This window comes from Phyllobacterium sp. 01N428, assembly GCF_056399405.1.
Genome location: NZ_JBFTRH010000002.1, coordinates 1 through 57,671, shown reverse-complemented (window position 1 = coordinate 57,671; position 57,671 = coordinate 1). Strand labels below are relative to the sequence as shown.

Annotated in this window: 53 protein-coding genes (1 of these 53 running past the window's edge); 31 read left to right on the top strand and 22 right to left on the bottom strand. The window is 59.2% G+C overall.

Translation table 11 applies throughout. The features are described from left to right. Together AC1DNI_RS08305 and AC1DNI_RS08300 are read right to left on the bottom strand one after the other, a co-directional pair. Positions 1-433: the 5' portion of a DoxX family protein gene (locus tag AC1DNI_RS08305; protein ID WP_027231719.1), read on the bottom strand. It extends 14 nt beyond the left edge of the window; 433 of the gene's 447 nt are visible here — the first part of the coding sequence; it begins with the start codon at positions 431-433; its stop codon lies off the left edge, out of view. Between the two features lie 88 nt (positions 434-521). Continuing rightward, entirely contained in the window at positions 522-2,042 is a 1,521-nt protein-coding gene (locus AC1DNI_RS08300; RefSeq protein WP_477691539.1) for a sensor histidine kinase, read from the bottom strand. Between the two features lie 247 nt (positions 2,043-2,289). Here AC1DNI_RS08300 and AC1DNI_RS08295 point away from each other — a divergent pair, with 247 nt between their 5' ends. The 4 genes from AC1DNI_RS08295 to AC1DNI_RS08280 all read left to right on the top strand — a co-directional run bounded on the left by AC1DNI_RS08295 (position 2,290) and on the right by AC1DNI_RS08280 (position 4,745). Further along, the gene (locus tag AC1DNI_RS08295) at positions 2,290-2,841 is read left to right on the top strand and encodes a thermonuclease family protein (protein WP_477691538.1); all 552 of its coding nucleotides are present in this window, start codon (positions 2,290-2,292) and stop codon (positions 2,839-2,841) included. Then, the gene (locus tag AC1DNI_RS08290; RefSeq protein WP_477691537.1) at positions 2,838-3,449 is read left to right on the top strand and encodes a glutathione S-transferase; all 612 of its coding nucleotides are present in this window, start codon (positions 2,838-2,840) and stop codon (positions 3,447-3,449) included. The genes AC1DNI_RS08295 and AC1DNI_RS08290 overlap by 4 nt, the downstream gene beginning before the upstream one ends. A 2-nt stretch (positions 3,450-3,451) precedes the next feature. Continuing rightward, positions 3,452-4,072, top strand: a complete 621-nt coding sequence (locus tag AC1DNI_RS08285; RefSeq protein ID WP_477691536.1) for a uracil-DNA glycosylase family protein — start codon at positions 3,452-3,454, stop codon at positions 4,070-4,072. Positions 4,073-4,265: 193 nt separating this feature from the next. Beyond that, entirely contained in the window at positions 4,266-4,745 is a 480-nt protein-coding gene (locus AC1DNI_RS08280; protein ID WP_027231714.1) for an Lrp/AsnC family transcriptional regulator, read from the top strand. 19 nt (positions 4,746-4,764) lie between these two features. Here AC1DNI_RS08280 and AC1DNI_RS08275 read toward each other — a convergent pair whose 3' ends face one another. Next, entirely contained in the window at positions 4,765-5,634 is an 870-nt protein-coding gene (locus AC1DNI_RS08275) for an NAD(P)-dependent oxidoreductase (RefSeq protein ID WP_477691535.1), read from the bottom strand. 62 nt (positions 5,635-5,696) lie between these two features. Here AC1DNI_RS08275 and AC1DNI_RS08270 point away from each other — a divergent pair, with 62 nt between their 5' ends. After that, positions 5,697-8,156, top strand: coding sequence for a penicillin acylase family protein (locus AC1DNI_RS08270; protein WP_477691534.1), 2,460 nt, complete (start codon positions 5,697-5,699; stop codon positions 8,154-8,156). Between the two features lie 7 nt (positions 8,157-8,163). On the opposite strand, the gene AC1DNI_RS08265 is transcribed toward AC1DNI_RS08270, so the two are convergent. The 8 genes from AC1DNI_RS08265 to moaA form a co-directional block, all read right to left on the bottom strand. Then, positions 8,164-8,784, bottom strand: coding sequence for a glutathione S-transferase family protein (locus AC1DNI_RS08265; protein ID WP_477691533.1), 621 nt, complete (start codon positions 8,782-8,784; stop codon positions 8,164-8,166). Positions 8,785-8,811: 27 nt separating this feature from the next. Beyond that, positions 8,812-9,648, bottom strand: a complete 837-nt coding sequence (locus AC1DNI_RS08260) for an ABC transporter permease (RefSeq protein ID WP_477691532.1) — start codon at positions 9,646-9,648, stop codon at positions 8,812-8,814. Continuing rightward, complete coding sequence (locus AC1DNI_RS08255; RefSeq protein WP_027231710.1) at positions 9,645-10,358, bottom strand: ABC transporter permease; 714 nt, start codon at positions 10,356-10,358, stop codon at positions 9,645-9,647. Before AC1DNI_RS08255 ends, AC1DNI_RS08260 begins: the two co-directional genes overlap by 4 nt. 122 nt (positions 10,359-10,480) lie before the next feature. Beyond that, positions 10,481-11,272 carry a transporter substrate-binding domain-containing protein gene (locus AC1DNI_RS08250; RefSeq protein WP_027231709.1) on the bottom strand — a complete coding sequence of 264 codons (792 nt, stop codon included), beginning with the start codon at positions 11,270-11,272 and terminating at the stop codon, positions 10,481-10,483. 223 nt (positions 11,273-11,495) lie between these two features. Then, positions 11,496-12,023: a molybdopterin-guanine dinucleotide biosynthesis protein B gene (gene mobB, locus AC1DNI_RS08245; protein WP_477691531.1), complete on the bottom strand. Its 528-nt coding sequence runs from the start codon at positions 12,021-12,023 to the stop codon at positions 11,496-11,498. Then, the gene (gene mobA, locus AC1DNI_RS08240; RefSeq protein WP_477691530.1) at positions 12,020-12,649 is read right to left on the bottom strand and encodes a molybdenum cofactor guanylyltransferase MobA; all 630 of its coding nucleotides are present in this window, start codon (positions 12,647-12,649) and stop codon (positions 12,020-12,022) included. Before mobA ends, mobB begins: the two co-directional genes overlap by 4 nt. Before the next feature lie 2 nt (positions 12,650-12,651). Beyond that, the gene (locus tag AC1DNI_RS08235) at positions 12,652-13,575 is read right to left on the bottom strand and encodes a DMT family transporter (RefSeq protein WP_477691529.1); all 924 of its coding nucleotides are present in this window, start codon (positions 13,573-13,575) and stop codon (positions 12,652-12,654) included. An 86-nt stretch (positions 13,576-13,661) separates the two neighbouring features. Then, the gene (gene moaA, locus AC1DNI_RS08230; protein WP_477691783.1) at positions 13,662-14,651 is read right to left on the bottom strand and encodes a GTP 3',8-cyclase MoaA; all 990 of its coding nucleotides are present in this window, start codon (positions 14,649-14,651) and stop codon (positions 13,662-13,664) included. Positions 14,652-14,845: 194 nt separating this feature from the next. Here moaA and AC1DNI_RS08225 point away from each other — a divergent pair, with 194 nt between their 5' ends. Beyond that, positions 14,846-15,220 carry a gamma-butyrobetaine hydroxylase family protein gene (locus AC1DNI_RS08225; RefSeq protein WP_477691528.1) on the top strand — a complete coding sequence of 125 codons (375 nt, stop codon included), beginning with the start codon at positions 14,846-14,848 and terminating at the stop codon, positions 15,218-15,220. Between the two features lie 225 nt (positions 15,221-15,445). Continuing rightward, complete coding sequence (locus tag AC1DNI_RS08220; RefSeq protein ID WP_477691527.1) at positions 15,446-17,359, top strand: L,D-transpeptidase family protein; 1,914 nt, start codon at positions 15,446-15,448, stop codon at positions 17,357-17,359. A gap of 1 nt (position 17,360) precedes the next feature. Here AC1DNI_RS08220 and AC1DNI_RS08215 read toward each other — a convergent pair whose 3' ends face one another. From AC1DNI_RS08215 to AC1DNI_RS08190, 6 genes are all read right to left on the bottom strand, one after another. After that, complete coding sequence (locus AC1DNI_RS08215) at positions 17,361-18,104, bottom strand: proteasome-type protease (RefSeq protein ID WP_027231702.1); 744 nt, start codon at positions 18,102-18,104, stop codon at positions 17,361-17,363. Positions 18,105-18,136: 32 nt separating this feature from the next. Then, on the bottom strand, positions 18,137-18,934 hold the full coding sequence (locus AC1DNI_RS08210) for a transglutaminase family protein (protein WP_477691526.1): 798 nt from the start codon (positions 18,932-18,934) through the stop codon (positions 18,137-18,139). 5 nt (positions 18,935-18,939) lie between these two features. Continuing rightward, entirely contained in the window at positions 18,940-19,881 is a 942-nt protein-coding gene (locus tag AC1DNI_RS08205) for an alpha-E domain-containing protein (RefSeq protein WP_091922014.1), read from the bottom strand. Between the two features lie 58 nt (positions 19,882-19,939). Then, positions 19,940-21,352: a circularly permuted type 2 ATP-grasp protein gene (locus AC1DNI_RS08200; protein WP_477691525.1), complete on the bottom strand. Its 1,413-nt coding sequence runs from the start codon at positions 21,350-21,352 to the stop codon at positions 19,940-19,942. Positions 21,353-21,584: 232 nt separating this feature from the next. Further along, positions 21,585-22,133, bottom strand: a complete 549-nt coding sequence (locus AC1DNI_RS08195) for a BA14K family protein (RefSeq protein WP_477691524.1) — start codon at positions 22,131-22,133, stop codon at positions 21,585-21,587. 95 nt (positions 22,134-22,228) lie between these two features. Next, the gene (locus tag AC1DNI_RS08190) at positions 22,229-22,912 is read right to left on the bottom strand and encodes an HAD family hydrolase (RefSeq protein WP_477691523.1); all 684 of its coding nucleotides are present in this window, start codon (positions 22,910-22,912) and stop codon (positions 22,229-22,231) included. Positions 22,913-23,109: 197 nt separating this feature from the next. On the opposite strand from AC1DNI_RS08190, the gene rpiA reads away from it, so the two are divergent. From rpiA to gor, 3 genes are all read left to right on the top strand, one after another. Further along, the gene (rpiA, locus tag AC1DNI_RS08185) at positions 23,110-23,814 is read left to right on the top strand and encodes a ribose-5-phosphate isomerase RpiA (protein ID WP_477691522.1); all 705 of its coding nucleotides are present in this window, start codon (positions 23,110-23,112) and stop codon (positions 23,812-23,814) included. Between the two features lie 4 nt (positions 23,815-23,818). Further along, a complete protein-coding gene (locus tag AC1DNI_RS08180) occupies positions 23,819-24,385 on the top strand; it encodes a DUF2059 domain-containing protein (protein ID WP_091922006.1) in 567 nt (188 codons plus the stop codon). A gap of 120 nt (positions 24,386-24,505) precedes the next feature. Then, positions 24,506-25,897 (top strand): glutathione-disulfide reductase, encoded by a 1,392-nt coding sequence (gor, locus tag AC1DNI_RS08175; RefSeq protein WP_477691521.1) that lies wholly within the window; start codon positions 24,506-24,508, stop codon positions 25,895-25,897. A gap of 39 nt (positions 25,898-25,936) precedes the next feature. On the opposite strand, the gene AC1DNI_RS08170 is transcribed toward gor, so the two are convergent. Further along, a complete protein-coding gene (locus AC1DNI_RS08170; RefSeq protein WP_477691520.1) occupies positions 25,937-26,824 on the bottom strand; it encodes an alpha/beta hydrolase family protein in 888 nt (295 codons plus the stop codon). Positions 26,825-27,077: 253 nt separating this feature from the next. On the opposite strand from AC1DNI_RS08170, the gene AC1DNI_RS08165 reads away from it, so the two are divergent. The 11 genes from AC1DNI_RS08165 to gltX all read left to right on the top strand — a co-directional run bounded on the left by AC1DNI_RS08165 (position 27,078) and on the right by gltX (position 38,118). Further along, positions 27,078-27,371, top strand: coding sequence for a putative quinol monooxygenase (locus tag AC1DNI_RS08165; protein ID WP_477691519.1), 294 nt, complete (start codon positions 27,078-27,080; stop codon positions 27,369-27,371). 284 nt (positions 27,372-27,655) lie between these two features. Then, entirely contained in the window at positions 27,656-29,035 is a 1,380-nt protein-coding gene (locus AC1DNI_RS08160; protein WP_027231691.1) for a class II 3-deoxy-7-phosphoheptulonate synthase, read from the top strand. 146 nt (positions 29,036-29,181) lie between these two features. Continuing rightward, entirely contained in the window at positions 29,182-29,757 is a 576-nt protein-coding gene (locus tag AC1DNI_RS08155) for an ester cyclase (protein WP_477691518.1), read from the top strand. 75 nt (positions 29,758-29,832) lie between these two features. Then, on the top strand, positions 29,833-31,020 hold the full coding sequence (gene nhaA, locus AC1DNI_RS08150) for a Na+/H+ antiporter NhaA (protein WP_477691517.1): 1,188 nt from the start codon (positions 29,833-29,835) through the stop codon (positions 31,018-31,020). Between the two features lie 32 nt (positions 31,021-31,052). Continuing rightward, positions 31,053-31,487: a GFA family protein gene (locus AC1DNI_RS08145; protein ID WP_477691516.1), complete on the top strand. Its 435-nt coding sequence runs from the start codon at positions 31,053-31,055 to the stop codon at positions 31,485-31,487. Between the two features lie 49 nt (positions 31,488-31,536). Next, entirely contained in the window at positions 31,537-31,887 is a 351-nt protein-coding gene (locus AC1DNI_RS08140) for a diacylglycerol kinase (protein WP_153668969.1), read from the top strand. Between the two features lie 51 nt (positions 31,888-31,938). Then, complete coding sequence (locus AC1DNI_RS08135; RefSeq protein ID WP_477691515.1) at positions 31,939-33,609, top strand: NAD+ synthase; 1,671 nt, start codon at positions 31,939-31,941, stop codon at positions 33,607-33,609. 66 nt (positions 33,610-33,675) lie between these two features. Then, on the top strand, positions 33,676-34,218 hold the full coding sequence (locus AC1DNI_RS08130; protein ID WP_477691514.1) for a hypothetical protein: 543 nt from the start codon (positions 33,676-33,678) through the stop codon (positions 34,216-34,218). Between the two features lie 119 nt (positions 34,219-34,337). Continuing rightward, positions 34,338-34,493, top strand: coding sequence for a hypothetical protein (locus AC1DNI_RS08125; protein ID WP_477691513.1), 156 nt, complete (start codon positions 34,338-34,340; stop codon positions 34,491-34,493). Positions 34,494-34,861: 368 nt separating this feature from the next. Further along, complete coding sequence (locus tag AC1DNI_RS08120) at positions 34,862-36,676, top strand: ABC transporter ATP-binding protein (RefSeq protein ID WP_477691512.1); 1,815 nt, start codon at positions 34,862-34,864, stop codon at positions 36,674-36,676. Between the two features lie 68 nt (positions 36,677-36,744). After that, positions 36,745-38,118: a glutamate--tRNA ligase gene (gene gltX / locus AC1DNI_RS08115; RefSeq protein WP_477691511.1), complete on the top strand. Its 1,374-nt coding sequence runs from the start codon at positions 36,745-36,747 to the stop codon at positions 38,116-38,118. On the opposite strand, the gene AC1DNI_RS08110 is transcribed toward gltX, so the two are convergent. Beyond that, positions 38,036-39,094 (bottom strand): DUF2865 domain-containing protein, encoded by a 1,059-nt coding sequence (locus AC1DNI_RS08110; RefSeq protein ID WP_477691510.1) that lies wholly within the window; start codon positions 39,092-39,094, stop codon positions 38,036-38,038. The genes gltX and AC1DNI_RS08110 overlap by 83 nt on opposite strands. A 91-nt stretch (positions 39,095-39,185) precedes the next feature. Continuing rightward, positions 39,186-41,483 (bottom strand): NADP-dependent malic enzyme, encoded by a 2,298-nt coding sequence (locus AC1DNI_RS08105; protein ID WP_091921986.1) that lies wholly within the window; start codon positions 41,481-41,483, stop codon positions 39,186-39,188. A 228-nt stretch (positions 41,484-41,711) separates the two neighbouring features. On the opposite strand from AC1DNI_RS08105, the gene AC1DNI_RS08100 reads away from it, so the two are divergent. The 3 genes from AC1DNI_RS08100 to AC1DNI_RS08090 all read left to right on the top strand — a co-directional run bounded on the left by AC1DNI_RS08100 (position 41,712) and on the right by AC1DNI_RS08090 (position 44,944). Further along, positions 41,712-42,533: a UDP-2,3-diacylglucosamine diphosphatase gene (locus AC1DNI_RS08100; protein WP_027231681.1), complete on the top strand. Its 822-nt coding sequence runs from the start codon at positions 41,712-41,714 to the stop codon at positions 42,531-42,533. Then, positions 42,523-43,620, top strand: coding sequence for a glycosyltransferase family 4 protein (locus tag AC1DNI_RS08095; protein WP_477691509.1), 1,098 nt, complete (start codon positions 42,523-42,525; stop codon positions 43,618-43,620). Before AC1DNI_RS08100 ends, AC1DNI_RS08095 begins: the two co-directional genes overlap by 11 nt. Before the next feature lie 121 nt (positions 43,621-43,741). Further along, positions 43,742-44,944, top strand: coding sequence for an MFS transporter (locus AC1DNI_RS08090; protein WP_477691508.1), 1,203 nt, complete (start codon positions 43,742-43,744; stop codon positions 44,942-44,944). Here AC1DNI_RS08090 and dgcA read toward each other — a convergent pair. Then, a complete protein-coding gene (gene dgcA / locus AC1DNI_RS08085; RefSeq protein ID WP_477691507.1) occupies positions 44,941-45,924 on the bottom strand; it encodes an N-acetyl-D-Glu racemase DgcA in 984 nt (327 codons plus the stop codon). The genes AC1DNI_RS08090 and dgcA overlap by 4 nt on opposite strands. Before the next feature lie 66 nt (positions 45,925-45,990). On the opposite strand from dgcA, the gene AC1DNI_RS08080 reads away from it, so the two are divergent. The 5 genes from AC1DNI_RS08080 to AC1DNI_RS08060 all read left to right on the top strand — a co-directional run bounded on the left by AC1DNI_RS08080 (position 45,991) and on the right by AC1DNI_RS08060 (position 50,104). Next, positions 45,991-47,166, top strand: coding sequence for an ABC transporter permease (locus AC1DNI_RS08080; protein WP_027231678.1), 1,176 nt, complete (start codon positions 45,991-45,993; stop codon positions 47,164-47,166). Positions 47,167-47,189: 23 nt separating this feature from the next. Then, positions 47,190-48,065, top strand: a complete 876-nt coding sequence (locus tag AC1DNI_RS08075; protein ID WP_091921977.1) for an ABC transporter ATP-binding protein — start codon at positions 47,190-47,192, stop codon at positions 48,063-48,065. Positions 48,066-48,068: 3 nt separating this feature from the next. After that, positions 48,069-49,061, top strand: coding sequence for an MlaD family protein (locus AC1DNI_RS08070; protein ID WP_027231677.1), 993 nt, complete (start codon positions 48,069-48,071; stop codon positions 49,059-49,061). Positions 49,062-49,129: 68 nt separating this feature from the next. Next, entirely contained in the window at positions 49,130-49,714 is a 585-nt protein-coding gene (locus AC1DNI_RS08065; protein ID WP_477691506.1) for an ABC-type transport auxiliary lipoprotein family protein, read from the top strand. A gap of 102 nt (positions 49,715-49,816) precedes the next feature. Further along, positions 49,817-50,104, top strand: a complete 288-nt coding sequence (locus AC1DNI_RS08060; protein ID WP_477691505.1) for a hypothetical protein — start codon at positions 49,817-49,819, stop codon at positions 50,102-50,104. Between the two features lie 48 nt (positions 50,105-50,152). On the opposite strand, the gene AC1DNI_RS08055 is transcribed toward AC1DNI_RS08060, so the two are convergent. After that, positions 50,153-55,288, bottom strand: a complete 5,136-nt coding sequence (locus AC1DNI_RS08055; protein ID WP_477691504.1) for an apolipoprotein A-IV repeat region-like domain-containing protein — start codon at positions 55,286-55,288, stop codon at positions 50,153-50,155. A 424-nt stretch (positions 55,289-55,712) separates the two neighbouring features. Between AC1DNI_RS08055 and AC1DNI_RS08050 the strand changes: the two genes are divergently transcribed. Both AC1DNI_RS08050 and AC1DNI_RS08045 read left to right on the top strand, forming a co-directional pair. After that, positions 55,713-56,990, top strand: a complete 1,278-nt coding sequence (locus AC1DNI_RS08050) for an alpha/beta hydrolase (RefSeq protein WP_477691503.1) — start codon at positions 55,713-55,715, stop codon at positions 56,988-56,990. Beyond that, a partial coding sequence (locus tag AC1DNI_RS08045; RefSeq protein ID WP_477691502.1) for a hypothetical protein occupies positions 56,959-57,671 on the top strand: 713 nt, incomplete at its 3' end. The genes AC1DNI_RS08050 and AC1DNI_RS08045, both read left to right, overlap by 32 nt.

Below are 57,671 nucleotides of genomic sequence, written 5' to 3'. Positions count from 1 at the left end.
CGATCCTCGCGTCCAGCGAGTGACGACTTGCGCCTCGAATGACGAAGAAAAACAGGATAGCCGTCCAGAGGATCGACTTTTCCGACCCGCCCCAACCCTGTCCCTGCACGATCCAGTGGTAGTAGATGGTGACGAGAAGAACGATCGTCGTTGCGAAGGCGGCGGGGCGCGTCAGGAGCCCGAGTACGAGCAGAATGCCGCCGAAGAATTCTGTGGCAGCCAGGAGAGGCGACCAGAAGACGCCGGGATAGAAGCCGAGCCCCTCGACCATGCCGACTGCGCCGAGAGGATTGGCGATCTTGCCCGATCCGTGGACGATAAGCGCCGCACCGGCGACGACACGCAGGATCGTCTCGGAAAGGTCGCCGAGCGACTGGTAGATGCGGCCGAGCGCCGGGATGATGAGAGGACGATCATTGCCGTTGGCGTTCATTGGTTACCCGTTGATTTCGTTGCGTTAACGCCAGCAATGCAGACGCGCTCACGCCTGGGCAAATGACAATAAATTGAAGTGGAGTATTTCAAGCAGCTTTTCGGTGCGGGGCGCCCCTGCGCCTTGCCTCGTCAGCAATGACACGGCTGCGCGGGAATGTTGCAAGCGCCTCGGTGCCCTCACGCAGTTTCGAGAACAGGTGGAACTGGCCATCGTGCAGGTTGACGAGGGCCTGGACGATCGGAAGGCCGAGGCCGGTTCCCTGTTCGGCATTCTTGATGGCGATCGAGCCCTGGCCGAACGTCGAGAGGACGACGGGAATTTCCTCCGGCGGAATGCCCGGACCATTGTCGCGGATCGTCAGATATTGCCCGCCGCCCGCCGTCCAGCCAACCTTGATGTGGACGCGCCCACCGGTCGGGGTGAACTTGATCGCATTGGCCATGAGATTGAGCACGATCTGGCGGATCGAACGTTCGTCGGCCTTGATGCGCAGCATGCCCTTCTCGAACTGCGGAACGATAGTGATATCCTTGTTGCGCGCCTTGAGCTTCATCATGTGGATGCATTCATTGGCGATATCGGCGAGAAGCAAAGGCTCCTCGTTGATCGTGTACCGGCCAGCCTCGATGCGGCTCAGGTCGAGAATCTCGTTGATCAGGTTGAGGAGATGCTCACCGGAAGCATGAATGTCGCTCGCATATTCGCGGTAGGTGCCGTTCTCGATCGGCCCAAGCACTTCCTTGGCCATGACTTCGGAAAAACCGAGAATGGCATTGAGCGGCGTGCGCAGTTCGTGGCTCATTGAGGCGAGGAAGCGTGATTTCGCAAGGTTGGCTTCTTCGGCGCGCCTGCGCCCCTCGTCGGACATGGCATTGGCTGTTTCAAGTTCGGCGATCAGCGCGTCCTTTTCCGCCTGGAGCGCCAGCGTGATGGCGACGGACTGGTTGAGCCGGAGCGCCACAAGGTAGAAGAAGATGAGGCCGGCAAACAGCATGACCACCATGATGGCCGAAAGCGGACTGCCGAGTTGCTTGGCCGCAAGCAGCGTATAAGCGACGACAGGCAGCGTGAAGGCGGCAAGGATCGCGGCGCGCAAGGCGGAGGTAACGATGGCCGTAATCGCCATTGCGAGGATGATCACCACGGCCTTGACGACCGGGTAGTAGCTGATACCGCATGGCGCGCAATCGAGAACGGCAAAATAAGCCCAGCCAATGCTGGTCATGAAGTGACCGCCGAGAAAAATCATCTGCCATTTGTGGACGTGGCGATTGGCGATGCCGCGCTTTGCCAGCCTGCGTGCCAGCAGACCGAGAAGCATGTAAAGGCCCATGGTGACCAGGGCCCAGACGATGATGCTGCCGCCAAAACCCGAGAAGACGCCGACACCGGCGATCATGACGATCAGGAGCGGGAAGGTTGCCGTGTTCACGATCAGGGCGCGCGTGTGCATGAACAGCAATTCGCGCTCGAGATGGTTGCCGCCGGCGCGTTCCATCAACTGGTCACGGGCGCCGCGCATGACGGCCGACAGGTCCTTGTTGCGCGGCAGCTTGCGCCGGTCAACAATGTTTTTGTCTGCTGAGATTGCGTCGAGCGATGCCATATGCCTCGTTCCAGATGGCTCAAATCTGCACTTGTCGGCAGCATTGCATCGCAACCCTATTCAGAAATGATTAATAGAGAATCAAACCTATTGCTGCGATTCGAATGATTGAAGCCAGGCACGAGCGCCAGATGCCCAAAACTCTTACGGTTCGCCAATGAGCAGCTATCGCAGGTATCGCCGCCGATGGCCGCGGCCTGCTCAGGCGCAGCGCCCGCCTTGGAGACGTGGGTTCGATTTCGCGCTGATGATTGTCTTCTTCGCGCTTGTGGCACTGCTTGCGGCGCGGCTAAACGTGCGTCCGCCGGCAGAATTGTTAGCCGGACGGGCCTATGTCATCGATGGCGACACGGTCTCGATTGCCGGCAATCGAATCCGTCTCAAGGGGATCGATGCGCCGGAGCTTGCGCAGGCTTGCGGGAATGGGCAGGCTGCGACGGGCTGCGGGCGTGCTTCGCGCCAGGCGCTGATAGGCTTTATTGGTGGACGGGACGTCCGCTGCGAGGCATCCGGGAAAGATAAATACGACCGGGCGCTCGCCACCTGTTATTCGAGTGACATCAATCTCAATCGCGCTATGGTCGAGGCTGGACAGGCAGTCGCCTATGGCGATTATCATGACGTTGAAGCGAGCGCGATACGGGCGAGGCGGGGTCTTTGGGCCATCGAGTTCGAAACTCCGCAGGATTGGCGCAGGGAACATGAGGCGGCTGCCAACGAACAAGCGCCGAAATCCCCGCCAGGTCCCGTGGATCAGCTTTTTGCCTGGCTCGGCCGGCTATTGGGAGGATTGTGGTGAAACTCTATGATGGAGGGCGAGCGCCCAACCCGCGCCGATTGCGGATTTTCCTTGCCGAGAAGGGCATCGAGGTGCCGCTGGTCCCAATCGATATGGGAGCGATGGAGCACAAGTCCGCCAGGATCACAGCCCTCAATCCGCTGCAGCGCTTGCCGATCCTCGGACTCGATGACGGCACGATCCTGACCGAGTCAGTGGCGATTTCCCGCTATTTCGAGGAGATGCACCCGGAGCCTCCGCTCTTCGGCGTCGGCGCACTCGGCAAGGCCATGGTGGAAATGTGGAATCGGCGTGTTGAGCTCTATCTCATGGCGGCGATCACCGCCGCCTTCCGCCATACCCACCCCGCCATGATCGAATGGGAGGTGCCACAGGTTCCCGCCTGGGGCGAAGCAAACCGGCCCAAGGCCTTGCAATATATGAAGATCATGGATGACCAACTTGGACAGAACGAGTTCATTGCCGGGAGCCGATTCTCCATTGCCGACATCACCTTGCTCGTTGCAACGGACTTCCTGAAGCCGGCCAAGTTGCAGATACCGGAGGAGTTGGAGCATTTGCGCCGTTGGCATGTTGCGGTATCCGGCCGGCCAAGCGCCAAGGCGTGACAATGTCCACCGCCGACCTTGGCACGCTTTCGGCCGAGATAAAGGCGTGCCGGATTTGCCGGGATGCTCCGCGCTACGACCCGGCACTGCCGCATGAGCCCAACCCGGTCTGCATTCTTTCATCCACGGCGCGTATTGCCATTTGCGGGCAGGCGCCCGGCATTCGCGTGCACAATTCTGGAATCCCGTTCAACGACCCTTCGGGTGACCGGCTGCGCGAGTGGCTGGGTGTCGACCGGACGACCTTCTATGATCCCGACAAATTCGCCATCGTGCCGATGGGTTTTTGCTTTCCCGGCTATGATGCACATGGCAGCGACCTTCCGCCAAGGCGCGAGTGCAGGGAAACCTGGCACGAGCGCGTTTTCGGCTCGATGCCGCAAATCGAACTGATCCTGACGATCGGCCAATATGCTCATGCCTATCACCTTCGTGACCGGCGCCGGCGCGGCATGACGGCGACGGTTCTGAACTGGCAGGATTACGTCGTCGCAAGCACCAGTCCGGCAATTTTGCCGCTGCCGCATCCATCCTGGCGCAATAGCGGGTGGCTGAAGAAAAACCCATGGTTCGCAGATAACGTTCTTCCGGCGCTGCGGGAGAAGGTCAGGATTCTAACTTAGTGAATATATGCACGAAATTTTTTTGAGAATTACAAAGATTGGAATAATTTTCTTGTACGCTCGATGATTATCAGACCATAAAGTATCTCATTCCAGAGCATGAGCCAAAACCGAACGGTTTGTGCGCAAATTCAAACAATTACTGCGTTGTTTGTGCGGCCAGCGGGCAGCGCGCAGTAAGGGGAACACGCAAATGGACAGACTCGACCGGAAGATCCTTCGCCTTTTGCAGGAAGACGCAACGCTCGCGGTGGCGGATGTCGCCAAGAAGGTAGGGCTTTCGACGACGCCGTGCTGGCGGCGCATCCAGAAGCTCGAGGAAGACGGCGTGATCCAGCGCCGCGTCGCCATCCTCGATCCCGTGCGCGTCAATACGCGGGTGACTGTTTTCGTCTCGATCCGGACCGGTTCGCACTCGAACGAGTGGCTGAAGCGCTTTTCGGAGGTTGTGCAGGACTTCCCGGAAGTCGTTGAATTTTATCGCATGAGCGGCGACGTCGATTATCTCCTGCGCGTGGTCGTGCCGGATATTGCGGCCTATGACGCTGTTTATAAGCGCCTGATCACCAAGATCGACATTCGCGACGTTTCCTCGGCTTTCGCCATGGAGCAGATCAAATACACGACGGAACTGCCGCTCGACTATATGAGCATCGAGAAGGAGCCGGCCTGAGTCCAGGCCGGGTTCTCGCCTACTTCTCGAGCCGCGCCAGGAGCGATGACGTATCCCAGCGGCTGCCACCGATTTCCTGCACGTCCTTGTAGAACTGGTCGACCAGTGCAGTAACCGGCAGCTTGGCCTTGTTGCGTTCAGCTTCCGCAAGGCAGATGCCAAGGTCCTTGCGCATCCAGTCCACGGCGAAGCCAAAATCATACTTGCCGGCATTCATCGTCTTGTGGCGGTTTTCCATCTGCCAGGAACCGGCCGCGCCCTTGGAAATGACCTCGATCACCTTTTCGATGTCGAGACCGGCCCTCTTGCCGAAGTGAATTCCCTCGGCGAGACCCTGGACGAGGCCGGCGATGCAGATCTGGTTGATCATCTTGGTGAGTTGCCCAGCACCGGCAGGACCCATAAGCCCGACCATCTTCGCAAAGGACTCAATGACCGGCTTTGCCCGCTCGAAGGCGTCCGCTTCGCCGCCGACCATCACCGTCAGAGCGCCGTTCTCCGCACCTGCCTGTCCGCCCGAAACCGGCGCATCGAGAAAGTGGAAGCCTCGCTTGCGCGCTTCCGCATCGAGTTCACGGGCGACCTCAGCCGAGGCCGTCGTATTGTCGATGAAGATTGCGCCTTGCTTCATGCCATGAAAGGCGCCGTTTTCCCCGATTGTCACGGATCGCAGATCGTCATCATTACCGACGCAGGAGAAGACGAAATCCTTGCCTTCTGCGGCTGCCGCAGGCGTCGGCGCGTGGCTGCCGCCGAAAGCGTCGGCCCATTTCTGCGCCTTCGCATTGTTGCGATTGAAGACAGTAACATCATGGCCGCCGCGCGATTTCAGGTGACCGGCCATCGGGTAGCCCATGACGCCGAGGCCAATAAAAGCGACTGTTGCCATTGCGTAAATTCCTCTGTCAGATAGGTCGTTGTGTAAGTGTGGCTTCGGGGGACGTTAGGACAATGCGGCGTATCATCAAAGGCCTATTGTGGATTGTCTTCTCGCTCATCCCCATAGCATTGCTTGCTTCAGTCCTCGCCTATGTCTGGTTTGCCCGCTCGGTTACGCCGGCTGCAGGCGAAGCGACACTTGCGGGCCTGTCAGCGCCCGTCAGCGTTACCCGCGACAGGAATGCCGTTCCGCACATAAGCGGCAGCTCGGTCGAGGATGTGCTGATGGCGCTCGGTTTCGTCCATGCGCAGGAGCGTCTGTGGCAGATGGAAATGAACCGCATGGCGGGGCAGGGCCGGCTTTCCGAGATATTCGGTGACAAGACCATTTTCACCGATCGCTTCATCCGGTCGATTGGTCTTTACGAATCGGCTGAAAGCTCGGTCTCATCTCTGGACGCGGCGGATCGTGGCAAGATCGACGCCTATGTGCGCGGAATCAATGCGTTTATCGATAGTGCGCCGCCGACGTTCGGCTCCAAATACTCACCGGAATTCGTCATCCTTGGTCAGAAGCCGGAGAAATGGACGGTTGCGGACGTCATCGTAACCTTGAAGCTGATGTCGGTGTCGCTCGGAGCCAATATCGATGACGAAGTCTTGCGCCTGAAATTCGCCCGGCTCGGCATGAGCGATGCGGAGATCACCGATCTCGAGCCGCCAGTCGAGGGCGATACGCCGCCGCCGCTCCCGGATCTGCGGCAGATACTCGGCCTTCAATCCGGAACGTTGAAAGCCGGAGCATCGGAAGCGGAACGCCGCTACGCCGCGCTCAACGACGTCGTCTCCACTGGAGCATCGAACAACTGGGTCGTCGGCGGTGCACGCACCGAAACCGGCAAGCCGATTCTCGCCAATGATCCGCATCTTGGCTTGAGCGCGCCCGCCATCTGGTATCTCGCTCATCTGCAGGTAAAGGGGGACGACGGCACGGTGAAGAATCTCGTCGGCGTTACATTGCCCGGCGCGCCGCTTGTCCTGCTTGGGCGCAATGACAAGCTGGCATGGGGTTTCACCAATGCCGGCGCCGACGTACAGGACCTTTTCGTTGAAAAGATCAATCCCGCCAATCCGGACGAGTACCAGACACCGCAGGGTTCTCAGGCCTTCGACAGGAGACGGGTCGACATCAAGGTGAAGGGCGGAGAGAACGTCAGCTTCGACCGCCTCGCGACGCGCCACGGCCCCGTCCTCCCCGCCGACTATCGCGGCCTCGACCATTACATGCCGGAAGGCACTGTCGCGGCCCTGTCATGGACCGCGCTATCCGGCGACGACAAGACGATCGCGGCGGGCTTCAAACTGTGGGATTTTGCGACGGTCAGCGATTTCCAGAATGGCATGCATGATTTCATCACACCGATGCAATCAATCGTTATCGCCGATGTCGACGGCAATATCGGGATGATCGCGCCCGGAAGGGTGCCGGTGCGCGATCCCGCCAACCAGATCATGGGACGAGCTCCATCGCCGGGCTGGGATGCTACCTACGATTGGAAGGGCTTCATTCCCTACGGCGAACTGCCACGCGTCGACAGTCCAGCCGATAATGTGCTCGCCACCGCCAATACCAAGATCGTCGATTCGAGCTATCCGCATTTCCTCACCTTCGACTGGGATGAGCCCTGGCGGCTCAATCGCATCAAGACGCTGGTGTATGGCGCAAACGGACAAACGTTGGAAAGCAATCGCAAGGTGCAGGGCGACGCCCGCAGCGATGGCTTTGCAGTGCTCCTGCCGGTGATGCTAAAGGCACTGGAAGGCCGCAACGACGTTGATCAGGATGCTTTGGCAAGGCTCAAGGGTTGGGACTTCGTCGAGGATCGCGCCAAAATCGAACCGTTGCTCTTCAATGCCTGGCTGCGCATTGCGATCAAGCGCATTCTCGAGGACGATCTCGGCGATGCGCTGCCCTCCTATTGGCAGGCCCATGTCGCCGCCATGCTGCGCTGGCTTGGACCGAGCCCGGCACGCGACTGGTGCGATGACCGGCGGACCCCGGAGAAGGAAAGCTGCGGCGACATCCTGGCGCTGTCGCTCAAGGATGCGCTCAAGGATCTCGAAACGCGGCTCGGATCGGATCGCAAGGCGTGGACCTATGGCGCGCTGCATTATGCCTATGGGGCGCATCGGCCGTTTTCGCAGGTCAGCCCGCTCGACCGGATATTCAATGTGACCGTCCCAGCTTCCGGCGGGGCCTTCACGCTCGACCGCGGCAAGTCTGCCTATACCGACGAGAGCAATCCCTACCGGGTGACCCACGGCACGAGTTACCGTGGATTGTTCGATCTAGCCGATCTTGACCGCTCGACGTACATCCAGACGACAGGTCAGTCGGGTAACGTGTTCTCGTCAAACTATCGCGACTTCGCCGAGACATGGGCGAACACCGGAGCAATCACCATCCCGACCGACGAGACCGCCTATCAGGATGGTTTGCTGGGCGTGTGGAAGCTGAAGCCGGGGAAGTGAGACCGGTTCAAGTCAGAGGCGTCATCACGGCCTTCTGATAGGCCGGGCGCTGTTTCAGCCGTTCGTACCAGGCCGCAAGATTGGGATGGTTCGGCCTTTCGATCGGCATTTCGAACCAGGCATAGGCAACGCAACCGAGCGGAACATCGCCGACGCCGAGTGTCTCGCCTGACAGATAGGGGCTGTGCGCCAGCGCTGCGTCGACAATGGCGAAGAGACGTGCGCACTCTTCAATTCCCTTGGCTTTTGCCGCGTGATCCTGTTCCTCGGGCCGCAGGCGAACCGTGTTCCAGAAAACGGGCCGGAATGGTCCGGCCAGCGTCGATATCTGCCAGTCCATCCAGCGCTCGGCGAGCGCCCTTGCCGCTGGATCGGCCGTTAAGAGCGACGATTGACCGTACTTGGCGGCAAGATAGCGCACGATGCTATTGCTTTCCCAAAGCACCAGGTCGTCATCCTCAAGCGTCGGCACGAGGCTGTTAGGGTTCTTGGCCCGATATTCGGGATCGGCGACGATTCCGTAGGCGCCGCCGGCGGGGATGTTTTCATAGGCGACGCCGACTTCTTCGGCGGCCCATAGCGCTTTCTTGACATTGGTCGAGTTTATGCGACCCCAAATCTTCAACATGGCCGGAAATCACTTCTGCATGGGAGTTTATCGGATGAGATGGCGCGTGATGCGTCGCTCCATCCAATCCCATACGTGGCGCAGGATTTCCACCAAAATAAGATAGATGATGGCTGCCCAGAGATAGGCCTGAAAGTCGAAGGTGCGGGAATAGGCAAGGCGGGTATAGCCCATCAGGTCGTAGACCGTGATCAGCGCGACGATAGCCGAGCCCTTGATCATCAGGATCACTTCGTTGCCATAGGGACGCAAGGCGACGATCAGTGCTTGCGGCAGGATCACCTTGCGGAAGGTGACGAACTTCGAGACGCCGAGTGATGCGGCACCTTCCCATTGACCAAGCGGAACGCTTCTGATGGCGCCGCGCAGGATTTCCGCCTGGTAGGCCGCAGTGTTCAGCGAGAAGGCGAGCAAGGCGCAGTACCAGGCCTCACGCAGGAAGACCCAGAGGCCGATCGCCTCCAGAAACGGCTTGAATGAACCGAGGCCGTAATAGATCAAAAACACCTGCGCGATCAGCGGTGTGCCGCGGAAGAAATAGACATATGCATAGGCTATCGACGCGATGATGCGGTTTTTGCTCAACCGGCCAAGGACAACCGGTACCGACAGAATCGCGCCAAGGATGATCGACGCCGTCACAAGGCCGATCGTTGTTTTCAGACCGGCCCAGTAGCTCGGCGCATATTTCCCGATGACCTCCGGATCCCAGGCGGTATAAAGGTAAAATACAAGGCCGAGGATCAGAGCGGCCCACAGCGCCACCAGCGCGTTACCGATGATGCGTGGTTTCGTCCAGCGCCGGGGTGGGGCAGGCGGGCGCATCGTTGTCGGCGCCGGCGCGTTAATAAAGGTTTGGGTCATCGCTTCACCCCGCTCTTGGCAGCCCAGCGCTCAATGCCGTCAATGAAGAAGGACGAGACGACAGCGAGGACAAGATAGATCATGCAGGCTGTGCCGAAGAACAGGAAAGCATGCTTGGTTACCCGGGCCGCAACGCCGGTCTGGCGCAATATGTCTGCAAGGCCGATGGCGGAAACGAGTGCTGTGTCCTTGAGAAGGATCATCCAGAGGTTGGCAAGGCCAGGCAGCGCGATACGGATCAACTGCGGCAGGATGACCTTGCGCATCGTCTGACCGTTTGAAAGGCCGATGGCATAGCCGCCCTCATATTGGCCTTTCGGGATTGCCCGAAACGACGAGAGGAACACCTCGCTGGCGTAGGACGAAAACACCACGCCAAGCGCGAACATGCCGGCGATAAACGAATTGATTTCAACTGTACCGGTATAGCCGACAAGCACCGCGAGTTTCTGGATACCGATCTGCGCACCGAAATAGACGACGAACAGCGTGAGCAATTCGGGCAGGCCGCGGAAGATTGTGGTGTACATGTTGGAGGCGAGCCTGACCGACGGTTCAGGCGATTGCTTGCCAAGCGCAACGAAGAAACCGATCACCAGCCCCACAGGTAGTGTCGCCAGCGCCAAACTTACCGTCACGAGGACACCGCTGGCAATGCTCGGGCCCCATCCGCCCTCGCCAAAACCGAGTAATGCTATTGAGCCTTCCATAGGCGACTTTCTTTTTCGCGGGCAATTCCCCAAGGCCCTTTAGTCCGGCCTGCCCGTCATTCTTGGAAGATCGGCGAATGGCGGCTGACCGCCATTCACCTTTTTACGTCAGATCAAACGGCTCAGTTCTCGCCGCCGTAAACGTCGATCTTGAAGTACTTGTCGTTGATTTCCTTGTACTTGCCATTCGCGCGGATGGCTGCGATCGCGGCAGTGAACTTGTCGGCGAGGGCGGTATTGCCCTTCTTGACGGTTACGCCGGCACCAGGGCCGTGGATCGCCGGGTCAGGCGTGACCGTGCCAAGGAGCTTGCAGCATGCGCCTGCATCGCTATCGAGCCACTGGCCGAGAACGACCACGTCATCCATGACCGCATCGACGCGGCCGTTGGAAATGTCGAGCTTGTACTCATCGGCAGTCGGATACATCTTCACTTCCGAACCGGCATATTTGGACTGCGCATAGTTCGAATGGCTGGTCGAAGCCTGAACGCCGAGGGTCTTGCCCTTCAGTGCTTCCGGAGTGATGTCCTTGACGTCGGAATCCTTCGGCACTGCGATGCCGGGGGGCGTATTGTAGTACTTCTTGGAGAAATCTACCTTCTGAAGGCGTTCGGGCGTGATCGACATGGACGCGATGATCGCGTCGAACTTGCCGGCCTGCAGAGCCGGGATCATGCCATCCCAATCCTGTGATACCCAGGTGCACTGCGCCTTCATCTCTTCGCACAGCGCATTGCCGATATCGATGTCGAAGCCTACCAGCTTGCCGTCGGGGGTGAGGTTGTTGAAGGGCGGATAAGCGCCTTCGGAAGCAATCGTCAGTTTCAGGGCGTCCTCTGCGTGGGCCGCACCCATTGTGAAAGCAATGGCTGCAGCGGAAAACGCAAGTGCCAGACGCTTGGTGATACGCATATATTTGAACCTCTCTATTGTGGCCCGGCCGTTCCCCTGTTTCTTTTTGAACAGCCTTCCGGGCAAGTCGCAGCTGTTACTGCTCCTGGCGCGATATTCCCACTAGTTTTTGAAGAATTGCAACCGGGAATCGTTCGCCGGCGCGCAAATCCGGCGGGCACAATCACATTAAATTCGGCATATAATACTTTTGTTGCGCGCGTTTCGGTTGAAACGGCATTTTCTAACTCGGATCGCGCGAAAGTTGCATTTCGCGTTCGATCATATCTGCAAGTCCGGGAATGTCATCGAGATCAAAAACGGGGATCGTCTCGCCGCTGACTGCATGATCGCTGGCAATTGCGACGATGGTCGGGTCGCCGGTGGACAAGGGATCCGTCGATCGGGCATCCAGCCTTCTCGCTTCGATTTTCTTGTGGTGCTCACGTTTGTACCCTTCAACAAGGACGAGATCGCAGGGGGCGAAGCGAGCGATGATCTCGGCGAGGGTGGGTTCCGCTTCTTCCGACAATTCATGCATCAGCGCCCAGCGCCGGTCGGAAACGATAGCGACCTCTCCGGCGCCCGCTTTCCGGTGGCGCCAGGAGTCGGTGCCCTCCTTGTCGATATCGAAATCGTGGTGCGCATGTTTTACCGTCGACACTTTCCAGCCGCGTCTGGCAAGTTCGCTGACTAGCTTGACCGCCAGCGTCGTCTTGCCGGAATTCTTCCAACCGGTAATGCCGAAAATGCGGTGATCGCTGGGGTTCATTTCGCTGTCTTCCAGTGCTGTCGCGCAACCGCGATATCTTCTGGCGTATTGATATTGAAGAACGGGTCGAATGGATCGTCTGTCTGCGCCTTGACGAGCGGAAATTCCGCAACCCGGTGCGGGTGCCGTTGCAGCCAAGCGGTCACCCTGCGATTCGCGGGATCGTCGAGCCAGTGCTTCAGATCGCATCGCAGTGACACCGGCCAAAGGCCAAAGGTGGGGTGCATCCGGCCGCCCGAGGCCGCAACGCCTATGTGGTCGTCTGCATCAAGGATCGTCTGACTGATCCCGGCCAAAAGCTCATCGGGGAAGAAGGGCGTATCGGTGGCGACCGAAAGTATGTGCGAGAACGGGAGCGGCTGTGCTGCCGCCCATGCCATGCCCGCATGGATGCCGGCGAGAGGGCCGGCGAACCCGTGAATATCGTCGGCAATCACCGGAACATTGAGGTTGGCGAAGCCCCCGGCATCTGCGTTGCTGTTGAGGGCGATCGTTTCGACCTGGCGCGACAAGCGCTCGTGAATGTGGTCGATGAGCCGGCGATCGCCGAATGGCAACATGGCCTTATCCCGGCCATCCATGCGGCGCGACTGGCCCCCGGCGAGAATGATGCCTGCAATGCGCACCGCTAAACTCCATCTGGCGATGTTCTTGCCGCGGCCGCCGCAATTTCGACTGGCTTCATACGGCCGACGATCTGCTCACGGTAGAGCGTATAAAGTCCGCTGCCAATGACAATGAGCGAGCCGACAATCATCGGGACATCGGGCAGGTCGTCAAAAAACAGGAAGCCGAGGAGGATCGCCCAGAGCAGGCTGGTATATCGAAACGGGGCGATGAACGAGATCTCGCCTTCACGCATGGCGAGGATGAGAAAATGATAGGCGACGATGACACAGCAGGCCGCAAGCGTCAGCAGCATCGTATTCATCAATGACATCGGCTTCCACCCGCCGAGCGGCCCGATCATAGCGACGCCAGCAAGCGATACGCCGATGGATGTCAGCGCCGAAATCATGAGCACCGGAATGGTCTTCGGCACCTTGCGGGTGGCAAGGTCGCGCAGCGCTGCGAAAATGACGGTGACGACGATCAGCAGGATATAGGGGCTGACACCTTCGCCGCCTGGACGCACAATGATCAGCACGCCGCAGAAACCGACAGCGATGGCGACCCAGCGGCGCCAGCCCACCGGCTCGCCGAAGAACATCGCCGCGCCCATGGTAACGGCAAGCGGCAGCGCCTGCAGGATTGCGGAGGTCAGCGCCAGCGGAACATGAACGAGCGCGACGAGGAAGCTCACGGTTCCGACGACTTCGCCGATCACCCTGACGATGGTCATTCTGTGCAGCGCCTCGCGCAGCGGAATGAGCATGCCCTTGTGCCATGCGAGCGCCAGGATGAGCACGGTCGCGATCGAGCCGCGCACCAGCATGACCTGGCCCATATTCATGTGTTCGCCGACATATTTCACCGTCGCGTCGTTGAAGGTGAAGCTTGCCATGCCGATGGCCATGTAAATCGCGCCACGCAGATTGGGAGATAATGCCAAGACTTTTATCCGAAATTGCAGCGATCCTCCTCCGGAATCGCAAGGATTGATATATCAGCCTATATCAATCCGCGCATTCGGAATTATCAGCCGCCGGTAACGCTCATATGGCGGGAGACCGCAGGGCGGTTGTGGCGGCGATCGATGATGAAGTCGTGACCCTTGGGCTTGCGGCCGATGGCCTCGTCGATGACATCGTTGAGAAGGCCGTTGCCTTCGGATGCCCGCAGCGGCGCACGCAAATCTGCCGCATCTTCCTGCCCGAGGCACATATAGAGCGTGCCGGTACAGGTGAGGCGGACACGATTGCAGCTCTCGCAGAAATTGTGGGTCATCGGCGTGATGAAGCCTATGCGGCCGCCGGTTTCCTCGATCTGCGCATACCGCGCGGGACCGCCGGTCTTGTAGGCGATGTCATGCAGCGTGAATTCTTCGGCAAGTTTCGAACGCACCAGCGATAGCGGCAGATATTGGTCCGTTCGGTCGAGATCGATCTCGCCCATAGGCATCGTTTCGATCAATGTCAGATCCATGCCGCGGCCATGGGCCCAGCGGATCATCTCAGGTATTTCGTGATCGTTGAAACCTTTGAGTGCAACCGCGTTCAGCTTGATCTTGATGCCGGCAGCCTGTGCCGCATCGATACCCTCCATGACGCGGCCCAAATCGCCCCAGCGGGTGATTTGACGAAACTTGTCCGGATGGAGTGTATCGAGCGATACGTTAATGCGCTTGACGCCGTGATCGGCGAGCTCGGCGGCAAAGCGCGCCAGCTGCGAGCCGTTCGTCGTCAGGGTTAACTCCTCCAGCGCGCCGGAGCGAAGGTGGCGCGACAGTTCGCCGATCAAATGCATGATGTTCTTGCGGACAAGCGGCTCGCCGCCGGTCAGCCGCAGCTTCCTGACGCCGCGCTCGATGAAGGCCGTGCACAAGCGATCGAGCTCCTCGAGCGTCAGCAGATCCCGCTTCGGCAGGAATGTCATGTGCTCGGACATGCAATAGGTGCAGCGAAAATCGCAGCGATCCGTCACCGAAACCCGCAAATAGCTGATCGTTCGACCGAATGGGTCGACCATTGGTGCCTGAATGCCGGGTCTTTCGAGCAGTGAAACGTGATCCAAGAGCTTCCTCCTGAAGGAGAGATAAGGTGCGGCCGCTTGCTTGTCCAGTCATCGCCGCTAGCATGCTGTTTCAAGGAAAACTATACGCCGACTTGCAGGCCGCCTTGCGCATGCTACACAAGGGTCGCGAATGTTGAGGATTATACACCATGACGAGTGCCTGGCCGAAAGAATTGCGTGTTGCCAAGGACCGCCGGTCGCTGACGGTCAGCTTCGACAATGGCGAGACTTACATTCTTTCCGCCGAATTTCTGCGTGTTGCCTCGCCGTCGGCCGAGGTGCAGGGGCACTCGGCTGAGCAGCGCGTTACCGTGCCCGGCAAGATCAATGTCGCGATCATGAAAATGGAGCCCGTCGGCAATTATGCCATCCGAATCATTTTCGATGACATGCATGACACAGGTCTATTCAGCTGGGATTACCTGATTGAACTCGGGCGCAACAAGGACGACCGCTGGCAGTCCTATCTCGACGAACTTGCTGAAAAGGGCCTGAGCCGCGAGCCGGCAATCCGGCCGCACTGACACCACCATACGCCGTGTCGCGCGGGTTATTTCTGCTTTGCAATCCTCAAAAATCGCCTGTGTCGAAATCGGCACACGGCGCAAAATTGTGCCGTCCAAGAATAATCAAACGATCGATGGGCATTGTTAAAAGATTCTAAATAGGATGCGATGAAACTGGCCGAACACCAAATCAGAGGCCGGCCCATGATACACCCGTGGGCAAGTACCATCCGGGCGGACATCATGAATTCCTATTCCAAAAAACGTGCGATCTTTTTGGCTGCGATGCTTTCGGCAACAGCCACCCCGCTGTCGCCTGCATCTGCCGCAAACAATCTGATGGAGCTGTTGTTCGGCCAGCGCCGCGTCGAGTCGCAGCCAGTCGTCCAGCCGCGCGCGCTTCGGCCGGGCGAGGCGCCAGGGGAGGCAAGACGCCCATCCGCGCCGATAAAGCGCGTGACTGTTACGGCCCCGACAAATTACGACTACAAGCCGGAGCAGGTAACTCAGATCGACTTTTCCAAGGTTGATCCGCAGCTGACGGCTTCCGCCGACCACGGCATTGTGTCGCCACCGCAGATGGAGCGTTTCGGGCTGAAGCTCGACCACTTCAAGGAAGCGCATGTCCTGGCGGAAAAGAACATCGCCGATGCTGTCGTCTCCTATTACGCCGCCAAGCAGCAGCCGATCTGGACCGCTTCCTATGATGTCAGCCCCAAGGCAAAGGCCGTCATGGCGCTGTTTGCCAAGGCGGGCGAAGAGGGGCTCGATCCGGCCGACTATGCCGTCAAGATGCCCTCCGACGACTATGATCGCAGCGATATCCCGGCCCGGCTGAAAGAACTCGCGGATTTCGAGCTGACGCTGTCGGCGCGCGCACTTCGCTATGCGATGGATCAGGGCGACGGCCGCATCAATCCGAACCGCCTCAGCGGCTTTCATGATTTTGCTGTAGACCGCGTGCAACCCCGCGACGTGATGAATCAGCTTGCGACCGCCAGCGATCCGGGCGCGGTGCTCGCCGGCTTTGCACCGCAGAGCAAATGGTACGCCGAACTGAAACAGAGCCTCGCCGCGCTTGGCGATGCGTCGGAGCCGACCGTCCGCGTCGCACCCGGCACCAAGATCCGTCCGGGCGACGACAATCCGGAACTGCGCAATGTGGTGGCGCTTATCAAGGCGAAGGCGCCGAAATCCTATCTCCTCACGCATGAGGCCGTCCTCGATGCCCACGAGAATGCCAGCGTCTACGACGAGAGCCTCGTCGAGACCATCAAGGATTTCCAGCGTGATCAGGGGCGCAAGCCGGATGGCGTGATCGGCACCAGCACGATCGGAGCGCTTCAGGCTGAATCGAACACGTCGAAGCGCGACCGCATCGTCTATTCCATGGAGAGGTTGCGCTGGCTGCCGCATGATTTCGGCCAGCGTTATGTATTCGTCAATCAGCCGGCCTTTCGCGCCCAGTATTTCGATGGCGGCACCGAGAAGCTGGCGATGAATATCGTCGTCGGATCGCCGACCAACCAGACCTACTTCTTCAACGACACCATCGAAACCGTTGTTTTCAATCCTTCCTGGGGCGTGCCGCGCTCGATCATCCTCAACGAGATGATGCCGAAAATCCTCAACAATCCGTCCTATCTCGAAAGCAGCGGCTACGAGGTCTACGACAAGTCGGGACGCGTCATTCCGTCAAGTGCGGTGAATTGGTCGCAGGTTGCCGCCAACGGCGGCGGCGTCGGCATTCGCCAGAAGCCGAGCCTCGACAATGCTCTCGGCGAACTCAAGATCCTGTTCCCCAACAGCCACGACATCTACATGCACGACACGCCGGCGAAGTCCTATTTCAAGCGGGACATGCGCGCGCTTAGCCATGGCTGCATCCGCCTTGAGCACCCGCGCGACATGGCTGCAGCCGTGCTCGGCATGTCGGTCGCGGACCTGACCCCCTACTTCGGCAAGAACGAGCGCAGTGTAAAGGTCGCCAACCCGCTGCCGGTCTATGTCTCATACTTCACCGCCTGGCCGGATGCGGGCGAAATCAAGTTTTACGACGATGTCTATGAGCGCGACGCCTATCTGCAGAAGGCGATCGACAAGACGCGGGCGGTGCGTGAGGCAAGTCCGGTCACCGCGCAGACGGCGAAGCTCTGACCTAGTGTCCCCTGGGCTCGATTTCGAAGGGCGGCAGGCTTTGCAGCGCAAGCTTCAAGGCCTGCGACCAGCCATCTGAAATCATTTCATAATAGGGATCGTGACGTTCCACGCGTCGTTCGAAACCAAGCCTGAAACTGTCGGCCTGGTAGAATTGGAGATCGAGCGGCAGGCCCACGGAAAGATTGGATTTCAGCGTCGAATCGAATGAGACCAAAAGCAGCTTGGTCGCTTCCTCGAAGGTCATGGCCGGATCATAGGAGCGGACGATGATCGGCTTGCCGTATTTGTGCTCGCCGATCTGGAAAAATGGCGTATCTGGCGTGGATTCGATGAAGTTTCCTTCGGGGTAGATGAGAAACAGGCGCGGATCGCCGCCCTTGATCTGGCCGCCGAGGATAATCGAGGCGCCGAACGAATCGGCGCGCTGCCCACTGGCGCCCACCTCGTCGATGACGTGGCGGATCGTATCGCCGACAAGGCGGGCGGTCTGGAACATTGACGGCATGTCGTAGATGCTGGGCGCCCGTTCGGACGGCATCTTGGTACGTTCGTTGAGAATGCTGATGACGGCCTGCGTGGTGGCAAGATTGCCGGCCGATAGCAAGGTGATGACCCGATCGCCAGTCTTGGCCCAGGTGTACATTTTCTTGAATGTCGAAATATTGTCGACACCCGCATTGGTTCTCGTGTCGGACATGAACACGAGGCCGCGGTCTAGTTTGAGCCCCACGCAATAGGTCATAATCAATCCCAGATTCTAAAAGCCAGAGCCGATTACTGCTCCACATTAACCTCTACGGCAAGTGATTCAATGCCGGGTCCCATGCGTATACCTGAAATCGGCGCCGCCTCGCGATAATCCAGCCCGCAGGCGATGCGCACATAGGTCTCATTCGGGCACAGATCGTTGGCGGCGTCGAAACCGACCCAGCCAAGCCCGTCGATATGCACCTCCGCCCAAGCGTGGCTCGCCGTCTGTTCAATCGTGTGGTTGAGCATCAGGTAGCCAGAGACGTAGCGGGCGGGGATGCCAAGCAGGCGCGCCGTCGCAAGAAAGATGTGCGTATGATCCTGGCATACGCCCTTGCCGTTAAGCAGCGCCTCTTCTGCCGTCGTCGTGATCGTCGTCGAACCCGGCGTGTAGGCGACCCGTTGATTGAGCAGACCCATGAGTTGATGCATGAGAGGCAGCCGCTCGAAGCTGCTGTCGAGATCGGCGGCGAGCGCGCGGATCGCATCTCCAGGCTTGGTCAGCGCGGTCTCGCGTTCATAGAGCCAGATCGGCATGAAGTTATAGACCTTGCCGAGCACGCCAGCTTTATCCTCGGTCTCGACCTGGCCCGTGGCACGGATGACGAGGCGTTCTGTATCGCGCTGCAGGCGTATCAGCATGGTGCGGTTGCCGTAACCGTCGCGGTAATTTGCCTCTTGTGTCGCTCCCTCCACTTGCACAGACCAGTCGATGACTTTCTGGCCCGGTCCGCTTTGCGGGTGCATACGCAGCCGTAAAACCGAATAGTGTACGGGAGCGTCATAATGATAGCTGGAAATGTGCTGGATGTTGAGAAGCATGATCTTCAATCGAAGTTGTAGGCTTCAGCAATTTTTGTGCTCAAGCTGTTCGTTTGATAGATGAGGTCGCTCAGGAACTCGTGCAGGCCGCTGTCGAATATGGTCCGGATATCATTGTCCTGCAACAGCGTCATGATGCCTTCCGCCATGTCATGGCAGGCGTGGCGGCGGCCGTAGTCATTGGCCAGAAATCTTAGATTGTCGACGATGTTTGAATAGCAGAAGTTCAGCGAGCGCGGCATGCGCGAGTTGAGGATCAGGTAATCGGCAATGTTCACGGGGTTGTATTCGACGTCATAGACCCAGCGGTAGGAACGGTGCGCCGAGACCGAGCGCAGGATCGATTCCCACTGAAAATTGTCGAGAGTCGTGCCGACATAGGAGATTGAAGGCAGGAGCACATAATATTTGACGTCAAGAATGCGGGCGGTGTTGTCGCCGCGCTCTATGAACGTTCCAATACGGGCGAAATTGAAGATTTCGTTCCGCAGCATCGTGCCATGAAACGCGCCGCGGATGATCGCTGTCTCGCGCTTGATCTGGTCGAGGACGCGCGGCAGGTCGGTTTCTGGTATCGGGTTGGCGAGCGTGGATTTCAGGATCATCCACGTCTCGTTGACGCTCTCCCAAGCTTCGCGCGTCAGGGCGGTTCGCACCATGCGGGCGTTGAGCCGCGCCGTCTCCACGCAAGACATCACGCTCGAGGGATTGTTGAGGTCACGCAGCAGGAAGTCGGACACCTGGCCGGCATTGTATTCGGTATACTTGCTGTCATAGCCGATCTTGACGCCGGCGCTCATCAGTACGGACGACCATTCTTCAGGGGCATCGGAGGTCTTGGTCAGGGCCATGCGCAAACCGGCGTCGATCAGCCGAGCCATGTTTTCCGCCCGCTCGATATAGCGGAACATCCAGTAAAGACCATTTGCGGTTCGGCCGAGCAGCATTTTCCAGTATCATCCCTCGTTCTTGTGGAACCGTCTTCGGCGGCTCTTGATCAAAATGCTAGTCGTCGAGCACCCATGTGTCTTTCGTTCCGCCGCCCTGGCTGGAGTTGACGACGAGCGAACCTTCCTTGAGCGCGACGCGGGTCAAGCCTCCCGGCGTGATCCTTATGCGGTCGGAGACCAGGACGAAGGGGCGCAAATCCACGTGGCGCGGGGCGAGGCCCTTTTCGGTCATGATCGGCGTCGTCGAAAGCGCCAGCGTCGGCTGGGCGATGTAGTTCTTCGGATTGGCGCTGAGCTTGGCGGCGAAGACCTCACGTTCCTTCTTCGTGGAAGCCGGACCGACCAGCATGCCGTAACCGCCCGAACCATGCACTTCCTTGACGACGAGGTCGGCAAGATTCTCGAGCACATATTTAAGGGTGTCGGGCTCGGAGCAGCGATGCGTCGGCACGTTTTCGAGAATTGCCTTGCGGCCCGTATAGAACTCGACGATCTCCGGCATATAGGAATAGAGCGCCTTGTCGTCGGCGATCCCGGTTCCGGGCGCGTTGGCGATCGTGATGTTTCCCGAGCGGTAGACATCCATGATGCCGGGCACGCCAAGCGCGGAATCCCTGCGGAAGGTGAGAGGATCGAGGAAGGAATCATCCACGCGCCGGTAAAGCACGTCGATGGCGCGATTGCCTTCGGTCGTCCGCATGACCACCTTGCCGTCTTCCACCTTGAGGTCGCTGCCTTCGACGAGCTCAACGCCCATCTGATCGGCTAGGAATGCATGTTCGAAATAGGCTGAATTAAAAATACCAGGAGTAAGAACTGCGATCGTGGGCGGGCCCTTGCATCCGGGCGGCGCTACTGCGGCCAGCGATTGCCTGAGCAGCTTTGGGTAGGTCTCGACGGGGCGAACCTTGATCTGCTGGAAGAGCTCCGGGAAGAGCTGCATCATGGTTTCGCGGTTTTCCAGCATATAGGAAACGCCGGAAGGCGTGCGGGCATTGTCTTCAAGAACGTAGAACTGGTTCTCCTGTGTCCTGACGATGTCAACGCCGATAATGTGCGTATAGACGTTGCCGGGCGGACGAAATCCGACCATTTCCGGAAGGTAGGCATCATTGTGCGTGAAGAGTTCGCGCGGGATGCGTCCGGCACGGATAATCTCCTGGCGATGATAAATATCGTCGAGGAAGGCGTTGAGCGCCATGACACGCTGTTCGATGCCCTGCGACAGGCGGCGCCATTCATTGCCGGTGATGATGCGCGGGATGATATCGAAGGGTATGATGCGCTCGGCTGCCTCTTCGTCACCGTAGACGGCGAAAGTGATACCCGTTTTGCGGAAAACGTTTTCAGCATCAAGGGCTTTTTGTGCCAACCGCTCGGGGTTCTGGGTGTCGAGCCAGCATTTCATTTGTTCATAGGGCGGTCGAACGTCGCCGCCTGTTTTGATCATCTCGTCAAATGGCTTCACTCAAAATCCCCTTCATATAAGGGACATTCAAGCGGGTTCATCGAAAAAAGCAAGCACAATCCATCGTTTAAGGCTGTGGCCGGGCGGCCGGATTAAAAATTAGGCAACTGCATCACGGCAGAGGCAAGCGCAAGACGACTTTCGTCTAATCCATGGGCTAGAGATGGGGATAACCGAAAGAAAGCCCGGGATTTTGGTCCCGGGCCCTGATGAATCACCCCGATCGATTTGTTCAGTAAGGCGAAACACACTGGCGGCGCGGCCCGGAATAGGGCTGAAAACTATTGTCGTAGGCGCGATATGAGCGGTAGCGGTCATAGCACCACCGCACATGGGATCCGCCAGTCCTGTAGACCGGTCCACCGTAGCGGTAGACTGGCGGCGCGCTGAAAGCATTGCCTATAATGAGGCCGGTTCCAAAGGCTGCAAGCGGGAACCATGCCCCGTTATAGTATCTGTAGCCCGGCCGATAATAGTTGTAGCCGCGATAGCCGCCCCAATAACCGCTGCCACCGCGCCAATATGGGCGTCCGCCCCAGCCGCGGTCACGATACCAGCCACGGTTGCCGTTCCAGCCGCCACCGTGCCAATGGCGCCGGTACTGGACCTGATCGATGTTGGCGTTGCCGGTCTCAATCGTCACTGGCGCAAGTGGTGCAGAGTAGGCAGGAACGGTTGTGGCAGTCGCCATGCCCCCAACCATTGCCAAGGCAGAAAGTAACGAGGTCAGTTTCTTCAATTTCTCCTCCTTGCGAGACGCAGTGCCTCGCACACGTTTCATAGAAGTAAGAAATACGCAGATTTCGGCCAAAACGGCCTTTTATCTCGGAAACTTAAACGTGCCTGGTCTTCATTTGTTCCGGCAGGCTGCTTGCGTCATGCATCCACCGACCCGATCAACTCATTTGCGAGTTCCACCTTCAATTCGCGAAAATGCGAAATGATGCGGCTAGGATCATAAGCAGAAACCGGCAAGTCTGAATAACCGAAGTCGACGGCAACGACAGGAATGCCTGCCGCCTTGGCCGTATCGATGTCGGTGCGGCTATCGCCGATCATGACGGCGCGCTCCGGATCGCCGCCCGCCTTGCGGATGGTCTCGAGGAGATGGCGCGGATCGGGCTTGCGGAAGGCGAATGAATCCCCGCCGCAGATAGCGCCGAAGCGCGAGGTCTGGCCAAGCCCGTCCAAAAGCTTGACCGACAACCCCTCGAACTTGTTGGTGCAGACGGCAAGGAGGTAGCCGGCTTCAGCCAACTGTTCCATCGCCTGTTCGGCGCCTTCATAAAGCGCGGAACGACCCGGCATGTGCATGCCGTAGTGTTCGATGAAGATGTCGACCAGCCGGTCGAGTTCTTCCGTGCTTAAATGCTTCTGCTGCGCCTCGAAGGCGCGCTCGATCATGACGCGGCCGCCATGGCCGACATAGCGGCGCAGCGCGACGGGATCGATTTTCTCCATATCCTTGGCTTCAAGGCAATGATTGAGGCTGTCGAGAAGATCAGGGGCCGTATCCACCAGGGTTCCGTCTAGGTCGAAAACAACGATTGGCTGAGGCATATTTTTTCCTGTGGCATTCGCGGTTCGGAGCGAAGGTTGCGATAAATTGTGAGTTCGGTGCCCTGATGCATGCATGTACGATAATCAGGCCGGGATAAATCCGGCAATGAGCCTTGACCCGATCGTCTGACGTGTTAGGGAGCCCAGTGTCAAGGCAAAGCCATATCAAGTCAAAGCTACAAGAAGGCGCACCACCGATGGATGCCAAAACATTGAAGATCAAGGCTGCGGCCGAGGCGCTGACCTATGTCGAGGACGGCATGCGGCTCGGCATCGGCACAGGCTCGACCGCGGAGGAATTCGTGCGGCTGCTCGCGGTGCGGGTCAAGGACGGTCTTGACGTCATTGGCGTGCCGACATCGGAGCGCACGGCCGCGCTTTGCCGCGAACTTGGCGTCAAGCTCACGACGCTCGAAGAGACGCCGGAACTTGACCTGACGATCGATGGTGCGGACGAGGTGGATCCCGAGCTGACCCTCATCAAGGGCGGCGGCGGGGCCCTGCTGCGCGAGAAGATCGTTGCTGCCGCCTCCAAGCGGATGGTGGTGATTGCCGACGAAACAAAGCTTGTCGAAGCACTCGGCGCTTTTCCTCTGCCTGTCGAGGTCAATCGTTTCGGGCTTGCGGCGACGAAGATTGCCATCGAGCGCGCCGCATCCTCCCTCGATCTGTCGGGGCCACTTACATTGAGGATGACGGGAGCCGAACCATTTGTTACAGACGGCGGGCATTTGATCCTGGATGCATCTTTTGGCCGCATTCCGGATACAAGAGCCTTATCACTCGCTTTGCACGCCATTCCCGGCGTGGTGGAGCATGGACTTTTTCTGGATCTGGCGCGCGTGGCCATTCTGGCCGGCGCTGACGGCATCCGCACACTGACAACGAAAACGGAGCGATAAACTCATGAACCTTGCATCTGGCTTTCGCCGCTTGATTGCACCCTTGTCTGTTGCGATCGTGCTGGGCGGTCTCTGCTCGGCACAAGCGCAGGAAATCACCCCTTCGCATCTCGCAGCTGCCCGTGCAGCGGTGGCCGCCATCAAGGCGACTGACATGTTCGACTCGATCCTTCCCGATGCTGCCCGCGGTCTCAAGGCCGAGCTTATCCAGAAAGATCCCAATCTCGAATCGGTGATCAGCTCTGCCGTCGACGAGCAGGCGATCAAGCTCGCAGCGCGCCGTGCCGACCTTGAGAACGAAGCCGCCCGCGCCTATGCGGTTTCCTTCACTGAAGAGGAACTTAACGCCATCACCGGTTTCTACACGTCCCCGGCCGGCCTCAAGCTCCTTTCGGAAGGGCCGATCGTGACGCGTGAGGTGAACAAGGCCGCCTCGATCTGGCAGCGCGGCGTCGCCCGCGACCTCGCGCAGGCTGTCGCCGAGAAGATTGCGGCAACCGCTGCGACGATGGCGCCAGCCAATGCACCGGCGCCTGCCAAGGCCGAGACTCCGGCAAAGCCGAAGCAGTAACGGCGTCGCCCCGTTTGAAATTTTCCACAGAGCCCGGCCCTAGCGCCGGGCTTTGTTCTTTCAAGACACCGCGATAGAACCCATATGCAATGAACCTCAGCAGATTCGGAGTGCCTTGCCATGACAGGCTTTGATTATGACCTCTTCGTTATCGGAGGCGGATCGGGCGGCGTGCGCGCCGGCAGGCTTGCGGGCGCCATGGGCAAAAAAGTCGGCCTTGCCGAAGAATACCGGATGGGCGGCACCTGCGTCATTCGCGGCTGCGTGCCGAAAAAGCTTTTCGTCTATGCGTCACAGTTTCCGGAACATTTCGAGGCATCGGCCGGCTATGGCTGGAGCGTCGGGGAGGCGAGCTTCGACTGGCCGACGCTCATTGCCAACAAGGACCGCGAAATTGCCCGCCTCGAAGGCCTTTACCGGCTAGGGCTCGACAATTCCAACGTCGAGATCCATGACAGCCGGGCTGTACTGATCGATGACCACACAATCGAGATCCTCAAGACCGGCAAGCGGGTGACAGCGGATCAGATTCTCGTGGCGACGGGCGGTCATCCCAATCCGCATGCGGCGTTGCCGGGACATGATCTCTGCATAAGTTCCAACGATGCGTTCCATCTTGCCGAACTGCCGAAAGCCATCGTCATTGAAGGCGGCGGCTATATTGCCGTCGAGTTTGCCAATATTTTCCATGGCCTCGGGGTTGAAACGACCCTCATCTACCGCGGCAAGGAAATCCTTTCGCGCTTCGACCATGATTTGCGGCAATTGTTGCATGCGTCGATGACCGAGAAGGGTATCCGCATTCGCTGCGTCGAGATGATCAAGGAGGTCAGGCGTTCGGGTGACGGCAGGCTCGCCGTGCAACTCGGCTCGGGCGACAGCATCGAAGCCGACCAGGTGATGCTCGCCATCGGGCGCGTGCCGAACACAAAGTCGCTTGGCCTTGAAGCAGCCGGCGTCGAGGTCGACGAACTTGGCGCGATCAAGGTCGATGCCTATTCGCGCACGACCAAAGACAATATCTGGGCTGTGGGCGACGTGACAAACCGCGTGCAGCTTACGCCGGTCGCCATCCATGAGGCGATGTGCTTCCTCGAGACGGCGTTCAAGAACAATCCGACCAAACCGGACCATAAATACATTGCGACGGCCGTCTTCTCGCAGCCCGAGATCGGCACTGTCGGCCTTTGCGAGGCGGACGCTGCGAAGGAATACAAGGAGCTCGAAGTCTACCGCGCCCTGTTCCGCCCGATGCGCAACACGCTATCCGGCGCCAAGGACAAGATGCTGACCAAGCTGATCGTCGATGCGGCCACACGCCGGGTCATTGGCGCGCACATCCTCGGGCCTGATGCCGGTGAAATGGCGCAGCTCCTTGCCATTCCGATCAAGGCCGGCTGCACCAAGGATGATTTCGACAGGACGATGGCGGTGCATCCGACAGCTTCCGAAGAGCTGGTGACGATGTATAGGCCTAGCTACCGGGTCGTCGATGGGAAACGTGTCGATTGACCAGGCCCGCGCTGCGGCGGCTCGCGTCAAAAGGCAGGCCTAGGCGGCGCGCATTTCCGGCCGCAATGCCGCTCCATCCGGAACCTTGGCATTAAGCAGCCAATCCGTCACGGCCGGCCACAATTTATTGGCCTGGTGCTTACGGAAGAAACCGAGATGACCGATCGGCGCGCCGTCCGAACTTGCCGGGGAATACCACATCTCGTGCAGAACGGAGGCATTGTCGAAGCGGCGCAGCAGGCTTTCGACCGCGCGCGGCGTTCCCCAGACATCGTCGGTGATGCCAACCGAGAGGAGAGGGATCGTCACCTTCTGGAAGTTTTGCGCTTCAGGAACCGCAGGGTCGGAGAACAGGAAGTTCGGATTGCGGCACCAGCGGGCCCAGTCACGGAATATCGTGCCCGGCACGGCTTCGCCGAGCCCGCCCCATTTGGGCAATTTGCCGAAGGGAATTGTAAGCGGCACTCCGACAAGGTTCATCTTGGCGTACATGGCGCAGGGCTGCGCCGTATTGCGATAGTAGCCGGACAAGGACGCCAGCAGTGCATACCGCTCGAAGCTCGCAGAACGGTTGCTGAGACCGAGGGCGACGCCGCCATATGAATGGCCGATACCCACCATGGGGCGCGACCCCGAGAGGCGCCTGAGTTCATCAACAGCGGCGGGAAAGTCGAGAACGCCCCAATCCTTGAGGTTGAGGCGCGATTTCCAGCGGCTGGGAGCCTCGGAGCGGGCGACCCCGCGGTAGTCGTAGGTAAGAACCTTGGATGCGCCGAGATCGATGAGGTGGACGGCAAAATGCCGGTAAATCGCGTCAGGTACGGCGGCTGCAGACGAAATCAGGACGGCCGGCCCTTCGCCGCTGCCTTCATACAGATGACCGTGCAGCGGAAAGCCGTCCGCCGCCAGAAAACGTATATCCTTCATCGATCCTCCCAGATCTTACCTTGACGTTAACGTAAATCAAAATGGCGCTGCCGACAATGGTGATTTCGCAACTGACAACACGCGAACTTAAAACTAATGTCTCTCCGCTCTAGAGCCACGCTTCATTCATTGAGGTAAAAGCGAAAATCAAACGGTACGCTGACGTTCGGACGCTCAAGACCTGTTTGACTCTGAAACCGGCCTACTCAGGGTGCAACACGAATAAATCGCTGCCGTAAATGGATGGTATATTATGAGTAACAGAACAGGCGCAGTTAGACTCTCCGGTTTCCTGCGATGCGCATCGATGCATGATGTTGCGCTTGTCATCGATTATCTTCCCGATCACCTTCGACTTACCAGGGCCGAGCCAGGATGCATCTCTTTTGATGTGTCGCAGACCGATGATGCTCTGGTGTGGCGGGTGGAGGAGCTTTTTGCAGATCGCGCTGCCTTTGATTTTCATCAGCAAAGAACCCGCGCGTCGGAGTGGTTCACTGCTACCTCCGCCATCGCACGAGAATACACTGTCGAGGAACTTGAGTAGAGATTGCAGGAACCGCTTCATCGTGTAATCGATCGCGTCTTCACTTTGCCCTTAGGCCATAATCAACACGTTATGGCAGACGCTATAACAACCTCTGACCACTCAAATGTCGGTTCCTGAGAGGGGCGCCCTGCGTGTCCATGGGCATGTTCGCTTGATATTGTCCGCGATTGCGGACGGGACTGGTATATCTGCAGCAATTGGACTATATGAGCGCCTCCGGCAAAGCCCGGGAAAACACAATCAATTACAACCGATATTGAAGGTCATAACAGGGTGCAATAATGACGAAGAACTGGACACCGACTTCCTGGAGAGGCAAACCGGTAAAGCAGATGCCTTTCTATCCGGACGCTCAGGCTTTGAGCGATGTCGAGGCCCGTCTTCGTACCTATCCGCCGCTCGTTTTTGCAGGTGAAGCGCGCAAGCTGAAAAAGCAGCTGGCCGCAGTCTCGCGCGGCGAGGGCTTTTTGCTCCAGGGCGGCGATTGCGCCGAAAGCTTTGCCGAGCATGGCGCCGACAATATTCGCGACTTCTTCCGCGTCTTCCTGCAGATGGCCGTTGTCCTGACCTTCGGCGCGTCGCAGCCGGTGGTGAAGATCGGCCGTATCGCCGGCCAGTTCGCCAAGCCGCGCTCGGCCGACACGGAGACGAAGGATGGCATTGAGCTGCCCGTTTACCGCGGCGATATCATCAACGGCACCGAATTCACCGAGCAGGCCCGTATCCCGGACCCGGCGCGTCAGGAGATGGCTTACCGCCAGTCTGCCGCGACGCTGAACCTGCTGCGCGCTTTCGCGCAGGGCGGCTATGCCAATCTCGAAAACGTCAACCAGTGGATGCTCGGCTTCGTTTCCGACAGCCCGCAGGGCGAGCGTTATGGCAAGCTGGCCCGCCGCATTGCCGATACGATGGACTTCATGCGCGCCGTCGGGATCACCTCGGAAACCAACGCTCAACTGCGCGAGACGGATTTCTACACCAGCCACGAGGCTCTGCTGCTCGGCTATGAAGAAGCGCTGACCCGCGTCGATTCCACCTCCGGCGACTGGTACGGCACGTCCGGCCACATGATCTGGATCGGTGATCGCACACGTCAGGCAGACCACGCGCATGTCGAGTACTGCCGGGGCATCAAGAACCCGCTTGGCCTGAAATGCGGCCCGACGCTTGAGCCGGACGACCTGATCCGCCTGATCGACCTGCTCAATCCGGCCAACGAAGCAGGGCGCCTTACCCTCATCGCCCGGTTCGGCCATGACAAGGTCGGCGACCATCTGCCCAAGCTGATCCGCGCGGTACAAAAGGAAGGTCGCAATGTCGTCTGGTCCTGCGATCCGATGCATGGCAACACGATCACCGCCAATGGCTACAAGACGCGGCCCTTCGACCGTATCCTCAAGGAAGTCGAGAGCTTTTTTGCAGTTCATCATGCCGAAGGGACCTATCCCGGAGGCATCCATATCGAGATGACCGGCAAGAACGTCACGGAGTGCACTGGCGGCGCCCGCGCCATATCGGCGGACGACCTCTCGGATCGGTACCACACGCACTGCGATCCGCGTCTCAATGCCGACCAGGCATTGGAGCTGGCATTCCTCGTCGCCGAGCTTCTGAAGAAGGAGCGCGACAGCCACCCGCAGAAGCTGGCAGTCAACGCCTGAGCGACGCACTGTCTGCCACTATTCCCGAAGGGCGGTCTTTATGGCCGCCCTTTGTTTATATAACGTACGTCACGGCAGGCTGACGATTTTGGCTTGGCCAAACTGACGATTTCCATTTGAAATATTTCCCGGAAAGGAATTCAGCCATGAACAACTATATTGTTGTTGCCTTCGCTGCATTGACGATCGGACTGCCAGCTCAAGCACATGCAGAAGATCCCGCAAAGGCTGCGGAGAAGGCTCTTCCCGCCCTCATGGAAGAACTCGCCAAATATCAGAATGCCGAGAAGACGACGGACACCAATCTGAAAACATTCGATACGCTCGACTTCGATGTCTATACGAACCAGAAATGGGATCGTCTGGGCGAAAGCCACGCTGCCGATATTCTCGTCCACTATCCCGATGGTCATACGACCAAGGGACTTCACGATCACGTCGAGGAATTGAAGGCGATATTCGTCTATGCACCGGACACGCATATCAATGTGCACCCGGTGCGGTTCGGCCAAGGGCAGTGGACCGGCGTGATAGGGGCGATGGAAGGCACGTTCACCAAACCGATGCCGACACCCGATGGCAAGTCTATCGCGCCCACCGGCAAGCCGTTCAAGCTGATGATGGCGACGCTTGGCCATTGGACGCCCGCCGGCGTGATGGACGAGGAATATCTCTTCTGGGATAATTTGAGTTTCATGAAGCAGATCGGGCTGGCGCAGTAGCCCGCCACGCAACCAACGCGGGAAAGGCGGATTTCGGGACTGGAGTTTTCCGTTTCAGGATTCTATCAAGTCTGCATGGACATTAAACCCACGCGCCGAATCCGCCTGACTGCGTCGTTCCGTTCGTTCATGGAGAATGAGGCTGCTGGCGGCATCATTCTGATGGCGGTTGCCGCACTTGCCCTGATCATCGCCAATTCCCCGCTCAGCGAAGATTATTTCGGTTTTCTCAAGACTTACGTCGGCGGGCTCAGCATCCTCCATTGGATCAATGACGCCCTGATGGCGATTTTCTTCCTGCTCGTCGGGCTTGAAATAAAGCGCGAAATGATCAGCGGACAATTGTCCACCTGGTCGCGGCGGGCTTTGCCAGGCTTTGCGGCCGTCGGTGGAATGATCGTGCCCGCAGTGATCTTTCTGTTTTTCAATGAGGGCGCCACCATTCGCGGCTGGGCAATCCCTTCGGCGACGGATATCGCCTTTTCGCTGGGCGTCCTCTCGCTGCTCGGCGCGCGCGTGCCGCTCTCGCTCAAGGTTTTCCTGACCGCCCTTGCCATCATCGATGATCTCGGTGCGGTCATCATCATCGCGCTGTTCTATTCCGAAGGACTGAATGTTCCGGCGCTCGCCGGCATGGCGGCGGTATTTGCCATTCTCGTCGCCATGAATTATTTCGGCATGGTGCGGCTCTGGGCCTATCTCGTTCTCGGCGTCATCCTCTGGATTCTGGTGTTCAAGTCCGGCATCCACGCTACAATCGCCGGTGTTCTCCTCGCGCTGACAATTCCGATGAAAGGCAAGCGCGGCGAGGCTGATTCGCCGCTCGTCGAACTCGAACATGCCATCCAGCCCTGGGTAGGCTTCATCATCGTGCCGATCTTCGGTTTCGCCAATGCCGGTGTGTCCTTCAGCGGCGTATCGCTGTCAAACCTTGCCGATCCGGTGCCGATCGGCGTTGCGGCTGGGCTCTTCATCGGCAAGCAACTCGGCGTCTTCGCCTTTGCCTGGCTGGCGATCAAGCTTCGTCTTGCCGAACGCCCGCCCGGCGCGACGTGGGTCCAAATTTACGGCGTCGCGATCCTGTGCGGTATCGGCTTCACCATGAGCCTGTTCATCGGGCTTCTCGCCTATGACAAGTCGCCGCTGCTGCAGGACGAGACGAAGCTCGGCGTGCTCCTTGGCTCGCTCTTGTCGGCGGTGTTCGGCGCCTTCGTTCTGGCTGTGGCGGCTGCCCGCTCGAAGAAGCCTGAGCCGAAAAAATAGCTGGAATCCGCCAATCATCGGGAGGTATGGGCGTGGGGAAAACGCATAAAGGATCGTGCCTTTGCGGCAGGGTCCGTTTTGAGGCGAGGGGGGAACTGCGCGGGGTCGTCTATTGCCATTGCTCGCAGTGCCGCAAGCAGTCCGGACATTTTTATGCTGCGACCAATGTTGAGAACGATGCGATCAGCATTTCGGGTGAAGAGAACGTCAGCTGGTACGAGGCGAGCGCTTTCGCCCGGCGGGGCTTTTGCAGGAATTGCGGTTCGGCGCTGTTCTGGAAGCATCGCGATCTCGATCATATTTCCGTCATGGCCGGCGCATTCGAGGAGCCAACCAGTCTGCGAGGCGAATGCCATATCTTTGTCGCCGATAAGGGCGATTACTATGCCATCGAGGATCATCTGCCCCAATACGAGAAGAGCGGCGGCGGCGTTGTCGTAGCCGTCAATGAAACGCCCGGGGATTGACCTTAGCCGAACTCGCTCTAAAGCTTGTGCGGACAAATGAGGGTGAGGCATGCATCGGCTGGTACTGGCATTCATCAATTCCATGCGGGCTTTGAAACATTTGGCCATGCATGAAAAGGCGGTTCAACAGGAACTCGGTCTCTTCTTCATCTCGATACCGGTTGCTGCCTTCATCGCGCCTTCGGGACTTGCCTTTCTGCTATTGACCGGATCGGTGCTGTTCCTGATCCTGATCGAGGTGCTCAATACCGGCATCGAGGCTGCCTGCGATGCCGTTTCGCTCGATTTTCACAGGGAGATCCAGATCGCCAAGGATTGTGGATCGCTCGCCGTGCTCATCTCGGTTATCCTTGTCGCCGCCGTCTGGCTCTATACGCTCTGGAGCGTGTTTTTTGCCTAGGAAGAGCGCGCTCGCCTTGTCTTGCCTGCAACGAAACGATATATGTTCACTATGAGCAAAAATACTGACATCCTCCGCATCGCTATCGCTCAGCTCAACCCCGTGCTCGGCGATATCAAAGGAAATCTTGCCAAAGCCCGTGAGGCGCGGGTCGATGCAGCGCGGCAGAGCGCCGATCTGATCCTCTTCACCGAGCTATTCATCTCGGGCTATCCGCCGGAAGATCTTGTTCTGAAGCGTTCGTTCATAGATGCCTGCGAGAAGGCGGTGAACGAGTTTGCGGCCGATACGGCGGATGGCGGTCCGGGTGTGATTATCGGGATTCCGTTGAAACGGCCATCGGGCCTGCACAATGCCGTCATGGTACTGGACGAGGGCAGGGTTATCGCCGAGCGTTTCAAGGTGGACCTGCCGAATTATGGCGAGTTCGACGAGAAGCGCGTGTTCCAGGCCGGTCCGATGCCGGGGCCGGTGAACTTCCGCGGCGTGCGGATCGGCGTTCCGATCTGCGAGGATATCTGGGGTGATCTGGGTGTCTGCGAAACGCTGGCCGAGAGCGGCGCGGAGATTCTCTGTGTTCCCAATGGCTCGCCCTATTATCGCGGCAAGGTCGACGTTCGCTATCAGGTGGCGCTGCGCCAGGTGATCGAGACGGGGTTGCCCCTTATCTTCGCCAATCAGCTCGGTGGCCAGGATGATCTCATTTTCGACGGCGCCTCCTTTGCTTTCAATTCCGACAAGAACCTGGCCTTCCAGATGTCGCAGTTCGAAGAGCAACTGATGGTAACATCCTGGAAGCGGGGCGCGGCCGGCTGGTCGTGCGGCGCAGGTCCAATGTCGCGCATCCCTGAGGGGGAGGAGGCCAATTACCGCGCCTGCATGCTTGGCCTGCGCGACTACGTCAACAAGAACGGCTTCAAGGATGTCGTGCTCGGGCTTTCCGGCGGCATCGATTCGGCGATCTGCGCCGCGCTTGCCGTCGATGCCCTGGGCGAAGAACGCCTGCGCGCGGTGATGATGCCTTATGCCTATACGTCGAAGGATTCGCTAAAGGATGCCGAGGATTGTGCCCGCATGCTCGGCTGCCGCTACGACATCGTGCCGATCTTCGAGCCGGTAGAGGGTTTTCTCAAGGCGCTGGGCCCGATTTTCGCAGGCACCAAGGAAGGGATCACCGAGGAAAACCTGCAAAGCCGCGCCCGCGGTACAATCCTGATGGCGATCTCCAACAAGTTCGGTTCGATGGTAGTGACGACGGGCAACAAGTCGGAGATGTCGGTCGGCTATGCCACGCTCTATGGCGACATGAACGGCGGCTATAATCCAATCAAGGACCTCTACAAGATGCAGGTCTACGCCATGTCCGAGTGGCGCAACAAGAACGTTCCCGCCGGTGGCCTCGGGCCTTCGGGCGAGGTCATTCCGGTCAACATCATCAGCAAGGCGCCGTCGGCCGAACTGCGTGAAAACCAGACCGACCAGGACTCGCTGCCGCCCTATCCCGTTCTCGACGATATTCTGGAATCCCTCGTCGAGAACGAGATGAGCGTCGATGAAATCGTGGAGCGCGGTCACGATCGGGCGACGGTCGAGCGGATCGAGCACCTTCTCTACATCGCCGAATACAAGCGCCGGCAATCGGCTCCGGGTGTGAAGGTCACCAGGAAGAATTTCGGTCGCGACCGCCGCTATCCGATCACCAATCGATTCCGGGACCGCTGAGGCGCGCGTCAAATCAGCGTGACAATTGCCCGGGGATTACCCATATTGGGATCGAAGGAGTGAACGATGGGGCTGATGGCATTTAGACAGGAATTTGCCGGCGTGATTGCGGAGCTGCCGACATCTCCTCAATTTGCTGTCCAATCGCCTACGTACACGCCTGACGTGATGATTGAGTTCAATGCGGCCGTGCAGCGATATGAGCGCCAGGTATCCGTATGGCAAAAGTCGTTTCTGGCAGCACTCGAGAAGATCCGAGCGGCCTTCGACCAAATCCCCGACGATCAGATCGAGCCTGCGATTTCCTATTTCGCTGAGGATGCACTGCCCGAAGTTTTCAGGAATTTGGATGATCGGCTGGTCGATTTAAGGTCGGCCCAAAAGAGGCTGCAAGAAATTTCTCCATCTGCTCACGAAAGTGAAGTCGTGAGCAGCGGCCTTGCCAGGGCTCTGGCGGCAATCGAAAAGCATACCGAGATCCTCCAGCATTTTAAAGAAAGCGTCGGGCTCATTCCCGAGGAGTATCACCCGGACAACTGCCCGGTTGGTGATGCACTGAGTTCAATCGAAGATTTTGATAATTGGTTTGATCGCATTTTGAAGCATTAATGATTCAGCTGGACTATACCAACCGATTCAAAAAATCCCTGTCTAGACTCTCGAACGACCAACGGCAGTTGGTCCGGGAGGCATTGCGGCTGTTTGTGATGGATCGGCAGCACACTGAATTGGATTTCAAACGCCGCACCGGGTTGAAATATTATACGATCAGGGCCGACATAAGGCTGCGCGTTGCGATGTCAAAGATCGACGAGGAATATTATCTGCTCGAATTGGTCGGCAACCACGATGATATGAACTCACTCGACCGACAGGGCCGTTAGTCGAGGCAACTGTTGCAAGCGCGCCTCACCTATGTCGCAAACACACGAAGTTGAAAAAATTGGTGCTTGGCGCGCGAAAGCGATTCACCTATAAGCCCAAGTCCGGCAATGAAGACCGGGAGGTTTTCGAATGACAGTTTTCCATATGTCCCCGCGGGGCGGCGTTCGTTCCTGACACGTGATGCGGAAAAGCCCACGAGGCTTTTCAATTACCTTCACACGTCAAGGTAACCCATCGCCGACATTGGCCTTTCCCGTATTCGGGCAAGTCGCCAAATCACTTCTGCCGTACTGATTCCTATCCACTACACGGCAAGCTCGTTCCTGATTATCTGTGAGGCCGGTGCAATTGGGCGCCGGACATTGTCATGAATTTTTTGCGTTTCAACCTGCGCGGGGGAGCATTCCGCGCCGTTCTCGGATTCACCTGGCGCCACTGGCAAAAACAGCCGGTGCGCGTGGGCATTATCGCCGGGGCGGTCATGCTTTCGACCCTTGCCGACGTATTGACGCCGCTCTATTCTGGCCGGCTCGTCGATGCCGTCGTCAATGGGCACGCCCGTGAGGAAATTGTCTGGAATGCGGCAATGGCGGCGTTCGGGGCGCTTCTTGCCCTGTCGCTCGGCGCGATTATTCTCAGGCATGTCACGTTCGTTGCGGTGACGCACCTGACCTTGAAGATGATGACCGACATCGCTTCCGGCGCATTCTATCGCATCCAGCGTTTCTCGACGGACTGGCACGCGAACAGCTTTGCCGGATCGACCGTGCGCAAGGTAACGCGCGGCATGTGGGCGCTCGATCTGCTTAACGATACGCTGCTGCTAGCCTTGTTCCCATCGATCATAATGCTCGCAGGATCGACGATCCTGATGGCCTGGTACTGGCCGCTGATGGGCGTCATTATCGGCATAGGTTCGCTGGTTTTCGTCACTGTTACGGTGATGATGTCGCTCGGCTTCGTCGCGCCGATGGCAAGCCTTGCCAATCGCTGGGATACGAAGCTCGGCGGTTCGCTTGCGGACGCCGTCAGCTGCAACATGGTGGTGAAGGGCTTTGGCGCGGAAAGCCGCGAGGATGCGCGTCTCGTCAAGGTTCTGGACAAGTGGAAGGACCGGACGGCGCGCACCTGGATCAGGGGAACCTGGAACGGGACGACACAAGGCACGATGCTGCTCTTCCTGCGGGCGGCGGTGATCGGTTTTGCGCTTATCCTCTGGGCAGACGGAAATGCCAGCGCCGGTGACATCACCTTTGTGCTGACATCGTTCTTTATCCTGCAGGGATACTTGCGCGAAGTCGGGATGCACATTCGCAACTTGCAGCGCTCGATCAACGACATGGAGGAGCTGGTTGATATTCAGAGTCAGCGCCTCGGCATCGAGGATCGTCCGGGTGCAAAGCCAATTGTCATCACCGATGGCAGGATCGAGTTCGACAACGTCACCTTCCTCTACGGTGCGCACCGCCTGCCGCTCTATGACCGGTTCTCGGTGACGATCCGTGCGGGCGAGCGGGTGGGGCTCGTCGGTCATTCCGGGTCGGGCAAGACGACATTCGTCAAGCTGATCCAGCGTCTGCACGACGTGAAGGCGGGCCGGATTCTGATCGACGGTCAGGATATCGCCGAGGTGAGGCAGGCGTCGCTGCGCCAGCAAATCGCCATCGTGCAGCAGGAGCCGATCCTGTTTCACCGGACGCTGGCGGAGAACATCGCCTATGCCCGTCCCGGCGCCTCACAGGAGGAGATCGAGGAAGCGGCGCGGCAAGCAAGCGCGCACGAGTTCATCTCGGCGCTGCCAAAGGGCTACAGCACGCTCGTCGGCGAGCGTGGTGTCAAGCTTTCGGGCGGCGAGCGGCAACGTGTGGCGATCGCCAGCGCGTTCCTTGCGGATGCACCGATCCTCATTCTGGACGAGGCGACATCGAGCCTCGATTCAGAATCGGAAGTGCTGATCCAGCAGGCGATGGAGCGGCTGATGCAGGGACGGACGACGCTCGTCATTGCGCATCGTCTTTCCACGGTGCGCTCGCTTGACCGGCTACTGGTCTTCGACCACGGCAAGATCGTCGAGGAGGGTAACCACGAGGCGCTGATCCGGCTCGGCGGCGGCATCTACCGCAGTCTGTTCGAACGGCAGGCGCTGGAGTTGACGAAGGGCCTCGTCCTCAACGACGACTAAAGAAATATGGGCCGCGCGCAATCGCGGCCCATATTGCCATTGCAGGCGCCATCCGATATGCCCCACCAATGACCACCATCGTCCGTTTTGCACCGTCTCCGACCGGCTTCATCCATATCGGCAACACACGCATCGCCTTGTTCAACTGGCTGTTCGCGCTGCAGAACAAGGGGCAGTTCATCCTCCGCTTCGACGATACGGATACCGTGCGTTCGAAGACGGAATATGCCGAGGCAACGATCGCCGATCTTGAATGGCTCGGCATCGAGCCAGTGCGCATCGAATATCAGTCGAAGCGCATCCCGCTCTATGACGCTGCTGCCGAAAAGCTCAAGGCAGCAGGCGTCCTTTATCCGTGCTACGAGACCGCCGAGGAACTCGAGCGCAAGCGCAAGCTGCGGCTGGCGCGCCGGTTGCCGCCGATCTATGGCCGCGAGGCTTTGAAGCTGACCGCGGCCGATCGGGAGAAGCTCGAGGCCGAGGGTCGCCGGCCGCACTGGCGGTTTCTGCTGCCGAATTTCAAGGACGATCCATTTGCGATAGCACGCACCGAGGTTCATTGGGACGATCTGGTGCGCGGCCGCGAAACCGTCGATCTCTCGTCGCTGTCCGATCCGGTCCTTGTGCGTGAGGATGGGACCTATCTTTATACCTTTACTTCGGTGGTCGACGATATCGACATGGACATTACCCATATCATCCGCGGCAATGACCACATCACCAATAGCGGCGTCCAGATCTCGATCATCGAGGCGCTGGGCGCGAAGGTTCCGGCGCTCGGCCATATCAATCTTCTGACGACGGCGTCGGGCGAAGGTATTTCCAAACGCACCGGCGCATTGTCGATCGGCAGCCTGCGCCGCGATGGCTACGAGCCGATGGCGGTGGCGAGCCTTGCCGTGCTGATCGGCACATCGGAAAATGTTACCGCCGTGCCGGACATGGCTTCGCTGGCCGCGATTTTCGATCCGGCTGCGACATCGAAATCCGCGTCGAAATTCGACCCTGCCGATCTCGATGCGCTCAACCGTGCCCTGATCCATGCGATGCCTTTCGAGGAAGTCAGTGAACGGCTCGCAGCGCTTGGTATCGTGGGCGACCGGGCGGGAGCCTTCTGGCTCGCCGTGCGCGGCAACCTTTCAAAGGTTTCAGATGCCGCCGCCTGGTGGACGATCGTGAACGAGGGGCCTGCAACGGATGTGGCTGTGGCGGCCGAGGATGCCGATTTCGTGCGCGCCGCCTTCGACCTGTTGCCGGCCGAGCCCTGGAGCCGCGAGACCTGGAAACAGTGGACCGATGCGGTCAAGGATCAGAGCGGGCGCAAGGGCAAGAGCCTGTTCATGCCGCTGCGCATCGCGCTTACCGGGCTGACTTCTGGTCCGGAACTTGCGGATCTGCTGCCCCTTCTTGGTCGGGAAGGAACGTTGGCCCGACGACCCTGACCTTACGGTTGGGATCGATCGGCTTGTCTTCGGTGAGCGGCTTCGGCTTCTCCACCTCGGCCTTTTTCGCCTCTGGCTGCCCGAGTTGAATGATCGAGGAGGCCTGCGTCGCGGGCTCGCCGGCGGGAACGGTAGGCTCGGCCTTGGCCTCTTGCGGTTGGACTGATGGCTTTGCAGCCTCGCCAGGCGTCGCGGTCTCGATCCTTGGTGCGGCCGGTTTGGTTGGCTCGGCCATAGCGGGTTTGGGCGTTGGCGCTGCCACTTTCCTCGGATCGCCAAGGGCCTTGAAGTCGCCGGCCGTCTTTTGACAGCTGCATTGCGGCGTTCCATTGGCGCCGACCTTGCGGAATTTGAAGGCGTTCGGCGTGCTCCGGTAGGCATCGCCGCGCAGCGAAACCATCGCGGCCGGGTCCTGGTTCTCAGTTGGCCGATAGAACAGTTTCGCGCCCGTACATTGGGATTGGCATTGCGCCTGATCGCGCGCGAAATTTTCCGCGCCCGTATCGTAGGAGATCGGGAAATAATAGCCGTCGCAGCTGCGCACGCATAGCGTCTGGTAACGTCCGCCGGAAACGGGAGCCGTGCTCATTTCCGGCTCGACAGGTTCCGGCTCGGATCCGTAAATCTCATAGGAAGGCGCGGCGGTCGCGCGCCGCGGCGTGTCACGCAGAGGGTAATCGCGCTGGGGTGCCTCGTGCACCGGATAATCCGGTATCGGTTGATCGCGCAGCGGCATGTCGTAACGCGGCTCATCGTGAATGGGCGAATCAATGATGGGGCAGTCATTGGCATCGAGGGCAGCCACCACGCGGTCGTGGCGCAGTTGCAACTCGTAGTCGTCGACATCGGCATTGCTGTTCAATTGGTCGAGACGTTCCTGCATCCGCACGCAATTGTCGGAATTGGCATACGCAAGCGGGGCCGTGGCGAGAATTGCGGAAGCGGCGATGATGGCAGATTGGAGTGTCCGATGCATGAGGCGGTCCGGAAAGTTCAGGGGCATTCGACGGGTGCGAATGCGCCTGAACCATCCACGGCCATGCGGCAGCAATAAGACGGTCCCTGTCTCAATCAACGCGCTGTGATGCCTCCACTACGGCAAGCGCAGTCATGTTGACGATGCCGCGCGATGTCACGGAAGGCGTCAGGATATGGGCCGGCTTGGCAGCGCCGAGCAGGATCGGCCCGACATGGAGCGCGTCGGTAACGCTCTTGACCACATTGAGCGTGATGTTTGCAGCATCGAGATTGGGGAAGACGAGGAGGTTGGCCTCGCCGTTCAGCCGCGAATGCGGCAGCACCCGTTCGCGAAGCACCTGCGACAGCGCCGAATCGCCGTGCATTTCGCCGTCCTGCTCGAGATGCGGTGCCTTGGCACGGAGCAGTTCGGATGCATGGCGCATCTTTGCGGCGCTTTCGGAATCGCGCGATCCGAAATTCGAATGCGACAGCAAGGCCGCCTTGGGCTCGATGCCGAAGCGGCTGATTTCGCTCGCCGCGAGCACGGTCTTTTCGGCAATCTCCTCCGCCGTCGGATCGATGCTTACATAGGTGTCGGTGAGGAAGAGAACGCCGCGCTGCGAAATAAGCAGGCTGAGCGCCGAGAAATTGCGGATGCCTTCGAGCTTGCCGATGATCTGGTCGACATTGCGCAAATGCCGCTCGAAACGTCCTTCAAGCCCGCAGATCATGGCGTCCGCCTCGCCGCGCACGATGGCGAGCGCGGCAATGACGGTGCTGCTGGCGCGAACCATGGTGCGCGCCACTTCCGGGGTGGTGCCGCGCCGCCCGGTGAGCTTGACCAGAAGATCGACGTAATCGCGGTAGCGCGGGTCGTCCTCGGGATTGATGATATCGAAGTCCTTGCCGACCTTGATCTTCAGGCCGTAGCGCTTGAGGCGCGTCTCGATGACCTGCGGGCGTCCGATCAGCGTCGGAAGCGCAATCCCTTCCTCGAGCACGACCTGCGCGGCGCGCAGGACGCGTTCGTCCTCGCCATCGGCATAGATCACGCGCTTCTTCTCAGCCGTTTTCGCCGTCGTGAAGATCGGCTTCATGATAAGCCCGGAACGGAAGACGAAGCGGTTCAAGCGGTCAAGATAGGCATCGAAGTCGTCGATCGGACGCTCGGCGACGCCGGTATCCATGGCTGCCTTGGCGACGGCCGGCGCGATGCGCAAGATGAGCCGGGGGTCGAAGGGCGAGGGAATGAGGTAGTTCGGTCCGAAGGTCGGGGTCTCGCCTGAATAGGCGCGGGCAGCAACGTCGGATGGTTCTTCGCGGGCGAGCGCCGCGATGGCCTGGACGGCGGCCATCTTCATCTCTTCGTTGATCGCTCTCGCGCCGCAATCGAGCGCGCCGCGGAAGATATAGGGGAAGCAAAGGACGTTGTTCACCTGGTTGGGGAAATCGGAGCGGCCGGTGCAGATCATCGCGTCGGCGCGCGCGGCGCGGGCTTCCTCCGGCATGATCTCCGGTGTCGGATTGGCGAGCGCCATGATCAGCGGGTTCGGCGCCATCTGCTTGAGGAGCTCTGGCTTGAGCACGCCGGCGGCAGAAAGGCCGAGGAAGACGTCGGCCCCGCCGATGACATCGGCTAGGACGCGCGCATCGGTCTTTTGCACATAGACCGATTTCCAGCGGTCCATCAGCGTATTGCGGCCCTCGTAAACAACGCCGTCAATGTCGCAGACCCAAATGTTGTTGCGGTCCGCACCAAGCTTGACGAGAAGATTGAGGCAGGCGAGGGCGGCAGCGCCGGCTCCCGAGGCAACGATCTTGATCTTGGAAAGGTCCTTGCCGGCAAGCTCCATGCCGTTGAGGATTGCAGCGGCGACGATGATGGCGGTGCCGTGCTGGTCGTCATGGAAGACAGGGATGTTCATCTTGGCGCGCAGCTGTTCCTCGACCTCGAAACATTCCGGCGCCTTGATGTCTTCGAGATTGATGCCGCCGAAGGTCGGTTCGAGCGCGGAGACGACGTCGACAATGCGCGTGATTTCCTTGGCGTCGATCTCGATGTCGAAGACGTCGATATTGGCGAACTTCTTGAATAGCACCGCCTTGCCTTCCATGACCGGCTTGGAGGCGAGGGGGCCGATATTGCCAAGGCCAAGCACCGCAGTTCCGTTGGAAACCACGGCGACGAGGTTGGCGCGGCTTGTATAGTCAGCGGCGGTCGCCGGGTCTTCGTGAATGGCAAGGCACGGGGCGGCAACACCGGGGGAATAGGCGAGCGCGAGATCGCGCTGGTTGCCGAGCGTCTTGGTGGCCTGGATTTCCAGCTTACCCGGCTGAGGAAAGCGGTGGTAGAACAGCGCGCTTTCATCGAGGTCAGAGCTGCTGGGCGTTTTGTCGTTGGCCATGGAGCGGGTCCTTCCGGAAATTGGTGCGGCGCGTTCACAAATCATCAGTTCAGGCATTTCTAGCATGCTTGAATAACATCCAGACGCATAAATGAAGTCCATTTTGTTACAAGTGTTTATCATCCGAAAACATGCAGTTTTCCGCACCGTCATATGATTGTGACATGAATCGGGTTTGTGTCAGCGCAACCGGACGCCCCGCGTCAGCGCTGAACGGAGATCAGCATCATGGTCGAGAACGAGGCCCGCAAATTCCGCACTCTTTTTCTTTCCGATGTCCATCTCGGTTCGAAAGGTGCGAAAGCCAGTTTTCTTCTGGATTTCCTGAAGTATCACGATGCCGATACGATCTATCTCGTCGGTGATATCGTCGACGGCTGGCGCCTCCGCCGCAGCTGGCACTGGCCGCAGGAGCACAATGATATCGTGCAGAAGCTGCTGCGCAAGAGCCGCAAGGGCGCGCGCATCCTCTATATCGCCGGCAACCATGACGAGTTCCTGCGCGATTTCCAGGGCACCCATTTCGGTGGCATCGAGGTTATGGACCGGACGATGCACGAGACCGCGGATGGACGAAAGTTCCTCGTCATTCATGGCGACCAGTTCGATGTAGTGGTGCGCAACGCCCGCCACATCGCCTATCTCGGCGACTGGGCCTATGACGCGGCCCTCGCGATCAACACCATCATGAACAAGGTGCGGCGCATGCTCGGCCTGCGCTACTGGTCGTTCTCGGCCTGGGCGAAATTCCGGGTCAAGAAGGCGGTCAATTTCATCGGCTCGTTCCAGACCGTCGTTTCCGATGAAGCGCGCCGCATCGGCGCTGACGGTGTCATCTGCGGGCACATTCACCACGCAACCATCGAGCAGATCGACGGTATCGAATATATCAATACCGGCGACTGGGTGGAGAGCTGCACGGCCATCGTCGAGCATTTTGACGGCCGCATGGAACTCCTGTCGTGGACGCACCTGATCGGTGAACAGGCCGGATTTGCTCCGGTCATCCGCCTCGATGACAAGCGCCCGAAGGCGGCGAATGCGGCCTGAGCCAAGCGCGCAGCCCAAACGGCTCGTTATCGTTTCGGACGCCTGGCATCCCCAGGTCAATGGGGTCGTACGTACCCTGACGAAGTTGCGCGAGCAAATGGAGGCGCGCGGCTTCGAGGTCACGATCATCTCGCCGGCCGACTACCGTTCGGCTCCGTGCCCGACCTACCCGGAAATTCGCCTGGCGCTGACGCTGCCGCATGCCGTGAAAGCGCGCATCGAGGCGCTGCAGCCGGCTTTCGTCCATATCGCGACGGAAGGTCCACTGGGCATCATGGCGCGACGTGCCTGCCTCAGGAATAATTGGCGGTTCACGACCAGCTTCCACACGCGCTTTCCCGAATATCTGCGCGAGCGCCTGCCGGTGCCGCTGGCCTGGACCTATGCCTTCCTGCGCCGCTTTCACAATGCCGCCGAAACGTGCCTCGTGCCGACGCAATCGATCAACGACGAACTTTCCGCGCGCGGTTTCAAGACGCTGAAGGTGTGGACCCGCGGCGTCGATCGCAAGCTCTTCCGCCCCCAACCGGAGGTCGATCTCAAACTTAACCGGCCGATCTTCCTGTGTGTCGGGCGGGTCGCGCCGGAGAAGAACCTCGAAGCCTTCCTGGCGCTCGATCTGCCAGGGACGAAGCTCGTCGTCGGTGACGGGCCGAGTTTGCCGGAGCTAAAACGCAAGTATCCGGATACGGTTTTTGCCGGCAAGAAGGAGGGTGAGGAACTGGCGCGCTATTACGCGGGTTCTGACGTGTTCGTCTTTCCGAGCCGCACTGACACGTTCGGGCTCGTGCTGCTCGAAGCGATCGCCTGTGGCGTGCCCGTGGCCGGCTATCCAGTCCCAGGTCCGAAGGATGTGATTGGCGTCTCGGGCGCCGGCGTCCTTTCCGACGATCTCAACGAAGCCGCGCTTGGCGCGCTGGCGATGGGTAAGATCGATCCCGATGATCGGCTCAGGAGCTTCAGCTGGGAAGCTTGCGCCGATATCTTCGAAAGCGCGCTGACGGAGATCGTTCCTTCGCGCGAAGCTGTCGCCAGGTGGATAGGCCGCAAGCGCGCGGTCCCGGCGCGGCAACCGTCGGACCTATAGAACTCCCACAATTATCGCGAGCATTTCTAGGCGGGTGCAGTATTTCGTGATAGGTGCGTGGCGCGGGCGGATCATGATTGCGATTCTCCCCAGCCGTCTTCGTTCTTCCGAAAGTCCTGCAATGATCACCGCCTCTGCGGATCCCGGTCTCGACAAGCCGCCTCGCTTCGAGCTGCGGGTGGCTCTCGCTTATTTCGCCATCTTCGCCTCGAGCGGCCTGCACCTGCCGTATTTTCCCTTGTGGCTCGAATACCGGGCGCTGACACCGACCGAGATTTCGATCGTCCTTTCCATGCCGCTTTTCGTGCGCGTCATCGCCGCGCCGCTTGTTTCAATGCTCGCCGACCGGTCCAACGACCGGGCGCATATCCTGACGACAGCAACTGTCCTTGCGGTCATCGTCGCTGCCTTCTATTTCGTTCCCTTCGGCTTTGCCGGCATATTGATCGTATCGCTGATGCTGGCACCGCCATGGACATCGCAAGTGCCGCTCGCCGATACGATTGCGCTCTCCGGCGTTCGCCGTTATGGAGCCGACTTTGCGAAGATGCGGGTTTGGGGATCGATCTCCTTCCTGCTTGCCTCCTTCGCCGGGGGAGTCTTCATCCAGTATTTCGGCGAGTGGATCATCCCTTCGGCCCTGCTGGCCACACTCATTGCCGCATGCGCCATGAGCTTCGTCGTACCGCGCATCGGCAAGCCGCGCCGGCTCTCGCCGCTTTCCGATGTCGATATTGCCGATGCGGGCAGGGCACTGCGTCGTCCCGCCTTCGTCACCTTCTTGATCGCAACCGGGATCACGCAGGCGAGCCATGCCTATGGCTACAGTTTCTCTGCGATCTACTGGAAGTCGATCGGAATCGGCGAAACGGTGATCGGCGCATTATGGTCGATCTCGGTTGTTGCCGAAGTGATCATGTTCACGATGTTTCGACGCCTTTTCGGAAAGCTTCACCCTGCGCGGGTGCTGATGGTCGGCTCGGCCTTTGCCATGTTTCGATGGGCCGCGTTTCCGCTCGTCGCCCCTTCGGGATTGGGTGTCGTGGGCTTCTTTCTCATCCAGAGCCTCCACGCTTTCTCATTCGCGCTCTCATTTCTTGGCATGCAGAAGATGATTGCGCTGACGATCCCCGAGGAACGCGGCGGCACCGCCCAGGGGCTTTCGACATTCTTCATCGGAACCTCGCTGGCCATCGCGACGATGGTTTCCGGGCCGCTCTATGCCAGGACGGAAATTTACGGCTTCTATGTGATGGTTGCGCTTGCCGCCTGCGGCCTTGTGCTTGCGGGCGTGTCGCTACGGCTGGAACAGAGGCAAAATTAGCCCCAGAGATCGCGGCTCGGTGGGAAAACCCGGCTGCCCTCGAACACCAGGCCCGGCGCTCGATCCTCCTTGAGAATCAACGGACCGTCCAGATCGACAAAATCCGCGTCCTGGGCGACCAGCATCGCCGGAGCCATCGCGAGCGAGGTTCCGACCATGCAGCCCACCATGACGCCAAATCCAAGCGCGCGGGCGGTCCTTTGCATGAGCAGCGCTTCCGTCAGGCCGCCGGTCTTGTCGAGCTTGATGTTGATGCTGTCATAGCGGCCGATCAGGGCCGGAAGATCGTCGGTGCCGTGTGCGCTTTCATCGGCGCAGATCGGAACCGGGTGCGGTATCCTGGAAAGGATCGCATCCTTTCCAGCGGGCAGCGGTTGCTCTATCAGCACGGCGCCGGCCTTGGCCGCCGCCAGCATGTTTTCAATGATATTTGCATCGGTCCAGCCCTCGTTGGCGTCGAGGATAATGCGGCTTGCCGGCGCTGCCGCCGCCACCGCCGCGATGCGCGCCGCATCGTTCTCGCCGCCGACTTTGACCTTGATCACGGGCCTGTCGGCGAAACTCCTGGCCGAAGCTGCCATCGCCTCGGCTTCGCCGAACGACACCGTAACCGCCGTCGTTAATTCCTGGAGAGGAGCGAGACCGGCAAGGGCCACAACGGAGGTTCCGCTACGCTTGGCTTCGAGGTCCCACAATGCGCAATCGACCGCGTTGCGGGCGGCGCCGGCCTTGAGCAGGGCCGGCAGGTCATCGCGTGTCGCGCCGTTTATCAGCGCGCCGCGCAGGGCCTCGATCTCGGCGCACACCGATTCGAGGCTCTCGCCATAGCGCGCATAGGGCACGCATTCGCCTCTTCCAATGAATGGGCCATCGGTCAATGTGCATATGACCACGGCTGCCTCGGTCTTCGATCCACGCGAGATCGTGAAGGTTCCGGCGATGGGCCAGCGTTCAACCGAAATCGAAATTTCCAGCGCCATTGTTTGGGCCCTATCCGAAACTATTGTTCAAGTGACATCGGTCGAGAGACTCGATATGTGTGTGTGATGTTGACCGATAGAGCAAACAATTCAAGTGCTTCTACCGCCGCGCCGCCCCACGTCGAATTCCAGAAGGAAGGCGACGGCGCGACTGTTGCGCTATCGGGTGCGTGGACAACCCGCAATGTCAGGCGTGTTGACGAGCGCATGCGCGAAATCGAGCGCGATACCAGCATTTCCAAGCTTGTGATCGACCTTTCCGGCATTGAACTCCTCGATACGGCAGGAACGTGGCTGATCGAGCGCCTGCGTACGACGCTGCAGGAGGCCGGCAAGGACGTCAAGATCGAGGGTCAATCGGAAAGCTGGGGCGCGCTCTTCGATGCTGTCGGCGAAGTTGCGACCACGCCTGATGATTCGCCGCCGCCGGAGCATGTGTCCCTCACGGTGCGTTTCTTTGCCGCAATCGGACGCAACGTCTACGCGTTTGGCGACGACTTCGTCAAATCCATGCACATACTCGGCGCTACCGTTCGCGGCGCGCAGATGAAGGGCAGCCGCCGGGGCAGCATTCGCCCTGCGGCGATCGTGCACCAGATCGACAGCATGGGCATTGGGGCCATTCCGGTGGTCGTGCTGATGTCGACGATCATCGGGGCGATCATCGCGCAGCAGGGTGCATTCCAGCTCCGCTATTTCGGCGCGGAGATTTTCGTCGTCGATCTCGTCGGCATCCTGGTTTTGCGCGAGATCGGCGTGCTTCTGACCGCGATCATGATCGCCGGCCGGTCCGGCAGCGCGATCACCGCCGAAATCGGCTCGATGAAAATGCGCGAGGAGACCGATGCGCTGACGGTTATCGGCCTCAATCCTGTCGGCGTGCTGGTATTTCCCCGCTTGGTCGCGCTCGTCATTTCGCTGCCGCTTTTGACCATCATCGCCGATTTTGCCGCGCTTGCCGGCGCCATGACCATTACCTGGGCCTATTCGGGAATTCCGCCAGATGCCTTTATTCAGCGTCTGCGCGATGCCATTGATATTTCGAGCTATCTTGCGGGCTTGATCAAGGCGCCGTTCATGGCCATGATCATCGGCGTCATGGCCTCGGTCGAGGGCATGAAGGTCGGTGGCAGCGCCGAGTCGCTTGGCCAGCGCGTGACCGCATCTGTTGTTAAATCCATTTTCGTCGTGATCGTGGTCGATGGCATTTTTGCCGTATTCTACGCATCGATCAATTTTTAAAGCCGGAGATTTAAGAAGACCCAATGACGCCGACAGCGCAGCAGGAAAACGGCAGCACCGAAGAACGAGACATCATCCTGTCGGTCAAGGATGTGAGCGTTTCCTTTGGTCGGTCCAAAGTGCTCGATAATCTCTCGCTCGATGTCTATCGCGGCGAAATTCTGGGCTTCGTCGGCGCGTCCGGCACGGGCAAGTCCGTGCTCATGCGCACGATCCTGGGGCTCAATCAGAAGCAATCCGGCACGATCAGCATTTTCGGTCATGACATCGACAGTGCGAATGATCAGGAGAAACTCAGCGTCGACATGCGCATGGGCGTCCTGTTCCAGCACGGTGCGTTGTTCTCGTCCCTGACTGTGCTTGAAAACATCCAGGTGCCCATGCGAGAATATCTCGATATTCCCGAAAGGCTGATGGACGAACTCGCGCGGCTCAAGATCGAACTCGTCGGGTTGAAGCCCGATACAGCCGAGAAATTTCCATCCGAACTTTCCGGCGGCATGATCAAGCGCGCGGCGCTGGCTCGGGCGCTGTCGCTCGACCCCGAGATCGTCTTCCTCGACGAACCGACGTCCGGCCTTGATCCCATCGGCGCTGCCGATTTCGACGAACTCATCGCCAACCTGCGCGATACGATGGGCCTCACCGTCTACATGGTGACCCACGATCTCGACAGCCTGTTCGCGGTGTGTGACCGAATCGCTGTATTGGGAAAGAAGAAGGTTCTTGTCGAAGGAACCATCGAAGACATGTTGGCGTTTGACGATCCGTGGGTTCAGGAATATTTCCGCGGCAAGCGTGCGCGCCAGATCGTCAATGACGGCAAGACAAAGCGCAGATCAGAAGGCGTCCGTGCGGCGGCGGTATCTGAGCAAGGGCAAAAGGGTCAGGTAAGCTAACGCATGGAAACGAAAGCCAACTATGTTCTGGTCGGTGTTTTCACGCTTGTGATCTGCGCCCTTGCGTTCGCGTTCGTATACTGGATTGCGCGCTATGGCGATCGCAGCGAGACAGCGACGCTGGAAATCCGTATTCTCGGCTCGGTTACCGGTCTTTCCGAAGGCAGCCAGGTTCTGTTCAACGGCATCAAGGTCGGTACGGTCAAGAAGCTCTCGATCGACGACAATAATCCCGACGCCGTGATTGCGCAGACGGAAGTCAATGCGACAACGCCGATAACACGGTCCACGCAGGCGACGCTCGGCTTTGCCGGCTTGACCGGCCAGGCCTTCATCGAACTCAAGGGCGGCAAGCTCAACGAGCCGAACCTCCTCGAGGAAGCGGCCAAGGACGAGCAGATTGCCCGCATGGACGCCGACCCCTCCGTGGTGAACAACCTTCTGCAAAAGGCGCAAACCATTCTCGAGCGCGTGGACGGGGCGGTCAGTTCGATCGAAAGCTTCATCACCGAGGTCAAGGGACCGCTGGTCGACACGGTCAACAACACCAAGAAGTTCACCGATGCGCTCGCCAAGAATTCCGAGGTCATCGACAAGTTCAGCCAGAGCGCCGAGGATGTGCAGGCGGTCGTCAAGGAAGCGCGCGAGATGATGGCCAAGCTCAACACCGCTTCGACGCGCGTCGATGGCGTGCTTGCCAAGCTCGACACGCAATTGTCCGATCAGGATGGCAGCGTGGTCCGCGAGGCGCGTGAAACGATGAAGTCATATCGCGCGGTTGCCGACAATTTGAATGCCCGGCTCGGACCGATCACCGACAATATCAACCGCTTTTCGGGGCAGGGCCTGCGTGACGTTCAGTCCCTCGTCAATGAGAGCCGCCAGTCGGTGCAGCGCATCGAGCGCGCGATCACCGATCTTGAGAAAAATCCGCAGCGGGTCATTTTCGGCGGTAGCGGCAGCGTTCCTGAGTATGACGGACGCACACGCCGTTGACTTTGGTCGATTCGCAAAGCATGAAGGTTAATAGATATTTACAGTTCGTTTTGCTTCGTTGGGGGGCATTGGTGAGTTTCAGGACCGTTCCCGCGTTACTTATTGCCTTGTCTGTTTCTGGCTGCGCCAGCAGCAAGAAACTAGACACGTTCGATCTCTCCAGCCCGTCGCCTGCCGTATCGGCTTCGCGCAAGCAAGGCAGGCAAATTCTCATCGCTGCGCCATCGGCGCTGAAAGCGCTTGATGGCGAGAATGTCGTCGTGCGCTCAGGCCCGCATTCGATTTCCTATTTGAAGGGCGCACAATGGGCAGACAGGCTGCCTAGCATCGTCCAGTCGCGCTTTGTCCAGGCTTTTGAAAGCACGCACCGTCTAGGCGGCGTCGGGCGTCCGGGCGACGGCCTTGCCATCGACTATCAGGTGCTCAGCGAAGTCCGCACCTTCGATATCGATGTCGAGCGCGGCAACAATGCCGTGGTCGAAATCGCCATCAGAATCCTGAACGACAAGAACGGCACTGTGCGCGCATCACGGGTTTTCCGGTCGTCTTCGCCCGTCAGCGGACCGGGGAACGACGCCTATATCTCTGCCCTCGACCGCGCCTTTGATAATGTGACGTCCGACGTCGTTACATGGACTCTGTCGGTCATTTAATTTTTCGAACTTACGAATGCATTTGAGCCCAGCAGTTGTTTTTAAGTTGGATTGCCAATGTATCGCCAGCAATCGTTTTTACAAATTGTCAGGCATCTATCCGTGACGCAGATGCTATTTCTGGCGGTTGCGGGATCGACGGCGATAACCTGCTCGTTCTTCGCGGGTCGTACCGCCGGCAAGACTGAAATACACGCCGAAAGCCGCGAACTGATTGCCGGCTTTGAACGGAAGGTTGCCGACCTGCAGCACAGTCTCGATAGCGAGCGGGAGCGGGTGGGGCGGTTCTCCGATGCGAACCGCAGGCTCTCGGGCGACGCAGATGCCTTGCGCGAAAAGCTTGGTTCAGTAGTGCAGAAATTGCAGAATAAAGATCGGACGATCCAATAAAAAACGCGGCCCGAGAGCCGCGTTTTTCACTTGCACATTATCCCCACCTTAGCGCAGGCGGTTACTCGCATGCGCCAGCATCGTATAGACCTTGCCGGTATCGGACGTCAGGTAATTCTGCGTCGTGACATTGTCGCGGTCGTTGCGGCTGACATCTTCGAGCAGGCGCTCGAAATCATCCATGTAACGATCAACGGCACGGCGGAACTCGCTGTCGGCCTGATACTTGCGCTTGATCTCGTCAAAGGTCTGCTGGCCCTTCAGCGTATAGAGGCGGCGAGTAAAGACGTTACGCTCGCCAGCACGGTAACGCTGCCAGAGTTCCACGGACGCTTCGTGGTCGATGGCGCGCGTAATATCGATGGACAACGAGTTCAGCGATTCCACAACCTGGCCGGGGGAACGCGTTTCCGTTGCCTTGGCCTTCGGCTCGGACGGGCCTTCATCGCTCGAAGCGCGGCGAAGGAGATCCGAAACCCAGCCATTGCCGGCAGGGCGGGGCGCAGCAGCACGCGCGTCGAGGCTGCCGCGCAGAGGCGGTGCAGCAGGAGCAGGTGCCGGCTGAGCCGCGGGTGCCGGAGGCGTGCGCTGCGGCTGCGGCGCGACGGTTGCCGTTGTCCGGCCAGCGGTGGCCGTGCGTGCGGCGCGGCCTTCACCAACATCGGTCAGGCGACCGGACTTCTGAACGATTTCAGAGAGTTCCTTGAGCGCGTTGATCTGCTCGGAAACGGCCTTGCGCATCTGAGCGGTCGATTGCTTGGCCTCTTCCGGCATATCCATGACGCCGCGCTGCAGTTCGGAGCGGGTCTCTTCGAGTTCCGCGCGGATTGCCGCGGAGGAGCGGCGGATTTCGTCCGTTGCGGTCGCAAACTTCTGCGATGCCTGTTCCACCACTTCGGAAATCGAATTGCGGATTTGCTCGGTGGTCTGCGAGGCGCGGCCTTCGGCCCGGTCGAAGGCCGAGGAGACGAGCGTTTCGAACGAACGCATGGTCTTCTCGATGCTTTCCGACTTGGAGATGAGGCCGGCGGCAAGCTTCTGCAATGCGTCCTGGCGCTCGTCGAAGGTCGAGGCGAGGTTTGACTGCGACGCATTGATCAAGTCCGAAGCCGAGTTCAGCATCTTGCCATGTTCGTCAAAGCGCTTGGCGATCGAGGCGATGTCGGTGAGCGTCGACTCCGAGAGGTTCGAGAGCTTGCCGAGATTGCCGTCGATAAGGCGTGTCGACGTCTGGAAGGACTCTGCCGCCTTGGTCGCATTTTCGGCAAAGGCCGTGGTCGTGTCGAGCAAACGGCCATCGATATCGCCCAGGTTCTTGGTGGCCATGTCGATGAGTTCGCCAAGCTTTGCGTTGGAAGCGGAGAGACGGTCGATGAGGTTGCTGACATCGTCGGTAAGTCCGGCCTTCGCGGCCTGAACGGCCGTGATCGTTTCGGCCGTGCGGCTGGCGATCGCATTGATAAGCGCGGCATTCTCGACGCGCAGGCGTTCCGTTGCTGCAGTTGTCGCCTCGACAAGCTGCGAGGCAAGGGTGCGCCCATTGTCGGCAAGGCTGTCGACGAGCGGCTGAGCCGTATTGTCGAGGATGCCGAGTATCTCCTGCGAACGGGCGGCGAGAACCTCGTTGAGTTCGCGGGTGCTTTCGGCGAGCTTCGACGCGGTTGAATCCGTTGCTGCCGAGAAGCGGGCTTCCAGAGCTTCGAGATTGGCCGCAGCTTCGCGGGCCCGCTCACCCAGACGACGCTCGGTTTCGGCAAGGCTCTCGTTCATGCGCTGGCTGAAGGCCTCGCCATGACCGTCGAGAGCCTCTCCAGCCTTCTGGGCCTCGCCGGTGAGCGATGCAGCGGCGTCGGTGATCTTGTCACGCAGCGTGCGTGCCACGACCGAGGCACTCTGTTCGAGCGACTTGCGAACGTTCTCCACACCCATGGAAAGCGCGTTCTCCATGGTGTTGGTGCGCTCGTCGATGGTCCCGCCGTGCGTTTCGAAGGCCTTGGCGAGAACGTCCGCGCTGTCCTGCAAGACGGCCTGGAGCGCAACCGTCCGGTCGCTGATCGTACTTGCCTTGTCGTCCAGCGTCTGGCCGAGCAGCGAATTGCCCTGTTCCATGGCTGCACGGATCGAGGCAATGCGGTCATCGAGCATGCCTGCATGGGCATTCAACGTATCGCCAATGCGCGAGTCGCTGTCGGCGAGAAGCGCGCGGATCGCCGCCGCCCGCTCTTCAAGCGCGCCGACATGCGAGGCAAGCGTTTCGTTGATCTGGCCGTTGCTGCCTTCGAGCACGGAACGGATATCGGCCGTGCGTGCCTCGAGGGCGCCGATATGCGACGAGAGCGTGTTGCCGATTGCGTTGTTGCTGTTGTCCAGCACCGAGCGGATATCGGAGGTGCGCGCCTCGAGAGCGCCGATATGCGAGGCAAGCGTATCGCCGATCGCATTGTTGCTGTTGTCGAGGAGCGAGCGGATATCCGATGCACGTTCTTCGAGCGAGGCGATATGCGAGGAGAGGGTGTTGCCGATGGCATTGTTGCTGCCGTCGAGCACCGAACGGATACGGACGGTGCGCTCTTCGATATCGCTGGCATGATTGGCAAGCGTGTCGCCGATGCGCGAATGCGTGCTGTCCAGCGCGGCCTGGATGTCCGCGGCGCGGGCATCGAGGGACGAAGCGTGGGAGGCAAGCGTGCGGTTGATGCGCTCGTCGCTATGGCTCAGAGCCTGCTCGATACCGGATGTACGATCCTCGATCGCGCTCGCATGGGTATTGAGCACATCGCTGATCCGCGCATCGCTGTTGACGAGGGCAGATTCAATGCGATTGGTGCGATCGTCGACAGAGTCGATGAAGCCGCCGAGCGTATCGTCGATGCGTGCGCCGCTGTTGAGCAGGGTGGTCTGAATCTCGGCATTGCGCGCATCGATCGCCTGGGTATGCGCCGCCAGAGTGTCGCCGAGCTTGATATCGCTGCTCGATAGGGCGATCTGGATTTCGCGGTTGCGCTCGTCGAGGCTCTTGGCGTGATGGTCGAGGGTCTGCGCGATCTTCGAATGCGTGTCGACGAAGGCAGCGCGCATGCCGGATGTGCGATCGTCGATGATCTTGGCATGGGCGTCGAGTGTCTGGCCGATACGCGAGTCGTTGGCGTTGATCGCGGCCTCGATGGTTGAACTGCGCAGGTCGATGGTACGTGCGTGTTCTTCGAGCGTTTCCCGGATCTTGGCATCTGTATCCGAGAACGCGGCGTGCATGCCGGATGTGCGGTCCTCGATCGCCTTGGCGTGCTGTTCGAGCGTGGCGCCGATACGGGCATCATTGTCATCGAGGGCTGCGCGCAGGCCGGAGGTGCGTTCTTCGAGGGAGCCAGCGTGACTGTCGATGATCTGTCCGATGGCGGCAGTGCTCGTTTCAAGAATCGAACGCAGATTGGACGTGTGGTCGCCGATCTGGCCCGCCTGTTCGCGGATGATCGAAGCTGCGCGTTCGGTTTCGCCCGAAAGCGTGGCAGCGAGCGCTTCGCGATTTTCCGCGAGGCGGTCCGCAAAGGCATTTGCATTGGTCGAGAGCAGGCTGCCGACCGATTCCGAAAGGCTCGACAGGTCGTTGCCGATCTTCGCCTTGGTTTCGTCGACGATGCCGTCGATGGAGGCGCGCCCATCCGTGAAGGTCTTGGCGATGTCGCGCGTGCGCTCGATCAATTGTTCGTTGATCTGGCGGGCACGAGCCTCAAGTGCGGAATTGAGGCGTTCGGTGCTCGTATCGAGTGACTGGGCGCGGGTTTCAAACTCAGCCAGCAGCGAGCGGCCGCGTTCGTTGATGGTCGCGTCGAGGCCGGCAAGGCGATTGTCGAATTCGCCGACCAGCGTCTGCGTTGCGTCGCCGAGCAGCGACAACATGCTGCTGGTCCGGCCATCAAGGGTGTCGGCGAGCTTGAGGCTTACCGCGTCGGTCTGCTCCGAAAGGGCAGCGATGCGCATTTCCAGAAGATTCGCAAAGGCTTCGCCCGATGTGCTGATCTTGTGCGAGATATCGTCGGAGCGTGAAACGATGGACTCCGTGATCGCCTGGCCGCTCTGGGTAAGCCGATCGATAAGGCCTTCGCCGGACTGGCTGATCGACATTGTGAGGTTTGTCGAAGCATTAGCGATGTTGTCACGCAGCGCATCGCCGGCCAACGACAACTCTTCCTTGAGCTGTTCGTGCGCGCTGGAAATCGAGGCACGTACGCGCTCGGCATGGCCGATAACGGATTCGCGTTCGCCGCCGAGACGGTCGACGAGGGTGCGGATGCGATACTCATTGTCCGTATAGACGCGTTCGAGCTGGTTGACCTCGGTCTGGACCAGCGTCTCGAGTTCGACGGCGCGCGCCAATGTGCGCTCGACGCCTTCGCTCATCGCGGCAACTTCGCGGCGTACTGCCTGACCGAGCGACGCGACGCGATCGGATGAGAGCATTTCCGGCTCTGACAGGCGCATGGCGGCTTCTGCCATCGAGCGCGCTGCATACTGCATCTCCTGCGCGCGGCGCACCATGAGGGCAAAGGCCCAGAACAGCATGATCGGCACGATAATCGCGACCGCAAGGCCTATGGCATAGGGAGCAGCGGCAAAGTCGGACAATGAGCGGATCGAGCGCAGCCCCGGGAAGAACGCATTGCCGACGGCGAGCACGCCTGCAGCCCACAATACGCTGACGATTGTGGTTGGCAGCGCATAGGAGCGCGGCATCTGTGCGGCGGGTGTCGAGGCGCGGGCAGCTGTTGCCTTTTGCAACAGGTCGTCATTTGCCGGCTTGAAAGTCTGCGACGGCACGGCAGGCGCCTTGGGCGGGGCCGGCGGCGCTGCGGGAATGGGGTTGGCGGCCTTGATCTGCGGCTTTGGTGCAGGAAGCGGTGCAACATTTGCGGCAGGGGCAACGGGAGCAGGGGCAGGTTTGGTTTCAGCCACCAGCACAGGTTCGGCATCCGGCGTCAAATTGTGCTTTTCAGCCGCCAATTCCTGCGCCGCCTGCGAAATCTGGGCTTCGAGGTCGCTCAAGGACAAAAGATCATCGTCGATCGGCGACAGATCCATATCCATGCCGAGCGTCGATTCGTCGAAATCGATTTCTAGCGCCTTTTCAAGAGCTTGGCCGAGTTCGTCTTCGGTCTTGGCTGCTTTGCTTCTAGGGGCTGTGGCCATGTTTACCTCACAATATTGGGCGGTTGACCACATGCGAAGTCGCCCGCGCCATACTCATTACGCCGCTACTTTATCGTACTGACACATGGATTGGAAAGAAACAACGGATTCGGCAAATGCTTAAAAGTTTAAACACAAGGTTAACGGGAGGCGGCATCGCCGAAATTTATGGTGCAGGTGCTAGTGGCTGAACCTGTCCGCTCTCTGCGCCCGCGTTGGCTTTTTAATAGATCCGAGAAGACGCAACAGGGTGTTCATTCATCCGTACAAGCGTTCGTCGCCCATTAAAAAACGGCGGGCCCCGTTCTGGCACGAAAATTGCTGGCGATAGGTACACGGAAAAAAGGCTGCCGGATGCTTTATCGGCAAACTACGTGTTTTGGGTCATTTTTAAACGCAAACGCCACATATTGGGTGAAACTGGATGATTTATAAAACAAAGCATATTGCACAAAAAACATGCATAGCTGGCATGATGATGATATTTTTGTCGGCGTGTGATCACGGTGATACGGAAGCGCCGGCATCAGCGGCGCAAACGGTCGAACCCGCGGTGGTTGCATCAACGTTCGAGACAACGAGCGATTTGAAAGAAGCTGCCCCTGAAACTCCCGGCCCGGTCAAAGGAACGGTCACCGTCGTTCCCGGAACGGAGTCTCCCGGTCCACAATTGGGCGGCGGCGAGGCAATTCCTCTCACTGGGCCCACCGACAAGCAAATCGTGATGCCCGCTGAGGAAGAAAAAGTGGTGCGGTTTACCGAAATCGCCCCCGACACCGTTGGAGGCGCGACATTCAAAGCTTCGCCGGCCCTTGAATACTATCTGGGCACCCTCGTGGCGTCGACAGCCGGAGAAGAGTCTTTTGATGTCTGGTATGACGTCGCGACATCGAGCGACGATCGTGTTTTCACCACCCGCGTCCAGGGCAACATACGCTATCCCATGCCGCTGAATTCGGCCGCCACGGCAGAGCGGTTTCCGATCATCATCTTTATGCATGGGAATGATTGGAACGTGAATCCAAGCTATATAGGCTATGATTATATGGCCAAGGATCTGGCCACTCACGGCTATGTCGTGGTTTCGATCGACGCCAATGAAATCAATATGGGCAGCAAGATTAATGGAGACGCGTCCAGCCAGTCGCGGGCGCAACTCATATTGGGCACGCTGGATCGGCTGCGCCAGATCGATACGTACGGTCAGGTTAACCAATACGACGAGCCAGACGTACTTGATCCATTGAAGAACAAACTGGATTTCAATCGTATCGGCCTTATGGGTCATTCGCGCGGCGGACAGGGTGTTTCCTATGCGGTCAAATTCAACCAGACCCGCCTTGGCGTGACCGAGGCTGATCTGCGCGCCGCATTGATCGCCAATCCTTCTCTCTTTGAGCAGAATTATCCTCGGCTGATTGCAGCGGTCAACCCGGCAACCGCCGCCATTCCGGCTACTCCTGGAAGCCCTGCAGTCGCGGCGGCACCGGCCAAGATAGACGACGACAAATTCGCGGCGGCCGTCAAAGATTATAATCTGTTCTATGCCGCCGGGCGCGAGAGCGTAAAGCCCTATGACTTCAAAGGCGCCTTCATGCTGGCCTCGACCGATCTCGATGGGAACCAGGGCATCAACAATGTGCCGCTCGCCGTCCTGCTGCGATGGAGATGTGATCGATCTTCAAGGAGCGATTGCCTATGATCATAACCGCTTCGGCCCGATAAGCGATATGGCGCCGCGCTATCAGATCTTGGTCAAGGGCGCCAACCATAATTACTACAACACGGTATGGATAAGGGACGATGCAGAGGGCAATAGGGATGACTATTGCGGCGCAGGCAGGCTGGACGGCATCCGTTTGAGCCAATACGATCAGGCTCGCAGCGGCAATTTCCTCATCAGTTCGTTCATGCGTTACCACGTCGGAGGCGAACAGAAATTTGCCTCCTACTGGAATGCGGCGGCGCGCCTGCCGAATGCAGCCTGCCCCTCCGCCGATGGTCCCTGCGATGAATGGGTTGCTCTGAGCGTGCAGAAAGGCGCCGACAAGCGCAAGCTCATTCAGCGGTTTGAACGCAGTGACAGTATGGAGCGCAACGAACTTGGCGGCAGCTTGACGCTTAGCGGCTTTGATGCGATTGCCTCTTGCCCGATGGGCATGGGCGGCTCCGGAGAAACAAGCTGTATGCCCGAAAGGCCGGAGGGCTTTGAATACACCGGTTGGAATGGCCGGGGGCTCCTTTCGATCGCCGATAATCTCGAGCTTGCCTGGACAGAACCCAATGCTACGATTGCCACGGATCTGATGAATATTTCCGCCAAGTCGTATGATACGCTAACATTCCGTATTGCTGTCGTGCGACCCACAGGACAGGAAGTCAA

Coding starts and splice junctions, on each gene's coding strand:
- AC1DNI_RS08300 (WP_477691539.1), bottom strand. CDS start 2,042: ATGGCATCGCTCGACGCAATCTCAGCAGACAAAAACATTGTTGACCGG.
- AC1DNI_RS08295 (WP_477691538.1), top strand. CDS start 2,290: ATGATTGTCTTCTTCGCGCTTGTGGCACTGCTTGCGGCGCGGCTAAAC.
- AC1DNI_RS08285 (WP_477691536.1), top strand. CDS start 3,452: ATGTCCACCGCCGACCTTGGCACGCTTTCGGCCGAGATAAAGGCGTGC.
- AC1DNI_RS08280 (WP_027231714.1), top strand. CDS start 4,266: ATGGACAGACTCGACCGGAAGATCCTTCGCCTTTTGCAGGAAGACGCA.
- AC1DNI_RS08275 (WP_477691535.1), bottom strand. CDS start 5,634: ATGGCAACAGTCGCTTTTATTGGCCTCGGCGTCATGGGCTACCCGATG.
- AC1DNI_RS08270 (WP_477691534.1), top strand. CDS start 5,697: ATGCGGCGTATCATCAAAGGCCTATTGTGGATTGTCTTCTCGCTCATC.
- AC1DNI_RS08265 (WP_477691533.1), bottom strand. CDS start 8,784: ATGTTGAAGATTTGGGGTCGCATAAACTCGACCAATGTCAAGAAAGCG.
- AC1DNI_RS08260 (WP_477691532.1), bottom strand. CDS start 9,648: ATGACCCAAACCTTTATTAACGCGCCGGCGCCGACAACGATGCGCCCG.
- AC1DNI_RS08255 (WP_027231710.1), bottom strand. CDS start 10,358: ATGGAAGGCTCAATAGCATTACTCGGTTTTGGCGAGGGCGGATGGGGC.
- AC1DNI_RS08250 (WP_027231709.1), bottom strand. CDS start 11,272: ATGCGTATCACCAAGCGTCTGGCACTTGCGTTTTCCGCTGCAGCCATT.
- mobB (WP_477691531.1), bottom strand. CDS start 12,023: ATGAACCCCAGCGATCACCGCATTTTCGGCATTACCGGTTGGAAGAAT.
- moaA (WP_477691783.1), bottom strand. CDS start 14,651: ATGGTCGACCCATTCGGTCGAACGATCAGCTATTTGCGGGTTTCGGTG.
- AC1DNI_RS08225 (WP_477691528.1), top strand. CDS start 14,846: ATGACGAGTGCCTGGCCGAAAGAATTGCGTGTTGCCAAGGACCGCCGG.
- AC1DNI_RS08220 (WP_477691527.1), top strand. CDS start 15,446: ATGAATTCCTATTCCAAAAAACGTGCGATCTTTTTGGCTGCGATGCTT.
- AC1DNI_RS08215 (WP_027231702.1), bottom strand. CDS start 18,104: ATGACCTATTGCGTGGGGCTCAAACTAGACCGCGGCCTCGTGTTCATG.
- AC1DNI_RS08210 (WP_477691526.1), bottom strand. CDS start 18,934: ATGCTTCTCAACATCCAGCACATTTCCAGCTATCATTATGACGCTCCC.
- AC1DNI_RS08205 (WP_091922014.1), bottom strand. CDS start 19,881: ATGCTGCTCGGCCGAACCGCAAATGGTCTTTACTGGATGTTCCGCTAT.
- AC1DNI_RS08195 (WP_477691524.1), bottom strand. CDS start 22,133: ATGAAACGTGTGCGAGGCACTGCGTCTCGCAAGGAGGAGAAATTGAAG.
- AC1DNI_RS08190 (WP_477691523.1), bottom strand. CDS start 22,912: ATGCCTCAGCCAATCGTTGTTTTCGACCTAGACGGAACCCTGGTGGAT.
- rpiA (WP_477691522.1), top strand. CDS start 23,110: ATGGATGCCAAAACATTGAAGATCAAGGCTGCGGCCGAGGCGCTGACC.
- AC1DNI_RS08180 (WP_091922006.1), top strand. CDS start 23,819: ATGAACCTTGCATCTGGCTTTCGCCGCTTGATTGCACCCTTGTCTGTT.
- gor (WP_477691521.1), top strand. CDS start 24,506: ATGACAGGCTTTGATTATGACCTCTTCGTTATCGGAGGCGGATCGGGC.
- AC1DNI_RS08170 (WP_477691520.1), bottom strand. CDS start 26,824: ATGAAGGATATACGTTTTCTGGCGGCGGACGGCTTTCCGCTGCACGGT.
- AC1DNI_RS08165 (WP_477691519.1), top strand. CDS start 27,078: ATGAGTAACAGAACAGGCGCAGTTAGACTCTCCGGTTTCCTGCGATGC.
- AC1DNI_RS08160 (WP_027231691.1), top strand. CDS start 27,656: ATGACGAAGAACTGGACACCGACTTCCTGGAGAGGCAAACCGGTAAAG.
- AC1DNI_RS08155 (WP_477691518.1), top strand. CDS start 29,182: ATGAACAACTATATTGTTGTTGCCTTCGCTGCATTGACGATCGGACTG.
- nhaA (WP_477691517.1), top strand. CDS start 29,833: ATGGACATTAAACCCACGCGCCGAATCCGCCTGACTGCGTCGTTCCGT.
- AC1DNI_RS08140 (WP_153668969.1), top strand. CDS start 31,537: ATGCATCGGCTGGTACTGGCATTCATCAATTCCATGCGGGCTTTGAAA.
- AC1DNI_RS08135 (WP_477691515.1), top strand. CDS start 31,939: ATGAGCAAAAATACTGACATCCTCCGCATCGCTATCGCTCAGCTCAAC.
- AC1DNI_RS08130 (WP_477691514.1), top strand. CDS start 33,676: ATGGGGCTGATGGCATTTAGACAGGAATTTGCCGGCGTGATTGCGGAG.
- AC1DNI_RS08120 (WP_477691512.1), top strand. CDS start 34,862: ATGAATTTTTTGCGTTTCAACCTGCGCGGGGGAGCATTCCGCGCCGTT.
- gltX (WP_477691511.1), top strand. CDS start 36,745: ATGACCACCATCGTCCGTTTTGCACCGTCTCCGACCGGCTTCATCCAT.
- AC1DNI_RS08110 (WP_477691510.1), bottom strand. CDS start 39,094: ATGCATCGGACACTCCAATCTGCCATCATCGCCGCTTCCGCAATTCTC.
- AC1DNI_RS08105 (WP_091921986.1), bottom strand. CDS start 41,483: ATGGCCAACGACAAAACGCCCAGCAGCTCTGACCTCGATGAAAGCGCG.
- AC1DNI_RS08100 (WP_027231681.1), top strand. CDS start 41,712: ATGGTCGAGAACGAGGCCCGCAAATTCCGCACTCTTTTTCTTTCCGAT.
- AC1DNI_RS08095 (WP_477691509.1), top strand. CDS start 42,523: ATGCGGCCTGAGCCAAGCGCGCAGCCCAAACGGCTCGTTATCGTTTCG.
- AC1DNI_RS08090 (WP_477691508.1), top strand. CDS start 43,742: ATGATCACCGCCTCTGCGGATCCCGGTCTCGACAAGCCGCCTCGCTTC.
- dgcA (WP_477691507.1), bottom strand. CDS start 45,924: ATGGCGCTGGAAATTTCGATTTCGGTTGAACGCTGGCCCATCGCCGGA.
- AC1DNI_RS08080 (WP_027231678.1), top strand. CDS start 45,991: ATGTTGACCGATAGAGCAAACAATTCAAGTGCTTCTACCGCCGCGCCG.
- AC1DNI_RS08075 (WP_091921977.1), top strand. CDS start 47,190: ATGACGCCGACAGCGCAGCAGGAAAACGGCAGCACCGAAGAACGAGAC.
- AC1DNI_RS08070 (WP_027231677.1), top strand. CDS start 48,069: ATGGAAACGAAAGCCAACTATGTTCTGGTCGGTGTTTTCACGCTTGTG.
- AC1DNI_RS08055 (WP_477691504.1), bottom strand. CDS start 55,288: ATGGCCACAGCCCCTAGAAGCAAAGCAGCCAAGACCGAAGACGAACTC.
- AC1DNI_RS08050 (WP_477691503.1), top strand. CDS start 55,713: ATGATTTATAAAACAAAGCATATTGCACAAAAAACATGCATAGCTGGC.